The organism is Prevotella sp. oral taxon 317 str. F0108, assembly GCF_000162415.1.
GTDB lineage: Bacteria > Bacteroidota > Bacteroidia > Bacteroidales > Bacteroidaceae > Prevotella > Prevotella conceptionensis.
Map to the genome: position 1 here is coordinate 122,019 of NZ_GG740077.1, position 43,663 is coordinate 165,681.

The 43,663-nt window shown below is 49.3% G+C and carries 29 protein-coding genes and 1 riboswitch; of the genes, 8 read left to right on the top strand and 21 right to left on the bottom strand.

The window, feature by feature from the left end:
- Positions 1–257 precede the first annotated feature (257 nt).
- The 6 genes from HMPREF0670_RS13935 to HMPREF0670_RS13960 all read left to right on the top strand — a co-directional run bounded on the left by HMPREF0670_RS13935 (position 258) and on the right by HMPREF0670_RS13960 (position 6,824).
- The gene (locus tag HMPREF0670_RS13935) at positions 258–2,114 is read left to right on the top strand and encodes a glycoside hydrolase family 13 protein (protein WP_044078369.1); all 1,857 of its coding nucleotides are present in this window, start codon (positions 258–260) and stop codon (positions 2,112–2,114) included.
- A 168-nt stretch (positions 2,115–2,282) separates the two neighbouring features.
- Positions 2,283–2,660, top strand: a complete 378-nt coding sequence (locus tag HMPREF0670_RS13940) for a BACON domain-containing protein (RefSeq protein WP_009231791.1) — start codon at positions 2,283–2,285, stop codon at positions 2,658–2,660.
- 119 nt (positions 2,661–2,779) lie between these two features.
- Positions 2,780–3,034 (top strand): hypothetical protein, encoded by a 255-nt coding sequence (locus tag HMPREF0670_RS13945; protein ID WP_009231792.1) that lies wholly within the window; start codon positions 2,780–2,782, stop codon positions 3,032–3,034.
- 1,254 nt (positions 3,035–4,288) lie between these two features.
- On the top strand, positions 4,289–4,813 hold the full coding sequence (locus HMPREF0670_RS13950; RefSeq protein ID WP_009231793.1) for a TetR/AcrR family transcriptional regulator: 525 nt from the start codon (positions 4,289–4,291) through the stop codon (positions 4,811–4,813).
- A gap of 159 nt (positions 4,814–4,972) precedes the next feature.
- A complete protein-coding gene (locus HMPREF0670_RS13955) occupies positions 4,973–5,809 on the top strand; it encodes a type II CAAX prenyl endopeptidase Rce1 family protein (RefSeq protein WP_044078385.1) in 837 nt (278 codons plus the stop codon).
- A gap of 34 nt (positions 5,810–5,843) precedes the next feature.
- Positions 5,844–6,824: an alpha/beta hydrolase gene (locus HMPREF0670_RS13960; RefSeq protein WP_009231795.1), complete on the top strand. Its 981-nt coding sequence runs from the start codon at positions 5,844–5,846 to the stop codon at positions 6,822–6,824.
- A gap of 188 nt (positions 6,825–7,012) precedes the next feature.
- Here HMPREF0670_RS13960 and typA read toward each other — a convergent pair whose 3' ends face one another.
- Positions 7,013–8,815: a translational GTPase TypA gene (typA, locus tag HMPREF0670_RS13965; RefSeq protein ID WP_009231796.1), complete on the bottom strand. Its 1,803-nt coding sequence runs from the start codon at positions 8,813–8,815 to the stop codon at positions 7,013–7,015.
- Positions 8,816–9,080: 265 nt separating this feature from the next.
- Positions 9,081–9,175: riboswitch (TPP riboswitch) on the top strand.
- 33 nt (positions 9,176–9,208) lie between these two features.
- Here typA and HMPREF0670_RS13970 point away from each other — a divergent pair.
- Complete coding sequence (locus tag HMPREF0670_RS13970; protein WP_044078370.1) at positions 9,209–11,491, top strand: TonB-dependent receptor; 2,283 nt, start codon at positions 9,209–9,211, stop codon at positions 11,489–11,491.
- A 606-nt stretch (positions 11,492–12,097) separates the two neighbouring features.
- A complete protein-coding gene (gene pnuC / locus HMPREF0670_RS13975) occupies positions 12,098–12,691 on the top strand; it encodes a nicotinamide riboside transporter PnuC (RefSeq protein WP_044078371.1) in 594 nt (197 codons plus the stop codon).
- A gap of 215 nt (positions 12,692–12,906) precedes the next feature.
- Here the strand turns inward: pnuC and HMPREF0670_RS13980 are convergent, their stop codons facing one another.
- The 20 genes from HMPREF0670_RS13980 to HMPREF0670_RS14080 form a co-directional block, all read right to left on the bottom strand.
- Complete coding sequence (locus HMPREF0670_RS13980) at positions 12,907–15,399, bottom strand: YfhO family protein (RefSeq protein WP_009231799.1); 2,493 nt, start codon at positions 15,397–15,399, stop codon at positions 12,907–12,909.
- A 295-nt stretch (positions 15,400–15,694) separates the two neighbouring features.
- Positions 15,695–17,218, bottom strand: coding sequence for a leucine-rich repeat domain-containing protein (locus tag HMPREF0670_RS13985; protein WP_009231800.1), 1,524 nt, complete (start codon positions 17,216–17,218; stop codon positions 15,695–15,697).
- Positions 17,219–17,268: 50 nt separating this feature from the next.
- Entirely contained in the window at positions 17,269–18,198 is a 930-nt protein-coding gene (locus tag HMPREF0670_RS13990) for a hypothetical protein (protein ID WP_009231801.1), read from the bottom strand.
- Positions 18,199–18,201: 3 nt separating this feature from the next.
- Complete coding sequence (locus HMPREF0670_RS13995; RefSeq protein ID WP_009231802.1) at positions 18,202–19,353, bottom strand: fibronectin type III domain-containing protein; 1,152 nt, start codon at positions 19,351–19,353, stop codon at positions 18,202–18,204.
- Between the two features lie 37 nt (positions 19,354–19,390).
- Complete coding sequence (locus HMPREF0670_RS14000) at positions 19,391–20,560, bottom strand: DUF4856 domain-containing protein (protein ID WP_009231803.1); 1,170 nt, start codon at positions 20,558–20,560, stop codon at positions 19,391–19,393.
- Between the two features lie 40 nt (positions 20,561–20,600).
- A complete protein-coding gene (locus HMPREF0670_RS14005) occupies positions 20,601–21,221 on the bottom strand; it encodes a hypothetical protein (protein WP_009231804.1) in 621 nt (206 codons plus the stop codon).
- A 28-nt stretch (positions 21,222–21,249) separates the two neighbouring features.
- A complete protein-coding gene (locus tag HMPREF0670_RS14010; RefSeq protein WP_009231805.1) occupies positions 21,250–22,284 on the bottom strand; it encodes a DUF4302 domain-containing protein in 1,035 nt (344 codons plus the stop codon).
- A complete protein-coding gene (locus tag HMPREF0670_RS14015) occupies positions 22,274–23,242 on the bottom strand; it encodes a putative zinc-binding metallopeptidase (protein WP_009231806.1) in 969 nt (322 codons plus the stop codon). The genes HMPREF0670_RS14010 and HMPREF0670_RS14015 overlap by 11 nt, the downstream gene beginning before the upstream one ends.
- A 31-nt stretch (positions 23,243–23,273) precedes the next feature.
- The gene (locus HMPREF0670_RS14020) at positions 23,274–24,794 is read right to left on the bottom strand and encodes a RagB/SusD family nutrient uptake outer membrane protein (RefSeq protein ID WP_009231807.1); all 1,521 of its coding nucleotides are present in this window, start codon (positions 24,792–24,794) and stop codon (positions 23,274–23,276) included.
- Between the two features lie 61 nt (positions 24,795–24,855).
- Complete coding sequence (locus HMPREF0670_RS14025; protein WP_044078372.1) at positions 24,856–28,239, bottom strand: SusC/RagA family TonB-linked outer membrane protein; 3,384 nt, start codon at positions 28,237–28,239, stop codon at positions 24,856–24,858.
- Positions 28,240–28,276: 37 nt separating this feature from the next.
- Complete coding sequence (locus HMPREF0670_RS14030) at positions 28,277–30,535, bottom strand: TonB-dependent receptor family protein (protein ID WP_009231809.1); 2,259 nt, start codon at positions 30,533–30,535, stop codon at positions 28,277–28,279.
- Between the two features lie 1,600 nt (positions 30,536–32,135).
- The gene (locus tag HMPREF0670_RS14035; protein WP_009231810.1) at positions 32,136–32,648 is read right to left on the bottom strand and encodes a ferritin; all 513 of its coding nucleotides are present in this window, start codon (positions 32,646–32,648) and stop codon (positions 32,136–32,138) included.
- Positions 32,649–33,048: 400 nt separating this feature from the next.
- Complete coding sequence (locus HMPREF0670_RS14040; protein ID WP_009231811.1) at positions 33,049–33,990, bottom strand: biotin/lipoyl-binding protein; 942 nt, start codon at positions 33,988–33,990, stop codon at positions 33,049–33,051.
- 72 nt (positions 33,991–34,062) lie between these two features.
- A complete protein-coding gene (locus tag HMPREF0670_RS14045) occupies positions 34,063–34,935 on the bottom strand; it encodes a hypothetical protein (RefSeq protein WP_009231812.1) in 873 nt (290 codons plus the stop codon).
- Between the two features lie 361 nt (positions 34,936–35,296).
- Positions 35,297–36,928 carry a RagB/SusD family nutrient uptake outer membrane protein gene (locus HMPREF0670_RS14055; RefSeq protein WP_009231813.1) on the bottom strand — a complete coding sequence of 544 codons (1,632 nt, stop codon included), beginning with the start codon at positions 36,926–36,928 and terminating at the stop codon, positions 35,297–35,299.
- A 25-nt stretch (positions 36,929–36,953) separates the two neighbouring features.
- A complete protein-coding gene (locus HMPREF0670_RS14060) occupies positions 36,954–39,761 on the bottom strand; it encodes a SusC/RagA family TonB-linked outer membrane protein (protein WP_044078374.1) in 2,808 nt (935 codons plus the stop codon).
- 241 nt (positions 39,762–40,002) lie between these two features.
- Positions 40,003–40,404: an FMN-binding protein gene (locus HMPREF0670_RS14065; protein ID WP_009231815.1), complete on the bottom strand. Its 402-nt coding sequence runs from the start codon at positions 40,402–40,404 to the stop codon at positions 40,003–40,005.
- Positions 40,405–40,689: 285 nt separating this feature from the next.
- Positions 40,690–41,043 (bottom strand): hypothetical protein, encoded by a 354-nt coding sequence (locus tag HMPREF0670_RS14070; protein WP_009231816.1) that lies wholly within the window; start codon positions 41,041–41,043, stop codon positions 40,690–40,692.
- A gap of 849 nt (positions 41,044–41,892) precedes the next feature.
- Positions 41,893–42,018 carry a hypothetical protein gene (locus tag HMPREF0670_RS17450; protein WP_255346302.1) on the bottom strand — a complete coding sequence of 42 codons (126 nt, stop codon included), beginning with the start codon at positions 42,016–42,018 and terminating at the stop codon, positions 41,893–41,895.
- A 778-nt stretch (positions 42,019–42,796) separates the two neighbouring features.
- The gene (locus HMPREF0670_RS14080) at positions 42,797–43,543 is read right to left on the bottom strand and encodes an RHS repeat domain-containing protein (RefSeq protein WP_009231817.1); all 747 of its coding nucleotides are present in this window, start codon (positions 43,541–43,543) and stop codon (positions 42,797–42,799) included.
- Positions 43,544–43,663 lie beyond the last annotated feature (120 nt).

The window sequence follows — 43,663 nt, forward strand, 5'->3', positions numbered from 1 at the left end:
GATCTGTTTCGTGTGGCAGTGAAGAATATTATCTAAAGGGAGAGAAGGTGAAAAGATAAAAAGGTGAAAGGGTGGAAAGATGGCTAATGCCCTCAAAGCTACGTATGGCTGTTCGCTTTTTGGTATCCTCAAATGGCCCTATTTTTCACAGATGTCCTCTAAAATCCCTAGTTTTTTAGCTAGCGTAAGCCGCAAAGCTATCTACGCCCCTCTCCCCTTGGAGAGGGGGTTGGGGGTGAGGCTTTAAAAACAACAACATGAAGAAAATACTTTTGGCCCTTACGCTATTCTCGTTAACGGCATCGGCCGCCGTAAAGGTGAAGAGAATAGACCCCACCAACTGGTTTGTGGATATGAAAGACCCATCGTTGCAACTGATGGTCTACGGCGAAGGCATACGCAACGCCAATGTGTCTACAACTTACCCTGGCGTTGAAATAACCAGCATCGAACGTATGGATAGCCCCAACTATCTATTGGTTTACCTCAACATCGGCAAGGCCAAGGCGGGCAAAGTGCCCTTGGTGTTTGCCCAAGGAAAGCAAAAAACAACGGTAACCTACGAACTTAAAGCGCGCGATAAGAAAGGTGAAGAACGCATGGGATTTACCAATGCCGACGTTCTTTACATGTTTATGCCCGACCGCTTTGCGGCAAGTGGAACCAAACAACACCCACTTCCTGGGCTTAATGCCTATCGTGTAGACCGCTCGCAACCCAGTTTGAGGCATGGAGGCGACCTAGAAGGCATTCGCCAGCACTTGGATTACTTCAACCAATTGGGCGTTACAGCTCTCTGGTTTACGCCTGTGTTGGAGAACAACACGCCCGACGAAAAGGCGCAAAGCACTTATCATGGCTATGCCACAACCGACTATTACCGCGTTGACCCGCGTTTTGGCACCAATGCCGATTATCGCAAGCTCATAGACGAGGCACATGCCAAGGGCTTGAAGGTGGTTATGGACATGATTTTCAACCATTGCGGCATCACGCATCCGTGGATTAAGGACGTGCCTTCGCACAATTGGTTCAATCGTCCTGATTATAAAAACAACTATTTGCAAACAAGTTATAAGCTAACGCCCGTACTCGACCCCTACGCCTCGGAAGTGGATATGGACGAAACCGTTGATGGATGGTTCGTTCCTTCTATGCCCGACCTTAACCAACGCAACCCCCACGTGCTGCGTTACCTCATCCAAAACAGCATCTGGTGGATTGAAACGGTGGGCATAGACGGCATCAGGATGGACACTTATCCCTACGCCGACCGCGAGGCAATGGCCAAATGGATGGCACGCATCAACCAAGAATACCCCAACTTCAACACCGTGGGCGAGACATGGGTTACGGAACCCGCCTATACTGCTGCTTGGCAAAAAGACTCGAAACTGTCTAACGTTAACAGTAACCTTAAATCGGTGATGGATTTTGCTTTCTTCGACCGCATTAACAAAGCCAAGAACGAAGAGACCGATGGCTGGTGGAATGGGCTGAATAGGGTGTACAACGACCTTTGTTACGATTATCTGTACCCCAATCCCTCGTCGGTTATGGCCTTTATAGAGAACCACGACACTGACCGTTTCCTCGGCAACGGCACCGATACCTTAGCCCTTAAACAGGCTTTGGCCCTTTTGCTCACCATGAATCGTATTCCGCAGTTGTACTATGGCACGGAGATATTGATGAATGGAACGAAAGAAAAGACCGATGGAGATGTGCGTAAGGATTTCCCCGGCGGCTTTCCAGGCGACAAACAAAATGCTTTTACGGCCGAAGGAAGAACCAAAGAACAAAACGCTATGTTCTCTTGGTTGAGCCGTTTGCTGCATTGGCGCAAGGGCAACGAGGTTATTTCTAAGGGCAAACAAACCCATTTCATCCCCTTCAATGGCGTTTACGTGTTGGCGCGAACCCTCGACAAACGTCATGTTCTCACCATTATGAACGGCACATCAAAGCCTGCCACCATGCCCGTAGCCCGCTATGCGGAGGTGATTGGCGAAGTAGACGAGGTACGCGACGTGCTTACTGGCCGAACCATCAGCTTGTTAGAAGACCTGCAACTCAGTCCTCGCGAAACGCTGGTGTTGGAGTGGAGCGAGTGATTTCTGCTGTAAACGCCCTTGTAATGTGGCTATGATGCCGACTGAATATTGAAGCTGAATAGCGGCAAGAACGATGATGATAATCCTTAGTAAGGTGGAGAAGGGGTACTCACTTCAACCACCGCATGCGTATAATCACTTACAAATAACTTAAATAACACCTGAATCATGGAAAAGAAACATGGGCTTGCAGCACTTTTGTTGCTGTTTTTGCTGGTGGCTTGTGGGCGTTCAGACAACTATGGTTATCCTTCGAAAATTGATTTTGGGAAAGAGGGAGGCACTAAAATTTGTTCTGGTAGGATAATAGTGTCAAGTATTAGCATTAACGATTACAATGGAAATGGCAAAGCTGAACTTACCAAGGATGAGAACGACACTATCATTACAAAGTGTTATTGGTTAACAGTGAAGTTCAAAAGACTTGTTGGGCATGAAATAAAAATAATAGCAGAGCCGAACACAACGGGGAAAAAACGCACACTCTATGTTTATGGCTCGATTTATAATGATGATGCAACCATCAAAGTAACTCAAAGTAAGTGAGTGAAGTTGTCTTGACTTTTAATCTTTCTACAAATTGAGCGGAGTTTATGTCTTTGTGCTGTAAGCCAAAATAAACTCTCCGCTCATGTACGAAGTGCCGCACAAAGACACGATGAAATATGAAATTCTGCCCCATTTGTCTGTGGCAAAACGTGGCTATGGCTCAAAACATGATCGGGCAGAAGTTATTCAATGCGGTCTTCACAAGCAGAAAACCGCTTGTTGATGGCCGCTTACTTCTGCGTTTGCATCATGCTGTCTTCGTTGTCCGTGAGCAGCATGCCCTACAATCGCTTGCCCTGGCTGCGGCAAGCGATTGTGTTTTCCGTGCCGTTGCCATGCGTACATATACGGCACAATTGCTTTTTGTCTAGTTTTCAACAAGAATTTTAACATTATGAGTGCCCTTTTTGCTCACCAATCGCCCACCTTGCCGCAAAAAAACGATTCTCGCGAGGGTTTGTTTTGATGCAAAATAGGGTTAACGTGTGCATGCGGCAAAATGAATTTTTATTTAAAAAGGCCGCCGCTTGCACCTGTTTCGGGGCTATTTGCCGCTAAATGGCGTGCGTTTTGGTGCAAAATGCAATGCGTTTTGGTGCTAAACGGAGTGTGTTTTGGTGCTAAATGGCGTGCGTTTTGGTGCTAAACGCAAGGTAAAATGCTGCTAAATGCAGTGCGATTTGCCGCTAAATGTGAGACGAAAAGCATAAATATACATAGTAATTGTATAAACAAAACCTTTTAGAACCCTGAAACACATGTCCAGAAAGGGCAAAATAGCCATTAAAAAGTAGGGTTTTGGGGGCTAAAAGTGGTTTTTTGGAGTTGAAAAATTATGAGTTGGTAACCAAACTAGAAAGGCAAAATGGTGCAAAATGCAGGTTCTAGGCTTAAAAATAGACAAATGCTAAGGCGTGAAAGGGTAGAAAAACTTGCTTTTTAGCAGCTTTTTAACTAATATTTTCGCTAGAACGGAGCGAAAATTAGAGGGGTTTTGTAAAATAAAAGATAGCGATTTAAGTTTTGGAGTTTATGAGTTGGTGAGTTTTGGAGTTTTTGAATTGGTGAGTTTTTGAGTTAGTGAGTAGGTGAGTTTTTGAGTTAGTGAGTTGATGAGTTTATAAGTTAGTGAGCTGATGAGTTTGCAAGTTAGTGAGTTTGTGAGTTGATCTCTTCGGGAGTTGTTGGGTCTTAGTGAGTTTATAAGCCAGTGAGTTGACTTGTGCTGCACTCCTCTCAATTTGTAGAAACATTAAAGGTCAATACTACTTCAATGTTTAGTGAAGTCTTAAACGCCTTTCTGTGGTGATGGGTGCTCTCGCTTAATCTTGTTGCTTGTCGTCTGTAATGCTGTTACGCATGATAAGCAGCAAGGCCATTGGGTGTTAGCGGTCGTGCTAGCCCGTATCTTTTATTAGCGTTGATGCCTATGTGGCAGTGCGTTTAGTGGCTAGTTGTACGCCATTTGGTGTAAGTATAACCTTTATGTTACGCCTAGTAATCTTTTCATCTATAATAATTTTTCTACATGTATTTTTGATCCAAGGTTTTGTTTATTCAAATAAAAGCATTACTTTTGCAAAGCATAACATGCGTTATATTACGATAGTTGTATTATAAAACTTATGCCGAGATCAACGATAATAGCCCAGGAAGTGATTATAGAAGCCGCTTTCGAGTTGGTGAGAAAAGAGGGTTTTGAAGTGCTTTCAGCCCGAAACATTGCTAAACAGATAGGTTGTTCCACTCAGCCTATCTATTGGTGCTACAAGAATATGGACGAAATCAAAGCCGAGGTATGTAGAAAGGCACTTCCTTATCTGCAAAACCTAATGCTCGGTTACGTTAAGACGGGCGATGCTTTCTTGGATTTAGGCTTGGGTTATGTGCGAATTGCATACGCCGAGCCTGCTCTGTTTAAGGCGTTTTATATGGATAACATCATAAAGGTGAAGCTTACGGATATATTTCCTGAGAGCGAACGGGTGGTGGAAGTAATGAAAAGTAGTGATGAATGCCGACATTTATCCGAGCAAGAGGTGAAAAATGGCATCGCAAAGGCGTGGATGTTGGCGCATGGTATTGCCTCGTTGGTTGCGGTTGGCATGTTTGTTTACGACGAAGAAAAGATAATAGAGATTTTAAAATAACCCCACTGCGATAGGGGGATAACACATCATTGAATGCCTATCGAAGGCACTTAACCCAAAGAAGGGTTGTTGTAGAAAAGTAATTGATGGGATGTTAGGGGGTATTTGTAGAAGAGAGAAAGCGTATGGATAATTTGTATGATAAGCAATTTCAAGAACATGAAAGCCAATAAAAGAACCCTTCGGAACGTTATATTGTTCAGCTTTGTGGCTGTTGTTTGCGGTTGGGTGGGCGTTGGGGTAGATAAGCTGCTTGGTCAGCCCTCCAATTTAGAATCACTTGGGGCGTTGATTTTTATCTCTTCCCCCATCTTGTGTATGGTTTTACTTCGCCTTTTTGGTGGCGATGGCTGGAAAGACCTACCGTTGAAACCTAACTTCAGGCGGAACGCTCGTTGGTATTTGTTTGCCATTGTTGTCTATCCTGTGGTCATTGGCATAACGTTGTTTGTAGGCAAGCTGTTTGGTTGGGTGGATGTAAGCAAGTTTAGTATTGCTGCATATTTTCCTGTCTTTATTGCAGCTTTCTTGCCCCAGTGTCTTAAAAACATCTTTGAAGAGTCGGTTTGGCGGGGCTATCTCACGGTAAAGGTGGAACAACTAACCCAAAACGAATGGCTCGTTTATTTGGTGGTGGCACTTGTGTGGCAGGTATGGCATCTGCCATATTACCTAATACTATTGGACGATGCTTATTTAGCAAGCTTCTTCCCTTTCGGCAACGTGCTGTTTGTGGTAACTAGCTTTGCCGTTATTGGCGTTTGGACGATCATGTACACCGAGATATTTTTCCTTTCGCGCTCGTTGTTGCTCGTTGTCTTGATGCACGCGATGGAGGACTCACTCAATCCGCTTATATCCGATGGCTTTGCCGTGATGTCGCCTGATAAAGCTCTGTTGGTTTCACCCAGCTTTGGACTTATTCCGCTACTGCTCTATCTGGTAATAGGCTTATGGCTAAGGCGAATAAGGAAAAGTAGCGCGCGTTGCAGTTGAAAATGAATAAATGTAGAACTAAAATATTAGCAGTATGAATACAAACATGGAAATGCCTAAGTGCAATGATGGTTGGGATAAGATATTTTCGCAAAGCGATAAGGTAGAAAATAAAAAGGTTTCGTTCAGAAATCGTTATGGTATCACCCTTGTTGGCGATTTGTATTTCCCGAAAAACAGCGAAAACAATAAGCTTGCCGCCCTTGCCGTGTGTGGTGCTTTTGGGGCTGTAAAAGAGCAAGCATCGGGATTTTACGCTCAGACGATGGCCGAAAGGGGCTTTGTAACCTTGGCTTTTGACCCATCTTATACGGGCGAAAGCGGTGGAGAGCCTCGTAATGTGGCATCGCCCGACATCAATACCGAGGATTTCTCGGCTGCGGTGGATTGCTTGGGGTTGCTGCCCTTTGTGGATAGAGAGCGGATTGGCATTATCGGCATCTGCGGTTGGGGCGGTTTCGCACTTAACGCTACGGCCGTCGACACCCGTATAAAGGCTGTGGCGACGATGGTAATGTATGATATGTCGCGTGTTTTCGGCAAAGGCTACTTTGATAGCAACACGCCCGAAATGCGTTTGGAAATGAAACGCTCGCTTAATGCCATTCGTTGGACGGATGCAGAAAAGGGAACTCCGGCTCCGGGCTATTCGATGCCAGACACTCCGTCGGATAAGCTGCCTCAATTCTTGAACGATTATATTGAGTTTTATAAAACACCGCGCGGTTTCCACGAGCGTTCGATCTCTAATAAGGTTTGGACGGCCACCACGCTGCTTTCGTTTCTCAATTTCCCGATACTTGCTTATGCTAATGAAATTAATGTGCCAACCCTTATCGTTGCAGGAGAAAACGCCCATTCGCGCTATATGAGCGAAGATGCTTACCAAGCCATAGGAACCGATAAGAAGGAGTTGTTCGTCGTTCCTGGTGCTAGGCACATTGACTTTTACGACAATCAGGGCGGAGTTGTGCCGTTTGATAAGCTTGAAATGTTTTTTAATACGAATCTTTAATGCCCCATGTTAGGGACAGATTAAGGCACTATACCCCAGACAATGGTGATTTGTAAACTTTGAATTTTCTGCATAAACGCAACTGTATCTAAGCCTATATGCAACGATATGGCCTAAAATAAATGTAGGGATGCACGCTGCTGAGCATCCCTACAATTGTTTATCGTTTGGCCAATTTGCGCCAAGCGTTATTCCTTATTCAGGCGTTTACGTTCGTTATGGTCGAGCGTCATCTTACGAAGACGCATGCTTTTGGGCGTAACCTCCACAAACTCGTCGCCCTTGATGTATTCTAAGGCCTCTTCCAACGACATGATAACCTTGGGGATAACGCGTGCCTTGTCGTCGCTACCGCTGGCGCGCACGTTGGTAAGCTGCTTAGATTTGGTTACATTGATAACCAAATCGTTGTCGTGAACATGCTCGCCAACAATCTGTCCGTAGTACACTTCTTCTCCTGGGTCGATAAAGAACTTGCCGCGGTCTTGCAATTTGTCGATAGAGTAGGCGAAAGCGGTACCCGTTTCCATGGCAATCATCGAACCGTTGGTGCGCCTTGTAATCTCACCCTTAAAGGGTTGGTACTCTTTAAAGCGGTGAGCCATGATGGCTTCGCCCTGACTGGCGGTGAGAACGTTGGTGCGAAGGCCGATGATACCACGCGAAGGCACATCGAACTCGATGTTCACACGTTCGCCTTGCGTTTCCATCGAAGTCATTTCGCCCTTTCTGCGTGTCACCATGTCAATCATTTTGCTGGCGAACTCTTCGGGAACATTGATGGTTAGTTCTTCAATGGGTTCGCAACGCTGGCCGTCTATCTCTTTATATATAACCTGTGGCTGACCCACTTGCAGCTCGTAGCCCTCGCGACGCATGGTTTCGATGAGCACCGAGAGGTGAAGCACGCCGCGGCCGCTAACAATCCAGCGGTCGGTATAGTCTTCAAAGGGGCGTACGCGCAAGGCGAGGTTCTTCTCCAACTCCTTTTCTAGTCGGTCGTTGATGTGGCGCGAGGTAACAAACTTGCCTTCCTTGCCGAAGAACGGGCTGTCGTTGATGGTGAAGAGCATGCTCATCGTGGGTTCGTCGATGGCAATTGGCGGCAGTGGTTCGGGCATTTCAAAGTCGCAGATGGTGTCGCCAATCTCGAATCTTTCGAGTCCGATAACGGCACAGATGTCTCCGCTGTCCACGTGGTCGGTCTTAACGTGTCCCATTCCCACGAAAGTGTGTAGCTCCTTGATACGTGTGCGTTCCTTTTCGCCATTGCGATGCACCACGGTAACGTTCATTCCATCGGTGAATGTGCCGCGATGCACGCGCCCCACGGCAATACGACCCGTGTAGCTGCTATAATCTAGCGAGGTGATGAGCATCTGCGGCGTGCCCTCAATTTGTCTTGGGGCAGGTATTTTCTCAACAATCTCGTCGAGCAGATAGTCGATATTGTCGCTGGGAGCCTTCCAATCGGACGACATCCAGCCGTTTTTGGCCGAGCCATACACCACGGGGAAGTCTAGTTGGTCTTCGGTTGCGTTGAGCGAGAACATCAAGTCGAACACCATTTCGTACACCTCTTCGGGTCGGCAGTTAGGCTTGTCCACCTTGTTTACCACCACGATGGGTTTCAATCCCAGCTGCAAGGCCTTCTGCAACACGAAACGTGTCTGCGGCATAGGGCCTTCAAAGGCATCGACGAGCAAGATGCAGCCGTCGGCCATGTTGAGAACACGCTCCACTTCGCCACCGAAATCGGAGTGTCCCGGAGTGTCAATGATGTTAATTTTTACGCCTTTCCACGTAATCGATACGTTTTTCGACAGGATGGTTATGCCCCTTTCGCGTTCCAAATCGTTAGCATCCAGCACTTGTCCGCTGTTATCCTGCCCTTCGCGAAAGAGCTTTCCAGCAAGCATCATCTTGTCTACCAGCGTGGTTTTTCCATGGTCCACGTGGGCGATGATGGCTATATTTCTAATGTCTTGCATTGTCTTTACTTAATTGAAATCGACTGCAAAGTTACTGATAATTATTGGCAAATGCCCTTGCAGATGCGTTAAATCTGCCGTTTTGGTACGTTTAGGCAATGAGAAAGATGCTTATGGCATTTGAATTTGATGAACAATGCACCTAATGTTTTAGTCGCCCTTCCTCCAATCTGCATGCACCTTTAATGCGTGTAGTAATTTCTTTTTTCTCTATTTTCAACCATTTTTCGCTTAAAAAGCATTACTTTTGCACCCGACTTACAAAGTGTGAGTTAAGGGGTGCCCGATATTTCGGGCTGAGATGAGACCCTCTGACCTGATCCAGACAATGCTGGCGTAGGAAAAAAAGAAGGATAAACACCCCTTTTGTGTGTCTTCATTCAAAAGGAAAAGATGAAAAAAACAATGACATCGCTTGCGGCACTGATTAGTGTTGCCACGGCTTATTCGGCCAATCCCAAACAAGAAACGCTTGATACCCTTCGCAGTTATCAGCTGCAAGACGTGCAAGTGGTGGCTACGCGCGCCACAAAGAAAACACCAATGGCCTTTACCAACATGTCGCAAGAACAGATTAAACGCCTTAACACGGGGCGCGACATCCCCTTCTTGCTCGCAACCATGCCCTCGGTTGTTACCACCAGCGATGCCGGCAACGGCATGGGATATACCGCGATGCGCATTCGCGGCACCGATGCCAGTCGTATCAACGTTACCACCAACGGCATCCCGATGAACGATGCCGAAAGCAGTCTGCTCTATTGGGTAAACATGGGCGACCTTGCATCGAGCCTTGGAAGCATTCAGGTGCAACGCGGAGTGGGTACTTCTACCAATGGCGCGGGCGCATTTGGCGCAACGGTGAACATGCAAACCGAGAACATCGGACTGCAACCCTGGGCCGCATTCGACCTTTCGGGCGGCTCTTACTACTCGCATAAGCAGACTGTGCGCTTTAGTACAGGACTGATGGGCGGACATTGGGGCATCCAAGGCCGACTGTCTAACCTCGGTTCTAAGGGCTATGTAGACCGCGCATCGTCTAAACTAAACTCTTATTTCCTGCAAGCTGGCTATTTCGGCGAGACCACCGTGGTGAAATTCATCACCTTTAACGGAGTGGAACAGACTTATCACGCATGGGATTTTGCCTCGAAATACGACCAAGAGCAATACGGACGTACTTACAATCCAAGTGGAAAGATGGAGAAAGATGCCGCCGGAAACGCCCAATTCTACAAAAATCAGAACGACAACTACCACCAACAGCATTACCAATTGTTGTGGAACCAGTTGATGGGAGAGTACTGGAACCTTAACCTTGCCTTGCATTACACCAAGGGCGGCGGCTATTACGAGCAGTATAAAAAGAACCACGAGCTGGCGCAGTATGGCCTTGATGCCGGTGGAACGAAGGCAAAGAGTTCGCTTGTGCGCGAGAAATGGCTTGACAACTATTTCTATGGAGCGGTTGCCGCATTGAATTACGACAACAAACGCAACTTCTCGGCTACGCTTGGCGAGGGCTGGAACAGGTATAGCAACGACCACTTTGGCCGCGTTACGTGGGTGAAAAAGCCCGTAGACGACTTTATGCCCAACCACGAGTATTACAACAACAATACGAAAAAGACCGACTATAACGCTTATCTGAAAGCCACTTACGAGTTTGTGAAGGGTCTGAGCGCCTTTGCCGACCTGCAATATCGCTACGTAAGGATACGCATGGTTGGTCCGGCAGATGCCACAAGCGCAAAGCGCAGTTTCAGTTACGACCTAAACGAAACGTTCAACTTCTTTAATCCCAAGTTCGGACTTAACTACGAGCTGTCGCCCCTGCATCGTTTGTATGCCAGTTATGCCATCGCCCACCGCGAACCTGTGCGCAGTAACTACGAGCATAACATGGATGCGCAGTTGGAAAAACCACGTGCCGAACGCCTGAACGACCTCGAAGTGGGTTACGAATTTACCGCGAAGAACTTCACGGCTGGGCTTAATCTCTACCACATGAACTACAAAGACCAACTCGTTCCTACGGGCGAAATGAAGCTCGACAAGCCCATTACGCGCAATTTCGACAAGAGTTATCGCATGGGTGTTGAGCTTTCGGCAGCGTGGATGCCTGTTGATTGGTTCCGTTGGGATGCCAACGCCACATTCTCTAAGAACAGGGTGAAGGACGTAACCGTAAAGCTTACTGATGGAACGGTGTACACCATCGCCGGCGAAAGTCAGTTGGCTTTCTCGCCTAACACGGTGTTCAACAACGTGTTTACGTTCGATAAGGCTGGTTTCCGCGGTATGGTGATGAGCCATTTTGTGGGCGAACAGAACCTAACCAACACGGGCTTTAAGACGATGCAGACCAAAGACGCCGGCAAAAACACGGTGAATGACTTGATTTCGCTGAAACAATACTTCACCACCGACATCGACTTGTCGTACACATTCTCGCTTAAAGCCTTGGCTTTGAAGGATGCCACCATTGGCATAACGCTCTATAACGTGTTCTCTTCTAAGTACGACAACAACGGTTGGGCTGCTCCCCAATATCGTTTGGATGGCTCTACGCTCGTTGCAGAAAACACTTGGGGCACGCGCGACAGCGGAGCAGCAGGCTTTGCACCCTCTGCTCCCTTCCATTTTATGGCTAGGTTGGCGGTGAATTTTTAGTGGAGGAGTTGCTTTGAGGAGTTAAGGAGTTAAGTTGAGGAGTTAAAGGAGTTATGGAGTTAAGGAGTTAAGCCAAATGTATAGGTGGCGTTAGCCATTCTTTCACCTTTTCACCTTTTCACCTTTTCACTTTTTCACCTTTTCACCTTTTCACCCTTTCACCTTTTCACCCTTTCACCTTTTCACTCTTTCACCTTTTCACTCTTTCACTCTTTCACTCTTTCACTCTTTCACTTTTAGAAGTTATGGAGTTAAGCAAAGGCTTAGTTGCAGCGTGGTGAACATCCTTATAAACTCATCGTTGCCTTAATGTTAAGCTATGCTTTACCGCTTTAATGGACAACTGGCCTTAACAACTTCGAGTGTGCAAATTATTAAAAAAGGCCCTTAAACCCCAGCTCCTCTTTATGGGAAGTTGGGGTTGAGGGACTTATTAACAAGGCATTCATCTTCGATATTATAACAAAGTGGGTGTGTGCTAATATAATAACAACAAGGCAAATCACTCCCCTCTCCCCTTGGAGAGGGGCTGGGGGTGAGGCTTTCTCCCCCAGGTTGCCTCTCAAAGAGGGGCTGGGGGTGAGGCCGTTTTATAATTTTTCGCGTATGCTTTCTTTCCTTTCCCTTCATTGGCTCGACATTTTCACCACCATATTAGGTCTACTTTACATTTGGTTAGAATATCGTGCGAGCATCGCCTTATGGGTTGTGGGTATCGTAATGCCCGCCCTAGATGTGTGGCTTTATTGGCAACACGGACTATATGGCGATGCGGGTATGGCCGTTTACTACACGTTGGCCGCCATTTATGGTTACGCCGTATGGAAGTTTGGGCGCAAACGCGGACAGGCGGCAGGCCAATCGATGCCCATTACGCACATGCCGCGTAGGCTGTTTGTGCATACTGGGGTGTTCTTTGTCGTGGCATGGGGTGCCACCTATTATGTGTTGATAACCTTTACCGACAGCAATGTGCCCGCGCTAGATGCCTTTACCAACGCCCTAAGCTTTGTTGGCCTTTGGACTTTGGCGCGAAAATACGTTGAGCAATGGCTGTTTTGGATTGCCGTAGACGTGGTTTGCACCGGCCTATATATATATAAAGGTATTCCCTTTAAAGCCCTGTTGTATGGCCTGTACGTGGTTATTGCCGTGGCTGGGTATAGAAAATGGAGGAGAGAGGCAGAGGTTAGAAGTTAGATGCGTGATGAAGTTAAGTGGTTGGGCCAATGGATGGCGAAGTTCTTAATGGCTGACTTATAGGTTACAAGGCAGGAAAGTGGCACGCAAAGCTTATCTCATGTGGCAAAAAGTGTAGTGCTGATTAGCCAACAAACTCGCCAACTTGCCATTGTTCCAACGCAAAAAACCGCCCGAACGTGCGTTGCATTTCGGGGCGGTTTTTGTGTTGGGGGTTAAGCCTCTTTCTTCTTTCTTCGCCAATCTAAGTACAGCGTTGCGGCAATAAGCAACAGCAATGCTGCATAAGAGATGTAGGCGATGGTTTCGGTTCGGTCGATGCTCTTGGGGTAGAAACTCAGCACCACCTCGTGTTTACCAGGCTTTACGGCGAGCGCACGCAGCAGATAGTTCACGCGTCCCAACTCTGTGGGCTGCCCATCTACCGTGGCTGTCCAGCCCGGATAATACACTTCCGAGAACACCAACACGCCACCTTTGTCGCTCTCTACACTGTAATGCAGTTGGTTTGGCGCATACTTCTTCAGCTCGGCCTTAGCTATTGTGCCTTGTTGAACGCTCGTTCCCAGCACGCTTTCAAAGCGTTTGTCGGCCACAGCCTCGTGTCGAAGGTTCAGTTTTGCCAGCGCATCTAGTTCGGCATTGGCGTTATCCACATACTTCACCTTGTCCACCAGCCACGCATTGCCATAGGCATAGGGGTTTAGAAGTGGCACTTTCTGGTTGTTTTGCAACGGCAGGATAAAGTATTTGGCGTTAAGCATGTTGATAACGGGATAAATCGAGTCGCCCTTTACGCGTGTCATGTCGCCGCCGGCTTCGGCAACAGACTTCATCAATCCCTGCATTTCGGGGGCGATGTAAGCCTCTATCAACTCTTGGTAGCGGCGCAGTTTGGCGGCGTGATACCCGCCAATACTCTTATGATAGTACGAAGTCTCGTTTTCGTTAAAGGTGTTCGAGGCCAAGTTCAGCACCCTATAATCCAAGCTCTTGTCTTGCAATATCAGTCGGTCTGTATTGTCCATTGGCTGTGGTTGGTCGCGAACAGAGGCCTCCACAAACATGTCGTCGTGCAGGTAGCGTTTGTTTACCTGCCACATGTCGATAAGACACAGCAGCGTTAGTGCCCCAACAAGATACTCAGACTTCAATTTCTTGGCCTTATAGAGCAGCAAGAAGGTGGTTCCGATGACGATAATCCAGAACGAACGCCAGCAATCGGCCCTGAATATGGCTTGCCTAACCTGTGTTAGGTCGGCAAGAATGGGGTTGAGTTGCTGTTGTGGAAACTGCGAAAGGGCTTGCAACTCGTCGCTAGAAACGAACGAACCGAAGAATACGCTGGGCATAAGGGCGAACAGCAAGGCCATGCCTGCCGTTAGTCCAAAGCTTGCATACACGTATTTTATCTTGTGCGTGAGCAGTTCGGGCTCGTCTATTATCTTCTTTAAAGCCATTATCGCAAGCAGCGGAATGGTAAACTCGGCGATGACGAGGATGGAGGCCACCGTGCGGAACTTGGCATATAGCGGCATGTAATCGATGAAAAGGTCGGTTAGCCACATCATGTTCTTACCCCACGAGAGGGCAATCGACAGCACCGTGGCTGCCACCAAAGCCCACTTCATCGGACCTTTCACGATGAAAAGCCCCAGTATGAAGAGCATCAGCACAAACGCTCCCACGTACACTGGACCCGATGTGCCGGGCTGTTCGCCCCAATATTGGCCAATTTGCTGATAGAGATAGCCCAGTTCGGGGTTGCCTTTCTCTTGCACAATGGGGTTGGCCGACATGGGAACGGATGCTCCGCCCTTGGTGTTTGGCACCAATAGCGTCCATGTTTCGCCAATGCCGTAGCTCCATTGCGTAATATAGTCGCGCTCCAACCCGCTGTTCGATTGGTTGGCGTTGTTCTTCTTCACCAATTCGCTTTTACCTCGCATCGACTCTTGTCCGTATTGCCACGTGTGGTAAAGCGAAGTTAGGTTAAGGCAAACGGCAAGTGTTGCGCCGATGGCACATGCTGCGGTGGCCTTAAAGAAACGTGCCAGCTGTTTCTCCTTAATGGCTTGCACAAGGTAGGCAATAACCATAAAGAAGATAACGAAGAGGTAGTAATACGTCATTTGCACGTGGTTGGCGTATATCTCGAAGGCTGTAAATACGGCCGTAACAATCAGTCCACGCACGTACTTTCCCCTATAAGCCCATACAATACCCGCAATCATGGGCGGCAGATAGGCAAGGGCCATCACCTTCCAGATGTGTCCGGCGGCGATGATAATGAAAAAGTAGCTTGAAAATGCCCATATCACCGCGCCAAGTGCGGCCAACGACTGCCTGAAATCGAATGCGCGTAGCAATATGTAAAAGCCCAAAAGGTAGGCAAAAACATACCACACGTAGTCGGGCATCCACAAGTGGTAGGCCTTAGTTGCAGTAGAAAGCACGCTTGTGCTGGGATACGAGGGCGAGGTTTGGTAGGTGGGCATGCCGCTGAACGTGGCGTTGGTCCACCTGGAAGTCTCTCCTGTCTTCTCTTTATACTTCAACACCTCTTGTCCTGCGCCTCGTCCTGCTGCGCTGTCGTGCTGATAAAGTATGCGTCCGTCTATGGTGGCAGGAACAAAATAGGCGTAGGCCAATAGTGCAAAGGCCACAACGGCCACCACATCGAACAGGTATTTTTTTAGTATTTCCATTATGGTATAAATAAAATCTGTCCTGCAAAGATATATATAATATGTGTATTTCGCACCCTTTATGCTGTTAATTTTGACAGAGAAGGGCAAATGTGTGGGGTAAGGGGAGAGTAAAAGCCGTACTTGCAGAGGACCATTAGTATTGATGATGCTGCTTGTGGGCGGTGAAATGGTGTGAAAGCGGGTAGGGAAGTGAATGCGATGCCCCGTAAAAACAAATGGTTGTGCCGCTTACCGGATTGGGGTAAGGGCACAACCAATGGGTGTTGTATGTTTTAATGGCGATGTTTTAGCCTTATCTAACAATAGTTTTAACGGTCTTTCCGTTGGCCATCTTCACGATGTTCAGACCACGAACGGGAGCGGAAATGCGCTGGCCAGCGGCGTTGTAACGCGACACTTCGGCTGCGGTGTCTTCTTGTTGCAGCCCTTCGATAGACGAAGTGTTGAGGGCTTTCACCTCAAAACGAGAAGGCGACACGGCATTTGCTGCGAGAAGGGCATTCTTAAAGGTTTCCACTTTGTCGGCTGGCACAAAGAAGGTGGTTTGTGTGCGGGCCAAGTAGAAAGCTTGTTTGCCTAGTTCGGGCGCAGCGTTCATCACGTTGAAAGTAACAGTTGAGAGGCGTGTGCCAAAGAAAGCCTTTTCGCCAATGCCGCTAGGACCGCCCTTAAACGTAACGCTAGTTAGGGCGTTGCAGCCCATAAAGGCCTCGGAACCGATGGAGGTTACCTCGGCAGGAATGACAATCTCGGTAAGTCCCGACCCTGCAAAAGTCTTCGATTGGATGTTGGTGATACTCTCAGAAAGCGTAATGTGGGTAAGATTTTTAGCCCCTGCGAATGCTTGTTCGGCTATGCCGCCCACCGATTGGGGTACGATAAACGACTTATCTTCACGTGCGATGGGGTAGAGTAGCAGCTCAGACTGGTCTTCGTTGTACAGCACGCCGCCAACAGAAGAAAAACCATCGATGCCTTCTTCCACTTCGTAGTTCTTGATGGGTGTATCTTTAAAGGTGTCGGCCGCTTTCTCAATGAATGATGCCGGCAAGGTAAAGGTGTTGAGCGAGGCGCAATTGGCGAAGGCCTTACTGCCTAATTCTTCTACTCCCGACGACAATTTTACGTTTTTCAGCGCGCTGCAACCATTGAAAGCGTTTGCACGTATCTCTTTTAGCTGGCAGTCTTCGTTGAAGTTTACGGTCTCAATGCTCGTGCACTCTGAAAAGGCAGCGGTGCCCATGTAGCTTACTGCGGCGGGTATGTTCACTTCTTTTAGTGCCTTACATTTGGCAAAGGCATAGTCGCCGATGTGGGTTACGGCTACGGGAATGGCGCAAGTGGTAAGTTTCGAGCAGCCGTTGAAGGCATTGTTGTTTATCTTTTGCGTGGTGGCTGGCAGTTTCACCTCAACCAGTTTGTCGCAACCAGAGAACATGTATTGGTCTACGAGGTTGTCTTCGGATATGCCATATCCCACATTCGACAGGTCTTTCTTCTTGAAGAAGTACGCACCAGAACTCTTTTTGAAACTTGCGGCGCGCAGGTTAAGGCGTTGCAGCTTGCCTGGGTCGATAGGCTTGTTGTCGCCATTGTCCGCACCAGCCATCTGGCGGATAAAGAGAATGTCGGCGGTGTTGATGGGGCCAGAGATGGTCAAGTCGGTGATGGTTAACTTCTCGTCGCCAGTGATTTGTTTGCTCAACGTACCTGCCTCGGTTAGCGTAACGCTCTTTTGTTGGGCGTTGGCCGTGGTGCAGAGCATGGCGAAAGCCATGACTGCAAGCTGCTTTTTGCTTGTAAAAATCTGTAACATGTATTGTTCTATATATTTAAATGGTTATTTGTTTCTCGTTTGTTTGGGGTTTAACGTTCGTAGGGCAGAACCAGTTTAAAGCCTCTGCCGCGCAACACCACGTTTTGTTCTCGCACCTCTTCAACCGTTAGCTTGTGTTTGCCTTCGCGCAAAAGTGTGCCGCTGAACTCTTCTGGATAGTTCATGCCAAGGCTTACTTCCACCTTTTGACCAAGCTTTGGCGCAACGATGGCGGGTTTTATTTTAAGTACCCGTCTGGCAGCTGCGGGGCGTGCGCCATTCATCAGCCAAACGCCAATACCCGGTCGGCGAACGGCCATTACGGTGTTCATCTGTTGATAAATACTTCGCGAAGTGGTGCCGTATACGCCCACCTTTTGTGCCGACCCGCTGCAACGAACGGTTACTTTAAGCGTTTTAAACTGGCCGTCTTCGCCAATGGCCTTTATGTTGGCCTCGCCTTCATAGCTCGCGGCAATCTCAAGGATGCCAGTCTTGGCGTTCCATTTGGTGTTGAGTATGCTGTCGGGGTCGTCTATGGTAAGGCGAGCGAGGTCGCCACCGCCTGCAAGGCTAACGAATTTGCTCTCGTCGCGCGGATAAAGGCGTATTTCGGAGTCGCTGATGCTGATAGGTGGAACCACAACACTGATTTTTAGTTTGCGCTTAAAGTCGCCCGAAAGGATGGTGGCGTAGGTTTCGCCTTCCAGCAAGCCATTGATGCGCAGCGTATCTTTCGATATGGAGATGCTAGCTACCTTCGAGTCGGCGATGTTGGCTTGGTATTTTCCCGTTCCGCCATGTAGCAACACAATGCGTGTGGACTGCTTGTTGAGTGCCACCGAGTCGGTGTTGTTGGTGCCGAAGGCAATATCCGAAAGTTCTGTGTCTGTGGCATTGTCGCAACTGGTCAATGCCATAGCCGCGAAAACCAGCAGAAGGCATAGGCGGCTTGCCGTTTTGTATATTGGTGTTGTCATCGTTTAGTCTACGTTTAGTTTGTATTCTATTTCCCATTTGCGTGTCGGCGTTTCTTCAATCTCTATGCGTAGGGTGTGTTCGCCCTTTGAACCGAAAGTAATAGCGCCAGATGTGGGTGTAACGGGTTGGCCATCTACCCAATAAAGCATTTTGGCATCGGGGTTGGCCAAGTCGTGATAGTAGAGCGGAAGCGTGCGTGGGGCCGTTCCTTGCTCGCGAACCATATATAGATAAGGTATTCGGTCTTCGTCGTTTACGCCGAAGTTTAAGGGCATAGTGGTTTGCGACACTGTTGCAGAAGCATCCGAGGCAACCGAGCCTTTGATGGTTTTCACGCTGAAAGCATAGCTCTTGCCTGGTTCGAGCCCCGTAACCACATGTTTAGTTGCTTTCGTGGTTGCCGCTGCTTTGCCGTTGATGGTTATCTCGTAGGTTACGTCCGTTTCGGCCACAGCGTTCCACGATAGTTCAATCTCTCGCTGTTGCGGTGTGGCATGCAGGTTAGCTGGCGGTTCGGGCTTGTTGGGCACAACGCCTTCCTTGGTTTTTACCATCGAGATGTCGTCGATAAGGATGTGTCTTCCTGCGTCGGCGTCTTCGTATACAGACAGTATGTAGAAACCCAATGCAGCCGATTCAACCCCAGCAGGTGCCTTAAAAGTGAGCGTTTTCTTTTTCCATGTGCCTGTAAAGCCGTTGGCCATGTCTTTTTGTGCCTTCCGTTCTTCTTTCTTAATGAGCTGTTCGCCCTTATACCAGTCGATGTAAACCAAGATGTTGGGCTTGGTAACCGTGCCTTGATACCAGTACGACAGTTCGTATTCGGCACCCGGTTGCACCTTTATATAATGTGTGTTGAAGTCTTTATCGCGTGCGATGAACGACCCGCCATTGGGGAAAACGCGTATGGCATAGTTGCCGCTGTGTGCCGTTTTCGTACGTTCGCGCGACAGCGATGAGTTGAAATACCAATACTGGGGTTTGAGATAGGGGTCGAACGAGGGTGCAGTACCCCCTTCGCCGCTGCCTTCGTTGCCGTTTTGAGGCTTAACATAGACTTCAAATCCCCCGTCGATAACCAACTCTTCGTGTGTTTGGGCCGTGCCAGCCTGTGCAAAGGCAAGCGCGAGGGCAAGGATATGCAGTTGTTTCATATTATTCTTATTGATGTGTTGGCGCGTATATGTTGTTTCATTGCAGGCTTATGCCATACCTCTGTGCCACCTGCCAGGCCACGTTTCGCAGCGAACCTGTGGTGGATGTGTCGGCAAGGAGCCGTTGTTTGTCCCAAAGTCCGTTGCCGGCGGTTAGTTGGTCGATGAGCGTTTTTACCTCGTTGTAGGTGAAATGGGGCTTGCCCGATGCCTGTACGGTGAATTGCAGGCCATAAACTGCACCACATGCCTCGGACAAGAAGGTAAGGGCGTTGGCTGCATCCTCATCAATGTTGGCCATAGTGGTTTCGCCCGTTAGCAGATTAATGGCTCTTATGGCAGCCACTTTTGATAGCTCGGCACGAATAATGGCCTGTTGGCGCAACATGTCGGCATAGCGATATTGGGTAATTGCTGCCCTTCCTGCTGCAAAAGCGTTGTAAAGCGTGATGCGCGATTGGCGTAAGGCGGGCGCGTTTGCGGCCTGAACGTAAGGCAACCAGAATTGGTAATAACCGTAAGCTAGGTCCCAATGATGTTCTAACTCGGTGTAGTTGTGGCCTGCAACGAGCACGTTGTCTTCGTGGTTTTTGCGTAGGGCCTCACTATTCAGCACACTATCGTTGAGGTGGGTGTTGAGAATCTTGTCGAGATAGATGCCGCCATAGACAATGCCTTGGAAGAGTTCGGCCACCACTAGCCCCTTTTCGTTGGCAAAAGCGAGGTTAACATCGCCGATATTGCGGCCTACATATCCGCCTTTTCCTGGCTTTGCCTTTTGGTTACGGGCAGTTCCAGACCCCTCTTTACCCATTCCGCTGAGTGTAGCAGCTTGGTTGAAGATGTCTTCCACGTCTTTCTTTACGAGTGCGCTATCGGCTTTGTGGGTTGGCGATGCCGACAGTTCGCGGCGCGGTTTCAACCCAAATTCGCCATTATTGTAATAGCCCTTCATCGTTTCCAGCAGTGTGCGGTTCTCAATTCTGGCCTCTTTAAGGTAGCTGTCGTAAATATAATCGAGTGGGGAACGCAGCAAAGTGCATTCCAAGTAGTCTACACTGCTGATGCCATTCCTTGCAAATTTGTACTGCGGATCTGGGTAGGGAGGCATCACATAGGCCGATTCAACGGTTTCTCCTTCCCAGCGATTGCAGGACGAAAAGACGAGTGGCGCCAACAAAAGCGCCAAGAATATCTTGTGGTTCATCGGGTGTCGTTATATATATATATAATGTGTATGGGGAAGGTTAGGGCAAGATGATGTAGGCGCAAAATGGGCCTTTTATCTTGCCAATTCCTTCTTCGTTTTGGTGTTCGTTCACTTTAAGTGGTTTCACAATGGTAAGTCCGTCTTCGGAAATAGCCGAGATGGTGGCCTTTATTGACGACCCACGAGGACCTACACCGTTTACCAAAAGGTACATCGGGAAACCTGATTTGGCCTTGAAATGCAGTTCGTGTTGCTGACCATTAGAAAGAAAAGACGTTGCATCTTCGTTTGTTTTGTTGGTGGCAATGGTGGTGAGCGAGCGGTTTGCAGCCACATAACGCACCACATAGCGCGATGCAAGTTCGGCCTCGGGCACGTTATTGCCCAAGATGTCTACCTCGCGAAACGAGCAAGTAAGCGTAACATCGTAGGTTCGCACGTTTTTGGTTATCTCCACTCCAGGGTAAACGAAGTCGGAAACGGGTGCATCGGGGTTCCCCAATTGCACTACTTGGTCTTCGTAAGAGACCTTGGGTTTCTCTACACCTGTGAAAGGAAAGAGCGTGTCGTAGTCTTCTTCGGCATAATCGGCAGTGCTACGCGAGCAGCTTACAAGCATTGCGACCAGTGCTAAGAGCATATATTTCATTGCGTTCATGTGTTCAGTTTGTTTTAAAGGTGGTGTATCAGCGGTCGTCGCCTTCATCCCAAATCTCGGCAACAAGTCCTGTTGGCTTGCCTTCTGGGTGCAAGTGCTTGCTTACAAGGCGCGTTTTGCGAAAGAGTGGGTCGTAAACTTCTACCAGTTCGGCAACGAAACGTTGGCCTACACGTTGGAAATCGAAGAACATGATTTTGCTGTCGTAGCGCAATCCTGCACGGAAAGTGATGCCATGTTCTGTGCCAGCGTAGCCCGAACCCAATCCGACAATCTCTTTTGCAGGATAGTCTGGTATGGGATTTTTCTTCTGCGCAAAGAGAAAGAGGTAGTATTTCTTCTCCCTGATTTCGCGTAACAGCGATTGGTTTGTCTCAACGTTGCGTTTTACATAAACGTCGCTGCGGAAGAATATGCGGCTACCACGGTGAATGGAGAGTTGCGGATTGACCATGCTTTCGAAGAAATCGCGGTTCTGGAAAGCTCTATCTGCAGTTTGTTTCCATTGCTCTTCGCTGGCAAGTTTGGTGAAAACGATGTATTCGCGGGCGGGTTCTAGGTAGCTGGCAGTGCGGAAAACGAGGTCGCCGTCTTCGTTCTTGCCCATGAACAGCCAATCGGAAGCGGCGCGAAAAGCATCGTTAACCAACTGATGCACGTAGTTGCGGGTGATGAAACTCAGCTGTGTGAAACTGTTTCGACCCACGCGATATTCGCTTTTCTGTGGTGTGGAGGCAGTTTGTTGGGTGAAGTCGGCCTTCATCTCCATCGTGTTGTCGGCGTTAAACCGCATGGTGAAACTGTCTCCACCATAGCCGTATCGTCCGCGGAAACCGAATTGTGGAATTAATTCTGATGGATTGGAGAAGAGCAACGAGTCGGTTCGTGGGAAATACAGCACTCGCCAACCATGCTCGGCACTGGTTAGTTCGGCTTTCAAGGCGGCAATGCTTTCTGCGTTGCGCTGTGCCGGCGAGCGGTCGAAGACGTCTTGACTGGCATCGCAAGCCGCAAGTAACGTTACGATGATGGCTGTTAGCCAAGCTTTGGTTTTACTGTGCATGTTGTTTGATGTAGTTGTTTATGCGGCGCAGACTGGTAATCTGCAACTGCTTTAAGTTGATGTGCAGGCTTTTTTGCATGTATTGTTCCACAAAAGCCTGCTTAGCCACAATCTCTTTATAGGCTTGTTCGGCCTCTTTGTTGTATTGTTGCTGTACTTCGGGGTCGCTGTCTTGGTCGGGTGTTTGCGCTGTATTGATGGCGTCGTTCACCTCTTTGGGTGTAGAACAGAGTGTGGAGCTGATGATTTCAGCAAAGTCGTCTTCGGCCGAAAGAAAGGCTTGCATGGTGTAAAAGCCGCGTTTGTTGGCATAATCGGCTAGTCCGAAGTAGTCTTTTTCTTTCTTCGAGTAGCCCAAGGGAGCGGCCAAAGGTTCGGTCGAACCCGTGTAGCGATGTCCGCTTATGGCCGTAAACTTGTCGCGATCGTAGGTCACAAGCTCTGCCAAACGACGTGCAAACTGGTGATGAACGCTGCGCATCAGGGCATACATCTTGTTGGCGTCGCCTGCTTTGAAGTCGTCTACGCGGAAGATACACATTTCCGAGGGCGTGAGCTGTGGGTTGTTGAGCAGTTCAACGCCGTTCTCGTCTACGTTCTGCCCACCATAGAGGTATATTCGTAGGGGTGTTTTACCTTGTAGAAAGTCGACCCCTCCGAGGTTTTCTTGTCGATATGTTTCGAAACATAGTTCGCGAACGGCCCTTAAAATGGCCTTCACGTTGTCGGGTCTTGGTGGCGAAACGAAGGTCGTACCTGTGTTGGCGTTCTTCTGCCAGCGGTAAACCACCTCGATGTTATAAGGTGCGGTGATGCTGTCGGCTATCCAACGGTCTAGCTCTGTCTGTGGGTTTTGCACCGCTCCTGCATCCACCACGCTTTGCTCACTGAGCAATTCGTTGGTGCAAGCCTGCAAAAGGCATGGCAACAACAGGCAGATAATGTTCTTTATATTCATCGTTTATAGTTCTTTTTACGTTAAAAACCTTTTAATGTAAGGGTTCGTTGCGTTCGCGTGGGTTGGGTTCCAAGCCTCGGTTGATGGCTTCGGCCGGTATTTGCAACAGCTTTCGTGGGTCGTTTTTCTCCAAAGGGAAGTAGTAGGTGCTTTTAGACGAACGCTTAACTGCGATATGGAACCGACGAAGGTCGAACCAACGCAGGCCTTCTTGGAAGAATTCTTGCTGGCGGAACCCCACGATGGTTTTCACCAAGGCCAGTTGTTTGAGGGTCATTCCGTAGAAGGGGGTGTATGTTTTGTAGTTGTCGCGGTTGGTCGTTGTGTACACGTCGCGGTCGATAGAAGGCATAAAGCCAAACTTTCCTTGCATGTATTGCAGCAAATCGTCGATGGATTTGGTGTAGTTCCTTAGCATGGCGTGTGCCTCCATGCGGTTGAGCAACACCTCGTCGGCGGTAAACAGCACGTTGGTGACGTACAATCCACGCGGTTTGCTGCCTACACTCTCGGTGGTAGACAACTCATCGAACTTGGCTAAGTACCTACTTGAAGGCACACCAAGTACGCCAGAGGTGAATATATAGGTGCCGATGAAGTTCATTTTCTCGTAATCGCCGCCGCCCTCAATGCCTTTTTGGGCGAACACTTTATTAACGGTGTTGAACGTAGAGCCATATTTCTCGGTGGGAAGGGTACGTGCCAAGCGGCTCTCGGTGGTGGTTAGCAAGAGGTTTGCAGGCTCGTCGGTGGCCGTGTAGCGACGAAACAGGTCTTGATGTCTGAACTCTAACTCGTTGGCATACGTTCGCCAAGGGCGCAATTGGGTCTTAGGGTCGCCGCCAAGTACATAGTCGGCGTATGCCACCACTTGCTCCCAGTCGCCCTTCATGAGGTAGAAACGCGTGGCAAAAGCATAGGCAGCCTTCTTGTTGAAGTGGAATTTGGGGTGCTTGTAATACTCGTCGGCAACGAGCGTTATGCCTCTTTTCAGGTCTTTCTCAATCAGTTCGTACACCTCGCTCACCGTTTGTCGTTTATAATCTACCAGTGCCTCCTTCTCTGGTTTGGTGATATAGGGGATACCAGGGTCGGTGCTTTGGGTGGAATAGGGTTGTGCCCAGATGTTAACCAGCATGAAGTGTAGGTAGGCTCTCAGCAAGAACGCCTCGCCATAAAGTGCTTTTACGCGTGCACTTTTGGGGTAGGTAGAGAGCAATTCCAGCGCTTTGTTGGCTTGGGCGATACCTTTGTAGCAGGCATTCCAATAGTTTAGGGGCGTGTCTAGGTCTTCTTGGTCGTAGTCTTCCCAAAAAAACATGGCCTCATTCAGTCGCGAATGCACGCCGTTGGGTCGTTCCTCAACGTTGTCGGTACGTGGTTCGAGAAACGGAATGTAGCTGGCTTGGGGGTAAGCGCCCGTAAGTAGCTCGGCAATCTTGTCTTCCGTGTCGATAGCTACATCGAGATCGGAGTCGGGACTTTGGTCCAGAAAGTCGTTACAGGCTGTAAACAGCGCGAGCAACGCCAGTAGCAAGATGTTATTCTTCATTTATATATGGAGTGATTTTCGTTATGTTGGTGGGGTTTATATTGTATTGTTCGACTGCCGTTTAGAACCCTAAGTTGAGCGTGGCAGTGAACTGACGGGGGGTAGGGAGCGACACACCGCCCGTGCGATAGTACTCTGGGTCTTGCCCTTTCAGCTTGCTGTCGGCATAGATGAGAAAGGGATTGGTGACGTTGAGGCGCAAGGATGCAGCGTGCAAGCGCAACTTTTTGAGCAAAGCAGGTGTGCATGTGTAACCCAACGAGATGTTCTTCATGCGCACGAAACTGCCATCGGCCACGCGATTTTGCGAAAAGTTGTAGGTGTTATACGCTTTCTCGATGTTCTCTTTGCCCACTTTGGCGATGAGTTCTTGCGATGGTAGTGTGGGAACATCCGTATGTCGCTCGTCGCCTGGGTTGAGCCAGCGGTTGTAATACTCCTTGGAGAAGACGTTGAGGTCGGCAAAGTCGGGGTCGAATGTTGGGTTGAGCCTTATCTTGTTGCCTGCCTGCATGGTGAGGAAGAACGACAACTCCCACGCGCCTAGCTTGAAAGTGTTGTTCAATCCGCCCAAAACCTGCGGCTCGATGGGGCCGTGGTAGATGAGATAGCTCTTTGCATACTGCGTGTCTAGAAAGTCGGCGCCTGCGTTTTTGGCATAAGCGTTTTGGCTAGAAGGGTAGCGGCCGAAGTTGAAAGTGGGTAATCCGTTGCCGTCTAGCCCTTGAAAGTTGTACGAAAAGAGCGAACCCTTGGGATAACCCACGATGTTTCCGCGGCCTCGTCCTGCCACCATGTCGAAAGCATTGGGCGTGTTTAGCAGGCGGGTGATTTCTTGGTGCATTGCACTAAGCGTGAGGCTGGTGGTCCAAGAAAACCTGTCGGCAACGATGTTCTTGGTGTGTAGGCCCAGTTCTACACCTCTTGTGCGCATGTCGCCAAAGTTGGCGTACTTGTAATACTGACCTCCAACGCCCGAAGTGCGTACAAGGTCGATGAGGTCGAACGTGTTGCGCTGGTACAAGTCGATGGTTGCGCTGATGCGATTGTTGAACATTCCCAGTTCAATGCCCAAGTTCAGCTCGTACATTTTTTCCCAAGTCAGGTCGCGATTTTCAAGATGTTTGATGTTGAGTTTGTTCTCGCGGTTGTTAAAGTGGTAGCGGTTTACGATGCCACTTTGGTAAACGGCGTTGGCGTTGATGGCCTCTTCGTTCATCTTGGCGGTAAGTCCGTAACTTGCGCGAAGTGCTAAGCGCGAAATCCAAGCATGGTTTTTAAGGAACTTTTCTTGGTCGATGTTCCACTTGGCACCAACGTTCCATGTGGGCAACCATAGTGCACGTGCCCCACGACCCGAACTGTTGGAGCCCTCGGTGTTGAGAACGAAGTTGAAAACGTAACGCCCCGCATAGCCGTAGGTTCCGTTTAGCGAGAAGGTTACGCCGCGTTCATTGCGCTTATGCAGTCCAAAGTAACTGTTGCCTTCGTTGGTTAGCTTGTCGAAGATAAGCGGATTGGTGTACACTTGGTTGCCGCGACCATATTGTATGCCGTAACCTTGGAAGGGTTGGGTGGAGCGATTGGCGGCGCGAACCTCGGTAAAGGCAAACGCTTTAAAGTCGTGCTGCCCCATGCGCTTATCGAAATCGAGGGCCAAACGTGCCAAAAAGCTGGTCATTGAGGTCTCGGTGCGGTTGAACAAACCGCCGTGGGTAAGGCCAACCTTTGGTTGGAGCAGGGGATTGTCCTTGTCGCGCACCAAGTAGATATTCTCTTGTGCAACCGTCGGGTTGTCGTTGGCGCGATAGGCTTGTACTACGTTAGAGCCTTCGTCTACCTCGTGTGTGGTGACTGTGTTAGCACGACGGGCCGAAAACAAGGTTTTCACGGCCAAGTCTGCCGTTAGTTGGTAGCTGCCTTCGGCTTGTAGCTTAAAGTCAAGCACGTCTACATGGGTACTGTTGTTGGCATATTCGTTCAGAATGTTGAACGGAGCCCAGTTGTTTCGATAATAAGCCAGACTGCCGTCGGCGTTGTATGGGCGCAGTGTGCGACTTGTGCCGAGGGCGTAAGAGAAGGGATTGATGTCGAAATCGCGCTCAAACACGCCCAGAGTGTGGTTTTTGCGTTGGGGCATTGTGCCTGGTGCTTTCTGCGAACGTATGTTGCCTTGTGCCGAAAGCGTGGCGCGCATCTTCTCGTTAATATAAAAGGTACTCTTGATGTTGGCCGTTAGGCGGCTAACCTTGTCGGCGATGGTCCAACCGCTATCGTGATAAAAACCCACAGAGGCGTATGTTGCCACGTTCTTTCCGCCGCCGGCGAAGGTGAGCGAATGGTTAGTTGTGGGGTTAAGCGTAAAGAGCAGATCGAACCAATCGGTGTTGGCGTATTCCCTTTCGCGCAGAAAGGCGTTGCGCGCCTCTGCCGTATTGGCTATTTGGTATTGGCCTGTTGCGGGGTCGATGGTGCTCAGACCTCTGTACAACTCGTGGTAAACGCCTGCCCTTCGACCGTAAAGCGCGTTGTGGAGCCCAAAATATCCCTTGTCGTTCATCTCTTGATAGAGGGCCATTGTTTCTTGCGAGTTCAGCAAGTCGAACTGGCTGTAACGCGGTTTCATGCGGATGGTGTTCTCGGTAGTGTAGCTTACACGCAGGGGTGTTTCTCTTTTACCCGATTTTGTGGTCACAACGATAACGCCGTTGAGCGCGCGCGCGCCGTAAACAGAGGTTGCCGAGGCATCTTTCAGCACCTGAATGTCTTCTATGTCGGCAGGATTAAGTCCTGCAACGGCCGACCCAACCAGCGTGGCAGCATCGCCCGATGCCAGTTGGTCTAGGTTTAGGTGTACCAAGTCTTCGTAAACCACACCATCAATAACCCACAGCGGCTGCACGTTACCGATGATAGAGGCACCGCCACGGATGTTAATGCGCGGTGCAGAACCAAACGTTCCCGATATGTTTTGTATGGAAAGACCAGCCACACGCCCTTCAAGCATGCGCGAGAGGTCGGCTATACCTTCTAGTTTAATGTCGTTCATCTTTACCGAAGTGGCCGCACCTGTGTACACGCGGTTGCGAATGTTCTGGTAACCAGTTACTACCACTTCGTCCACCATTCGGCTATCGGCCTTCATCACGATAGTCATGGGCTTGGCTTGGGCCTTGGTTCGCAGGGTGGTCATGCCCACATAGCTCACTTGTAGCGTATGTCCAGGGGCGGCTTTAAGGGTAAAGTGTCCGTCGATGTCGGTCACGGCGCGCTCCGTGGTGCCTGCGGCTTGCACCAAGGCGCCCACTAGGGTTTCGCCCTGTTCGTTCTTCACCGTTCCCGTTATGGTATTGGCGGTTTGCGCCATAGCCACTTGTAGGCAGGCCAAGAGCGCAAGGCAAAGGGTTAGGACTTTCTTCAAAGGGGTTGATATGTTTGTTGTCATAAGTTTGTTTGCTTAAACAGAGGGGTTGTATGTTGGGTTACAGTCGCCAAAGCACGCCTCCATAGATGCCAAGGGGATGGCCTGCGCGAAGTCCGGAGGGATGGCGCGACACTAAATAAACCTTGTTGGTGAGGTTGATGGCGTTAAGTGTGAGGGTGAGATGGCGGTTGATGTGTCCTTTTAGCGATGCATCTACGATGGCATGGGCGGGAATTTTCTCGCGTTCGGCAATGCGCCCTTGTCCTGGTTGGGTGCGCATGTCGCCGTTTATGCGCACGCCTATGTTGGCCTCAAAGCGTTTGTGCTCAAAGCCTAGCTGGGCATTGAAGGCGTGCTTATATATATAAGGTATCTCGTCGCCATAGACAACGTCGCCCCACGACTCGCTACTGAATGTGTTTCGCATCTCGGTATCGGTGTAGGTGTACGACAACTGCAAGGGCAATTGCACGCCCCAATGACGGGGTAGGGGTTGATAATGCAACATCAGTTCAAGGCCTCTCACTACGGCTTTGCCCACGTTAAACTGGTCTAGTGTGCCTTGTCCGCCCTGTGCGGCAAGGTCGCTGCCCAGCATGTTGTCGTAGTTGTTGTAAAAACCGATGGCCTCTGCCTTCAAGTTATTGGTGGTAAGGCGCAATCCCGCTTCGAGGTTTACGCTGCTTTCGGCCTTTTGGTAGAGGGTGGCACTGGGTGGTGCGAAACCTTTGTGCACGCCGCCGAAAGCCGATAGCACGGGGAGCAGACGATAGCTAACGCCCAATCCGGGCAAGAAGGCTCGTGCGTGGTTGGGCGTTTCGATGCGAACCATGCCCGTGCGGCGCGGGTCGGCGGCGGTATAGTCGCGTTTTAGCAGGTCAACGTCTTCGTAACGAACGCCCAACGTTAGGGTTAGCGCGTCTTTGGCCCACTTGGTTAGGGCGTATCCAGCCCATGCGTGGGCCGTTGTGATACGGTTTGCCTGACTTCCTGGCATACCTGCTAGGAACAAGTTCATCTTACCTTGCTGCATGGAGTAGGCATCATCCTGCTGAAAGCGGTCTTCGCTGTCGGCGTGATAGCGCAGGCCGGCCTCGGCGGTGAAGTATCCGCCGAAGAGCATGGTGCGATATTCGGCCTTGCTTTGTATGCCTCGCGAGTGGTATGTACGGTAGTTGGCGCGCATCATGAGGGCCTCTCCTAGATAATCTTTTGCGCCAGTAAGGATGTCGAAGTAGTCTTTATTGGTTTCGGGGTCGGTAAGCACGCTGGCAATAGAACGTTTTTCGGCCTTGGTGTAGCCTGCCCGCACATCGCTTAGCTTGTACCAATTGCGGAAAAAGTGGTTGTAGTAGAGGTTAGTGGTTATCTTCCACTTGTTGGCTTTCTCTATGATATAGGTGCCAACCCATTGTGTGTGGCGCGTGGTAAGCTGGTCGCGTTGTGCGCCTGCGTAGCGAAAGTAAGGGCGTTGTGCGAAATCGGTTTCCGAAAGGCCAACGTAAGTTTCGTCGGAGGTTTCGTTGGCAAAGCCGAATTTAAGTTCAAAGAGGTGGTTTACGCCCTCGTCGTTGTCGGTTTGTGCCGAAACCTTGGCAATTAGGTCGTTGCGTTTAAAACCCGTGCGGTTGTCTGGCTCATCACGACGAAAGCCTTTCGATTGGTAACGCAGGTATTCTATCATATAACCCACGTGCTTGTGGCGGTTGCCAAAGCCTGCATACGATTTCAAGGTGTTGTAACTGCCATATGAAACTTGCGCCTTGCCCCACAATCGTTGGGGAATGGGTGTAGAAACCATGTTGATTGCGCCACCCGTTGTGAACGGACCGTATTGCACTTGGCTGCTACCTTTAAGCACTTCGATGGCATACATGCGGGCGGCATTTGGGAAATAGTAGGCGGCAGGTGCGGCGTATGGGGCAGGTGCAGCCAGTACACCGTCTTCCATGAGCGAGATACGTTCGCTACGTTCGGCCTTCGTACCGCGCAAACTGATGTTGGGGCGAAGTCCAAAGCCGTCTTCCTCGTACACGTTTACGCCGGGAACGCTTTTAAGCATGCGGTTGATGTCGGTGTAACCAAACTTAGCCAGTTCGGTGGGCGATAGGTAATAGGCCGACCCCGTACGGTTGCGGGCCTCGAATTTGCTGCCCAACATTTGGTTGGAGCGCACCACCACTTCGCGAATGCGGTGTGTAGAGTCGGTCATAGCCTTGCTTTTGGTTGGTTCTTGGGCTTGGGCAGTGGTAAAGATGGCAAGCGCAAGGGTTGCAAGAGCAATAAGAAATTTCGTCCTGAATGTTTGACACATCATGATTTTTGGGTATTCTGTTTGTCTTCTGACAGTATTTCTCGACTGGCATTCTTCATTCCTACGCCCGCAGACGTGGACTAACCACGCTTTTCCCCCTCTCGGTTGTTGGCAGGCGCAGCGTTGTAGTTAGTGGCAAAAGCCTTTGTTTGTCAAGTAGATAATGTCAGTAAAAACAGTTGATGAATGGTTCCTTTTTATTCGTTTATTTATTTTCGGGTGCAAAATTAATAAATAATTAACTTTTATACAATCATTATTTCTCGGTATTTTAGATAGATGGGGCTTTAAAGGTGAAAAGGTGAAAGGGTGAAAAGGTGAAAAGATGGCTGCGCCACCAACTCGTCAACTCGTTAACTGGTCACCTTGTTAACTTGAAAGAATGAAAAGATGGCTGCGCCCACCAGCTCGTTAGCTCGTCATCTGTTGTAATGTTTTTAGTAAAAATTTTAACATTATAAGTGCCTTTTCTGCTCACCAATCCACACTTTGCCGCAAAAAATCGATTCTCGCGGAGGTTTGTTTTGATGCAAAAAGGAATTAGCATGTGAATGCAGCGGAATGAATATTTATTTGAAGAGGCCGCCTTTACACCAACTTTTGGGCTGTTTATAGCAAAATATAGTGCAATATGCCGCTAAACGCACTGCATTTTGGTGCTAAATGCAGTGCGTTTTGGTGCTAAATGCAGTGCGTTTTGGTGCTAAACGCAAGGTAAAATGGTGCAAAATGCAGTGCAAAATGGTGCTAAACGCAAGGTGAAAAGCATAAAAATACGCTACAATTGCATAAATAAAGCCTTTAAAAACCATGATAAACTGGGCCAAAAGGAGCGAAATGGTCGTTAAAAAGTGGGTTTTTGGGGTCTAAAAGTGGTTTTTTGAGTGTAAATAATAATGGGTTGGCAACCAATCTAGAAAGGCTAAATGGTACAAAATGCAGCTGGTTTTCTTAAAATTGAACATATTGTAAGGTGTGAAAGGCTTGAAAAAGGGGCGATTTACCTACATTATGGCCTATATTTTCGCTAGAACGGAGCGAAAATTAGAGCGATGTTGTAAAATAAAAGATAGGTATTTTAACTTTTGAGTTGATGAGTTTTGATGTTTTGAGTTGATGAGTTTGTTGGTTTGTTAGCTTGTTGGTTTGTTAGTTGATGGGTTTGTTAGTTTGTTAGTTGATGAGTTTGTGGGTTTGTTAGTTTGTGGGTTTGTTAGTTGATGAGTTGATATCTTCGGGAGTTGTTCGGCTTTCGTGGGTTTATAAGGCAGTGAGTTGACTTGCCCTGCGCTCCTCTCAAGTTATAGAAACATTAAAAGTTAATACGACTTCAGCATGTAGGTCTAGTTAAATCTAATAAATCTAGAATAACTAGTAAACCTTGTAATCTGGTAAATATACTAAGGCTAGCCCCACTAGCCACTAATGCAATTGACTGGCACTTTGCACTAAAAAGCCCCACGCTGCCTGGATGGGGAATGCGTGGGGCTTGTGCATAATGTGGTTTCGGGCGGACTCATGGTGAAAGTAGCGGGCCGTGTGCACACAAGGCAAAGGGCGAATGTGGCACGTGTGCCGTTAGTCCACAACGTGAGTGCAACGTTTAGGCTAACGGCGTGGCAGGGTTGTAGGCGCGTTGGCCCAGTTCCTTGTCTATCATGTAGATGCCGTAGCCGTTATCCTTAATCATCTTGATGTTGTCGATGATGGTTTGCACGTTCTCTTCTTCTTCCACTTGCTCGTCGATGAACCATTTAAGCATGCTTTGTGTGGCGTAATCGTTCTCCTCGGCGCAGAGGGCGAACAGCTTGTTGATGCTCTCGGTGATGGTTTGCTCGTGGCGCAACGAACTTTCAAACACGTTAAGGATGTTGTTCCACTCGGTGGGTACGGCCTCGATGGGGCGAAGATCTACCTTGCCGTTACGCGAGATAACGTAGTTGAAAAGTATTTTGGCATGGTCTTGTTCTTCCTTGAATTGAACTTCGAACCATTTTCCCATACCTGGCTGTCCTTGTGCGTGACAATAGGCGGCCATAGACAAATATAGATAGGCCGACCACATCTCGGCGTTGATTTGCGCGTTGAGCGCGTCTTCGATTTTCTTCTTTAACATAATGATGTTTGATTATAATATGGTGAATACTTTTACTTGCTAACTGGCTCTATAATTCCTAAATAGTTTCTTTTGTGGTTGTGTGTACAAACATCGTGCCATTTTCTCTGGAACGAATAAGGGCAGAACGTGATTTTGGCATGATGGTTGCCCCTTGGCTATGTGCAGGACAGGGTGAACGGACCGCCATTTGTGCGCCGTTTTGGCTCTTCTACTATATGCAAAGGGGTGGGTAAAGGCTGCGAGCAACACCGTAAGGAAGTTTACGATATGTGGGTGATACTGGCGTTGGTGCAGCGGTTGAAGTGGAAAAGGCTATGCAACATCTGCTCGGTTGGGGTTAAATGGTTTCTGTGGCAAATGGGGGTTGACGTTTGTGTTGGCCGTTTTTGCGGTGCAGTTACGTTTCTTCGTCTGCTCTTACACCAATGGATAGCTGCATGCCTGGCCGCAAACCTTCCACTTTATACACGGGGCGCAGTTGCATTTCCCAAGTTTGCGCGCCCTCGTTGCCACGCTTGTAGTTGTTGGGATCTAGGAAGTCGAAGTTGGCCTTGAAACCGGATACGCGCATGGGAACGGACATGTTGAAGGGCTTGCAATACACTTGTATGGTGTCGCCCTCTTTAAATTGCATCTTCTCGTTGCGGGTTACCGCGATAGAACCCCACAGGTTGTCGAGCAAGGCAATGCTCATCAGGGTGTTGTTGGCCGAAAGTTGCTCGCCGCGTTTTACCACAATTTCGCTCACTTCGCCTTCAACCTTGGTGACGATGGCTATGATTTGCGGACCTTTGCTGTTGCTCTTCTCGGTCTTGAGGTTGTGTAAAGCCTTCTCGTAATCGGCTTTCAGCGATAGGGCTTGCACCTGTAAGGTTTTGTATTCGGTAAAGACATTGTCGCGAAGGCTGGCAGGCGCTTTCCCGTTCATGAACTTCTGTTGCACGTCGTTGTATATCCTTTCGGCCTGTTCTTCGGCAGATTTGGCTTGTTGCCATCGGCCATAAGCGCGGTCTACGTTTCTGTTCCCGGTGCGATAGGGATGCAGGGTGGTGGCCAAAAGCTCTAATGTGGCGTCTTCGGGCATGGGTGTGTCGTCGGTTCTGTATAGGGCTAGGGTGTCGCCCACCTCCACATAGTCGCCCTCTTTCACCCTAATCTCTAACACTTTTCCCCTTTGTTGCACCTGCACAGAGTACTGCAAGACCTCCACCTGCCCATCTATTTGCCTGGGTTTGGGGGTCTTTAGCATATTGGCGGCAATGGCGACGGCAGCCGCAAGAACGACAACCGCCGTTCCGCCAATGAGCAGTTTAAATCTTAATCGCAGTTTTTTTTGCATGGTTAAGTTAAGGGATGAGTGCTTGGGTGCTTGCTTGCGCGCCGCTTGTTGAGGGCTTGGGCGCGCCGTTCGCTATTTAAAAGCGAAACTACGCGACCCAATCATGTTTCCGTCGGCAAAGATGCTCACCTGATAAGTGCCTGCAACAAGCGCTTGCGACACGTTCCAGAAGAGCGTCACAGGTGTTTCTTCGCCATTATATTCCACGCTGCGTTTCATCGAATATTGCAGCGTTCGGTTTTCATAACTAAACGAACCCGCGCCGTTGAGCAGGCTGCCCGTGGGCGACATGATGCGCACATAGATGTCTTTAACGCCACTTGCTGCCGTTACGTTGCGCGTGATGTTAAAGCTCACTTGCAGTGTCGTGGCCTTATCTATTTGGTCGGTTGCCTTTCCGCGCTTGTTTTTGGCTACGAGTGAGATGCCCGTTGCATCGAGTTGTGCGGCGATGGCCACCTTCTCGGACAACGAACGTTTCTCCGTACTCAATCCTTCTATCTGTCGGGTGGCGGCCTCGTATTGTCCTTTCACGCGCGTGTTTTCTTGCGTAAGGTTGGCATTCACCTTGTTTAGCGAGTCTATCTCCATCACGTAACTGCGAATTACCGCCCTGACAGTGGCCAGTTCTTTCTTCAAGCGGGTAATTTCGATGGCATCAGTGCTCTTTACTCTTCGCAGTTCGTTGAGTAGGCGTTGCGTCTTTTCTTGCTCAGCGGTGAGTTGTGCCACGATGGAGTCGTTGTTGATTTGCGTCTTCATCTCGCTGTATTGCTGGGCAAACTGCTGATACTCGTTTTCCATCTCCTTCTTGTCTATCTCTGCCAGTTCTTTGATGGCGGCGTTTTCTTCCTTCTGTTTGTTCAAGTTGATGAAGAGATAGGCCGTTACACCAGCCAAGATTAGCACCACGATGATGGTTGGTATCCAAATTTTCTTGTTCATAAAGTCAATCGCTTATATAGGGATTTGATTATATTTGCAAATTTATATATTTCTAACGATACGACAAAACAAATGTGCAAATCCAAACATTTAATAACTTAAAATATGTAGATTGCATGGCTTTGGAGGCTTTAGAGTGGGGGATGGGCTGCCCATTTGCCTGCAAGGGGCATGACCTGGCGGCCCAAAGCGTACCACTTTACGTCGGCAGAAAGTGGGGCAGAAAGGGCCGTCGGCTGCGTAGTTGGCGGCGTGTTGCCGCCTGTTTGCAGCTCGTTGCCGCCGCAATGTTATAAGCCTGTTCGCCTTGTTGGCTGTTTGTTGCCGCTGTTTGCTGTCTGCCGCCGTACAAGTTGCGCCCTTAGAATTCGCTATTTGGGCGCAGGTTGCCGTTTGCGCCTATGGCTCTGCTAGGTATGGGGAAGATAGTTGTATAGCCCGTGTCTTCTTTTTCCAGGGCGTGGCGCAGGTCATAGCTATGCGTAAAGCGGCCAAACCGTATGAGATCTTGCCTTCGCCAGCCTTCCCACACCAGTTCCAACCTACGTTCTTCTAGTATGTTGGCCAGTGTGGCGGTGCGGGAGGGCATGCCTGCACGGGCTCGAACGGCATCCATCTCGGCCTGTCCGCTTTGTCCGTTGCGCACTTTTGCCTCGGCCAACATCAGCAACACGTCGGCATAACGATACAGCACGATGTCGTTGTCTTGCAATTTCCCGTCTAAAAAGGAGTGCCTGTCTATCTCGTACTTGGCCATGCGTGCGCCAGCTGTCTTTATATAAGGTGAAGTGGTGAGGTCTATGGCCACGTTCAAAGGCATATACACCAGCGGTTGGCCATTGTCTAGCCGTACCGTATCGCCGTCTACCATCACCGTGTCGGCATAAAAGTTCAGCTTAAAGCGTGTATCTGGCTTTTCTGATGTGCCATATCCAAAGGCGCGAACGGTGGAAATGGTGGCGCAGGGTCCGTTTTCCGACCCCATTCCCAATGCCTTGCCGTGGTTGTAGTGCCGCGAACGAAAGAGATATTGGTATTGGTTGGGGTAGATGTTCTTGTCCATCGGGATGGTGAAGATGTTCTCGCGCGAGGTTTCGTTGTGCACTTTGAAGTTGTCGGCATAGCTGTTTTCGAGCGTATAGCCAGCTGCTTGCAGCTTTTCGCAATAGCGGATGGTGGTTTGCCAGGCGTTAAGCTGCTCGTTATCGACGGTGAAAAGGATGTCCTTGCCTGGCTTGCGGGCGTGGCGCACGGGGTTGTCGCAGGTGTAGACCTCGGCGTTTAACGCTAGTTTGGCCAATAGAAAATGTGCAACGGGGCGGGTTAGCCTGCCATAATACTGCCCTTGCAGGTTGGAATGGGCATCTGCCAGATAGGGCGCAACCTGCTGCAACTCCTTAAAGGCAAAGCGAAACACCTCGCTGCGGCGTGTGTTAGACACCTCTGCAACCGACGTTTGGTTTTTCTCTAACAGCGGAACATTGCCAAAAAGGTCTATCAAGTAATAGTAATACATGGCCCTGATGGCCCTTGCCTCTGCATTGTAGGCCATTAATTGGGATTGGTTGAGCAGGCTTTTGTGCTTGTCTATGAGGGCGATGGCATCGTTACAGCACACCACCGACTGGAGAAGGTAGCACCAAAGGTTGTACAGTTCTAGGTCGTTGGCGCTCCATTCGTGGGTGTACAGCCGTTTCCAAAAGCCGCCGTCGTACCAGTCGCCGCCCCTAATGGGCACGATGGCCTCGTCGGTTGTGAAGGTACTATAATCGTATATGCCTCGGTTCGTGCCTTGAAGTCCGCTTCCATCTTCGACCGAACCGATGTTGTTGTACAGGGTGCCAATGCTGTTTATCCACAAGGAAGTGGGCGACGTGATGGCTTGGTCTTCCGAAATGCGGTCGCGTGGATCGTCTTCGAGACAGCTTACGAACATGCCCAGCAGCGCAATGGCCGCTAGGGTTAGGTGTATGATGTGCGTCTTGGGTTTCATTATGGGCGTGGTTTTGGGTGAGAAGTTAGAATTGAACGCTAAGCCCTAGCGAGAAAGAGCGATACGGAGGGTACGAACGCTTGTCGTCGATGCCAAGCGTGTTGTCTACCACATAGCTGTTGATGATGGGCGTTAAACCGCTGTAACCTGTGATGGTAGCGAGGTTGTTAACGCTGAGCGACAGGCGCAGGGCGTTTACAAAGCGCGAACGAACGGGCAGGTTACAGCCAATAGTTAGGTAGTCTATGTTCAGATAGTCGCCTCGTTCCAGCCAATAGTCGGTGGCGGTTTGGTCTTTGATGTTTTGTTTGGGTGCCTCGCGCAGCACGTTATAGTCGGGAAAACTGGCCATGTTCATATAAGTGAGCGACGTTCCGTTGTATATCTTATGCCCGAAGGCACCGTTTAGCTGCATGGTTACGTCCCACATGCGATAGCGAAAGCTGATGTTCGAACCCAAAGTGGCCTTCGGAACGGCCTGCCCTGCCACACGGCGGTCGCCGCCATCTTCCAAATTGATGCGTCCGTTGTTGTCTAGGTCGGCACAGGCATAGCTATACGAGCCGTCGGCGTTTTTGGTTAGTCCCGTGCAATGCGGCAGATAGAACACGCCAAGGGGCTGTCCCACTATCTGATAAGTGATGAAGTTGTGTCCGCCGTGCATGCCCGCACCGGTCAATCCGCCAATGGGCGTGATGTCGGGCGACGACAAAAGCTCGCCGTTATACATTCCTGTGAGCGACAGCAGCTTGTTTTGCTGGAACGAAAGGTTCATGTTTACGCTCAGTTCCATGTCTTTTTTGCGGATGAGGTCCAGGCCAAGGCCAAACTCCATACCGCTGTTGCTCATGCTGCCGATGTTGGCCAGCAACTTGTTATAGGCGAAGGGCGGCACGCTAACGTCGTAGTTGTACAGCATGTCTGTGGTTTTCGAGTGGTAGTATTCGGCGTAAACGTGTATGCGGTTGCTGAAAAATCCTGCCTCCATACCCACATTAAACGATGTGCGCGTTTCCCATTTCAAGTCGGGATTGATGTTGCGCAGTTGTCCCAAGGTAACGGTGGGCCGACCGTAATGGGGCACAATGCCGTTGGGCATCAACATTTGCAGGGTGTAATAAGCCATTATTCCGCCCAGGTTTCCAGAGCGGCCAACACTGGTTCGCAGTTTAAGTTGGTCGAGCCAAAGCACGCTTTTCAGCCATTTTTCTTCCTTAACGTTCCATTCCAAGCCCGCAGAGGGGAAGTAACCCCACGTGTTGTTCTTGCCAACAAGCGTCGAACCATCGGCGCGGAGCGTCAGCGAAAGGGCGTAACGCCCCAAAAGCGTGTACGAAAGGCTACCCATGAACGAGGTTAGCTTGGGCGATTCGTACCCACTTCCCGTGCCGTCTTGGGGGCGGATGCTGCCCGCGGTGAGGTTGTCGTAACCAAAATCGTTGCTCGAAAGGCCTTTCACCGTGGTGAAGAAGAACTGCTTGCGGTTGTTCTGATATTCTGCCGTGCCCGTCAGTTGCAGCTTGTGTGCGCCCCAGGTGTTGTTGTAGTTCAGTTGCACGCTGCCAAGTAGGTCTTCGCTTTTGTTTTCGCGGCGGTACATTTTGCCTTGCGCCTCGGTCCAAGTGGGTTGGAATATGTCGTTTTCGAGCGTTGTGAACGAGTACGAACCAAAGAGGCGGGCGGTAAGTCCCTTGGCGAGGGGGAAGTCGAAAGACAGGTGTGTGTTGATGTTAAAGCCGCGGTCGTGGTCTTTTTGGTGCAAAAGTGCCATGGGGTGGGTAATCTGCGAGGCCAGGGTGTTAACGTCCCAGCCTCCTGCGGCGTTCTGTTGGGTGGAGAAAGTGGGGTTTTGCGAGGCGGCAGAATAAAAAAGTCTCTGCGTATCGAGTATCTTTTTGTTGGATAACGACGAACCGAAGAGCCCGAAGTTAACGGTGAGCCAGTCGTCGAAGGCCTTTTGCATGAGGTCGAACTTGGCCGTAAAGTTGCGGTAGTTGTTGGTTCGCACCACCATTTGATGGTTCATCACGCTCATTGATGCGCGGTAGTTGCTTTGTTCTGTGCCGCCCGAAAAGGCCAAATGGTGATTTTGTATAAATCCCGTTTGCGTAATGGCGCGCAAGTAGTCGTTGTCTTCGCCGCCGTCGTTAACGCTTAGGCCAAGTGCCTTTGCCGTGGCAACGTAATCGCGTCCGCTCAGCATTTCGAGGTTTTTATACGCTGTTTCAAAGCCCACATTGCCGTCGTAAGAAATGTGGAACTTACCGCGTGCGCCCTTGGCAGTGGTTACGATGATTACGCCCGATGCGCCGCGCGAGCCGTATTGGGCCGTTTCGGAGGCGTTTTTCAGCACTTGATATGAAAGGATGTCCGACGGGAAGATGGTGGAAAGCGTGGCAAGGTCGCTCGAAACGCCGTCGATAACCACGAGCGGGTCGTTTCCGCCCGTTAGCGAAGTGGTTCCGCGCACACGTACGCTGGTGAGACTGGCTTGCCGTTGGTCGCCTCCACGCGACACATTTACACCAGCCAGGCGGCCTTTGATGGCGTCGAGCGGGTTGACGACGAGCCCTTTGTCGCCAAAACCGCCTGTCTTTTGCCAGACTTGTATCAGCGGCTGGTCGCCTTTTAGGCTGTCGGGGACTAGGCGCGAGATGTATTTCGGCTTGTCTTCGCCCACTTGTGCAAACAAGTTTTCGGCGCAAACAAACGGCAATAGGCATGCCATGAGCAGGTATGCAGCAAGCCGGGCACACGATGCAGGCTTGTTTTTGCCTTGCCCTAAGGAGCGAAGGCGTTGTTCTGAATACGAAAAGGTACCGGCGATGTTCATAAGGGCGATTGTTTAGGGTGGTTGTTGCGTAAGTGTAAGCTGGTTGTGCGCATGCCTGCGGGTCCTCTTTTGGGACGGCAGCCTCAATGCTTGCCCGCAGTGTTTGGCGTTAAGTAAGTGGCCATGTGTGGCAAGTGCCTTTGGGTATGGCTGTTGGAGCCTTCGTTATGATGCCTTGGGTGGTGTTTATGCCCCACGTTGTGGGCCGCCTGTTCTGTGTTGTGGACGGACGTGAACCGGCTTATTTGTGGGCGTTGTAGTATTCCAAGCCAACCTGCACGTTCTTCATGATGGCATCCGACGAGTATGTGGCGCCCGTAATGGCGTCGGGCTCGTCTTCGATGGCCTTGCTAACCGGCTTGCCTTCCCAATATTTCAGCAAGGGTTTCACTTTGTCGAAGAACCTTGGCGTTTCCTGATTGGGCAACGCCTCTACCTTCACCACCTTGTTTTTCTTGATGAAAATCTTCACGGGCGTGCTGCCCTTAAAGCCTTTAATGTCGCGCGTAAGCTCGGTGGTGTTAACAACGGTCATCCCTTTTTCTTTGGTAATGATGTTGTTGTTGCTGCTTGCGCTGGTGAGTGTTGCCGCGAAAACTATGGCGGCTATTCCGAATAACAATCTGGATGTTACTTTTCTCATAACTGTTTGTTTACTGAAGTGTTAGCTGAGGGCGTCTTGTTGGTTGTCCGTATCGTTGGCGGACCGTGGCGACGCCGTTATTGCAAAGATAGGAATAAAAAAAGAAAAAGCCACCATGTGGAGGAAAAATGTTGTGCCTTGTTGCGCGTTTTGTGGTTGTAGTGGTTGGGTTTTCGGTGCAGAGGTGCTTGATGTTGGTTGCCGCGGATAGCTCGAAGGGTTGGGGCGCGTTGAGAAACCTGGTGTTTGGCGGCGCGTTTCGCCTGGCTGTGGGGATGTGGTGGCTTACATGTTAGACTGGCTGTGCAGCAGCACTATCAGACCGTAAAAGGCACAATAGGCCGTGGCCAAGGCCCATGCAATGACTTTTGTACGCCTGCTTTTGCGATAGGGGGCAAGGGCAAACCACAAGGCTGACACAGGGAACAAGGCAAGCAGGAACAGGCCTTTGGCTGTGGCTACACTTGTTGCAAAGGATAGGAGGTAAAACACAAGGTAATATGCAAATGCAAAGCCGATGGTTAGGCGCACTGCCAGGTCGCCTTTGGGCTTAGACGATATGGCATAGGCGGCGTAGGCGAGGGCGAGGAGCGTAACCCAAACCACATCGTACATGAAGAAGAGGGTGAAGTTGTTCATAAAATGCTGACTTAACGGATGAATGTTTCGGCGAACTGGTGGGCTTTCCGCTGTTTGATTGCAGTTTGAAATGTAGGCGAAAGCTTGTATACCTTGCTTTCTGCCACTTTTGTGTAGCAACAATTTGCCGATAAGGAAAGGCGTGGCGGGGTAGGGAATGGTGCTTTCATAACGGGACGTATTGAGTGGATTGAACGGCCATGTATAACACTTTGCAAATATAGACCTTTATCCGCAGGCGTGAAATACCCAAAAGGGAGTAAATTTAGAAACGATGAACAGGGCTTGAACTACCTATAATTTGGTACGTTGGCTGGTGGCTGCATGATGAAGTTGTCTTGTCTGTTACCATTTCTATAGACTGTGACGGGGTTGTTTTCTTTGTGATGCAATGCCAGGATAAGTATTCCCCCTCATGTACGAAGTGCTGGACAACGATATGTTATAGTCAAACAGAATTGCTTTTGGATAATTGCTGTTAGAAGAATGAACCACGTAGACAGCATGGCATTAATAAATCTTTATGGGAAGTAAAACTGGGTATCTTGTTGGCTTACGCTACATGTGTGGCTTTCCAAATCCAATTCTGTTAGACTATAAGGTCTGAATTGCTGCCTCAATTGATTGTGGCAAAAGGTGGTTATGCGCCAAAAGACGGTTTGGCAGAGGTCATTTAATGCGTTCTCTGCTATAAGCTGAAATGTTAGTTTTCTATTCAGGACGATTTGGCAGAAGTTATTCAATGCGTTCTCTACCATAAGCTGAAATATTAGTTTTCTATTCAGGACGATTTGACAGAGGTCATTCAATGCGTTCTCTACAAGTTGAAAACCGCCTCTCAATAGCTAATTACTTCTCCATTTCTATGATGCTGTCTCCGTTGGCCGTGGGCAACAAGCTCTGTAACCGCTCGCGCTGGTGGTTGTAAGCGTACGTGCTTTTCCGTGCCGTTGCCCAAAGGTGTATAGACGGCACAACTGACTTTGTTAAACTTTCAGCAAGAAATTTAACACAAAAAGAGCCATTTCTGCCCACCAACCGCCCACCTTGCCGCAAAAAATCGATTCTCGCGGAGGTTCGTTTTGGCACCCAAAGGGGGCAGTTGTGCATGCAGGCGAAATGAATTTTTATTTAAACCGACCGCCATCAACACCCGTTTTGGGGCCATTTGCAGCAAAATGTAGTGCGTTTTGGTGCAAAACGCAGTGCAATATGCCGCTAAACGCAGTGCGTTTTGGTGCAAAATGCAAGGTGAAATGGTGCAAAATGCAGTGTGTTTTGGTGCTAAATGCAAGGTAAAATGGTACTAAACGCAAGGCGAAAAGCATAAATATCCGCTGCAATGGTATAAATAAAACCTTCTCGAACCATGAGATACATGGTCGAAAAGGGCGAAATAGTCGTCAAAAAGTGGAATTTTTGGGGATAAAAAGCGGGTTATTGGGCTTTAAAAATTATGAGTTGGCGACCAAACTAGAAAGGTAAAATGGTGCAAAATGCAGGTTCTTTTCTTGAAAATAGACAAAGTGAAAGGCGTACAAGGTTAGAAATGGTAGTTTTTTGCCTACTTTTTAACCCATATTTTTGCTAGAACGGAGCGAAAATTAGAGCGGAATTGTAAAATAAAAACAATATTTTAAGATTTTGAAATGCGAGTTTATCAGTTGATGTTTTTTTTGAGTTGGTGAGTTGAGTTCAAAGCGAATACATCAAGTCCTAATGTTTCGTTCCATCCATTTATATCTTGGACATATTATATCTTGGGTATATTATATATTGGACATGCCATTTGCATCTTGGGCATACCAATTATTTTTTTTGGCATACCCATGATAATTTTAAACCAAATAGATATAATTCTCTTGGGCATACCAATTATTTTTTTTGCATACCCATGCGATGTAGGGTTATCTACCAACAATCCAATTGGGTCTTGGCTGATGTAACTCCCCGCATTCGGGTCGTAATACCTGAACCTGTTATAGTACAATCCAGTTTCCGCATCCTCGTACTGCCCTTGGTACTTAAACGGAATGAACGCGGATGGCCGTTTCCTTTGCCGCCCGTAGATGTCCAGCTCCTGTTCCCATACATTGTTGCCTTGTTTGTCGTAGGCTTGCAGGGGCGTGCCGAGGTAGTCGGAGATGATGGAGAAACACTCGCCGTTGGCAACAAGCTTGGCGGCAGGCACGAACGTGTCTTGCTCGAAGAGCCAGTTGACTACGTTTTCTTCCGTTTCTTCCGTCCATTCGTGCAGCGGCACGTTGCCGTCCCAAACGAAGTGTGTGGTGGTTCCTGCAAAGGATTTTCGGATGCGGCGGCCGAGGGCGTCGTAGGCGAACGAGACCTCCTTACCGTCGGGACGCACGACGCGGGCGAGCATGCCGTCGCTCTGCCAGTCGTAACGCCAGCCCGTGCCGAAGGCGCGGAAACGGATGCCCAGTTCGGTTTCGAGCCGCTCTTTATTAATCGGGGCGACAATACCGCCGCGCAACGCCATTTCTTTGAATACTAAGCTCCCAAAGATACGTGTACGTGACAGGCTAGCGAGCCTTTTCTATATGTACTATAATTCTTCAATAAGAGCTTTCCTAAGAAAATCGTTGATTGATTTAGCTAT

Bases quoted from the DNA above. Each gene is read 5' to 3' on its own strand.
- HMPREF0670_RS13990 (WP_009231801.1), bottom strand. From the start codon at position 18,198: ATGACAACACCAATATACAAAACGGCAAGCCGCCTATGCCTTCTGCTG.
- pnuC (WP_044078371.1), top strand. From the start codon at position 12,098: ATGCTTTCTTTCCTTTCCCTTCATTGGCTCGACATTTTCACCACCATA.
- HMPREF0670_RS13960 (WP_009231795.1), top strand. From the start codon at position 5,844: ATGAATACAAACATGGAAATGCCTAAGTGCAATGATGGTTGGGATAAG.
- HMPREF0670_RS13950 (WP_009231793.1), top strand. From the start codon at position 4,289: ATGCCGAGATCAACGATAATAGCCCAGGAAGTGATTATAGAAGCCGCT.
- HMPREF0670_RS13970 (WP_044078370.1), top strand. From the start codon at position 9,209: ATGAAAAAAACAATGACATCGCTTGCGGCACTGATTAGTGTTGCCACG.
- HMPREF0670_RS13940 (WP_009231791.1), top strand. From the start codon at position 2,283: ATGGAAAAGAAACATGGGCTTGCAGCACTTTTGTTGCTGTTTTTGCTG.
- HMPREF0670_RS14005 (WP_009231804.1), bottom strand. From the start codon at position 21,221: ATGAACGCAATGAAATATATGCTCTTAGCACTGGTCGCAATGCTTGTA.
- HMPREF0670_RS14010 (WP_009231805.1), bottom strand. From the start codon at position 22,284: ATGCACAGTAAAACCAAAGCTTGGCTAACAGCCATCATCGTAACGTTA.
- HMPREF0670_RS14035 (WP_009231810.1), bottom strand. From the start codon at position 32,648: ATGTTAAAGAAGAAAATCGAAGACGCGCTCAACGCGCAAATCAACGCC.
- HMPREF0670_RS14025 (WP_044078372.1), bottom strand. From the start codon at position 28,239: ATGACAACAAACATATCAACCCCTTTGAAGAAAGTCCTAACCCTTTGC.
- HMPREF0670_RS14060 (WP_044078374.1), bottom strand. From the start codon at position 39,761: ATGAACATCGCCGGTACCTTTTCGTATTCAGAACAACGCCTTCGCTCC.
- HMPREF0670_RS13985 (WP_009231800.1), bottom strand. From the start codon at position 17,218: ATGTTACAGATTTTTACAAGCAAAAAGCAGCTTGCAGTCATGGCTTTC.
- HMPREF0670_RS14015 (WP_009231806.1), bottom strand. From the start codon at position 23,242: ATGAATATAAAGAACATTATCTGCCTGTTGTTGCCATGCCTTTTGCAG.
- HMPREF0670_RS14000 (WP_009231803.1), bottom strand. From the start codon at position 20,560: ATGAACCACAAGATATTCTTGGCGCTTTTGTTGGCGCCACTCGTCTTT.
- HMPREF0670_RS13980 (WP_009231799.1), bottom strand. From the start codon at position 15,399: ATGGAAATACTAAAAAAATACCTGTTCGATGTGGTGGCCGTTGTGGCC.
- HMPREF0670_RS14020 (WP_009231807.1), bottom strand. From the start codon at position 24,794: ATGAAGAATAACATCTTGCTACTGGCGTTGCTCGCGCTGTTTACAGCC.
- HMPREF0670_RS13955 (WP_044078385.1), top strand. From the start codon at position 4,973: ATGAAAGCCAATAAAAGAACCCTTCGGAACGTTATATTGTTCAGCTTT.
- typA (WP_009231796.1), bottom strand. From the start codon at position 8,815: ATGCAAGACATTAGAAATATAGCCATCATCGCCCACGTGGACCATGGA.
- HMPREF0670_RS13995 (WP_009231802.1), bottom strand. From the start codon at position 19,353: ATGAAACAACTGCATATCCTTGCCCTCGCGCTTGCCTTTGCACAGGCT.
- HMPREF0670_RS14080 (WP_009231817.1), bottom strand. From the start codon at position 43,543: ATGGCGTTGCGCGGCGGTATTGTCGCCCCGATTAATAAAGAGCGGCTC.
- HMPREF0670_RS14030 (WP_009231809.1), bottom strand. From the start codon at position 30,535: ATGATGTGTCAAACATTCAGGACGAAATTTCTTATTGCTCTTGCAACC.
- HMPREF0670_RS14040 (WP_009231811.1), bottom strand. From the start codon at position 33,990: ATGCAAAAAAAACTGCGATTAAGATTTAAACTGCTCATTGGCGGAACG.
- HMPREF0670_RS14065 (WP_009231815.1), bottom strand. From the start codon at position 40,404: ATGAGAAAAGTAACATCCAGATTGTTATTCGGAATAGCCGCCATAGTT.
- HMPREF0670_RS14045 (WP_009231812.1), bottom strand. From the start codon at position 34,935: ATGAACAAGAAAATTTGGATACCAACCATCATCGTGGTGCTAATCTTG.
- HMPREF0670_RS13935 (WP_044078369.1), top strand. From the start codon at position 258: ATGAAGAAAATACTTTTGGCCCTTACGCTATTCTCGTTAACGGCATCG.
- HMPREF0670_RS14055 (WP_009231813.1), bottom strand. From the start codon at position 36,928: ATGAAACCCAAGACGCACATCATACACCTAACCCTAGCGGCCATTGCG.
- HMPREF0670_RS14070 (WP_009231816.1), bottom strand. From the start codon at position 41,043: ATGAACAACTTCACCCTCTTCTTCATGTACGATGTGGTTTGGGTTACG.
- HMPREF0670_RS13945 (WP_009231792.1), top strand. From the start codon at position 2,780: ATGAAATTCTGCCCCATTTGTCTGTGGCAAAACGTGGCTATGGCTCAA.